Source organism: Clostridium sp., assembly GCF_036781005.1.
GTDB lineage: Bacteria > Bacillota > Clostridia > Clostridiales > Clostridiaceae > Clostridium_B.
This window is the reverse complement of the sequence record NZ_DAIQBT010000003.1, coordinates 1-57,671: the sequence shown is the minus strand read 5'-3', so window position 1 is coordinate 57,671 and position 57,671 is coordinate 1. Positions and strand designations below refer to the sequence as shown.

Genomic DNA, 57,671 nt, shown 5'->3' with positions numbered 1-57,671 from the left:
TGAGATAGATAATCACGGTAGATTGGCAGATACCATCAGTTCTTACTTGATGTTAAAACAAGAAAAAAAGCAGGAGCTTCTTGAATGTTGTGAAATAGAAGAAAGACTTCAAAAAGTACTTGCAGTACTGGTAAATGAAATAGAAATTTTGAAATTGGAAAGAAAAATAGGAATTAAAGTAAAAAATAAAATAGAGAAGGTACAAAAGGATTATTATCTAAGAGAACAGTTAAAGGCAATACAGGAAGAATTAGGAGAAGACGATGAAAATAAAAAAGAAATGAAGAGATATAAGAATAAAATAAGTAAGGCTAAACTTCCTAAGACCGCTAAAGATAAAGCACTTTATGAGTTGGACAGATTAAAAAATACAGGAGTTTATTCTGCAGAGGGAGGGGTAATAAGGACATATTTGGATTGGATACTGGAACTTCCATGGAATACTCAGACTAAGGATAATTTAAATATAAAGTCTGCAAGGGAAATACTCGAAAAAGAGCATTATGGCTTAAAAGATGTAAAAGATAGGATAATTGAGTATTTATCGGTTAAAAAGATGAGTAAATCCCTTAAGGGGCCTATACTTTGCCTTATGGGGCCTCCTGGAGTGGGCAAAACTTCCGTAGCTAAATCTATAGCACATGCCTTAAATAGAAATTTTGTTAGAATGTCCCTTGGAGGAGTAAGGGATGAAGCTGAAATAAGAGGGCATAGAAAAACCTATGTGGGGGCTATCCCGGGAAGAATAATATATGGAATGAAACAAGCAAAATCCAAAAACCCTTTATTCTTACTTGATGAAATAGATAAAATGAGCAATGATTTTAGAGGAGATCCTGGAGATGCACTTTTAGAAGTGTTGGACAGCGAACAAAATAATTCCTTTAGAGATCATTATATGGAACTGGATTTCGATTTATCCAATGTTATGTTTATAACTACGGCAAATAGTATAGGTAATATACCTAGACCCCTTTTTGATAGAATGGAAGTTATAGAAGTGTCTGGATATACCAGTGAGGAAAAATTTCATATATGCAGAGAATACTTGATACCTAAGCAATTGAAGGAGAATGGTGTAAAAAATAATGAAATTGTAATATCAGATTCAGCTATATATAAGGTGATAGATAATTATACAAGAGAATCTGGAGTTAGAAGTCTTGAGAGAAAGATTGCTTCTGTTATAAGAAAAGCAGTGGCTGAGATGATGGAAAAGGATAAAAAGAAAATCAATATTACTGTTACTAAAATAAAATCTTATTTTGGAGCTGAAGTATATACATATGATAAAATTGACAAAGAGGATAAAATTGGTGTGGTAATGGGAATGGCGTGGACGGGATATGGTGGAGATACACTGCCTATAGAAGCAACTATTATGTCAGGAAGCGGAAAGCTTGAACTTACAGGCCAGCTTGGAGATGTAATGAAAGAGTCTGCTAAAACTGGATATAGTTATATAAGGGCCAATGCTGATAAGTATGGTGTGGAAAATGATTTTTATAAAAAATATGATTTACACATACATGTACCAGAAGGAGCAGTGCCAAAAGATGGGCCTTCTGCGGGAGTGGCTATGGTAACAGCAATGATATCAGCTCTCAGCAAAAAGAAAGTAAAACATAATGTAGCTATGACTGGAGAAATAACTTTGACAGGAAGAGTACTTCCTATAGGAGGACTTAAAGAAAAGAGTCTTGCGGCATATAGGGCAGGCATAGATACGGTTATAATACCTAAAGATAATGAAAAACACTTGTTAAAGATTCCAAATACGGTTAAAAGCAAGTTGAATTATATACTTGCAGACAATATAGATATAGTACTAGAAAACTCAATTTCAAATTATAGTTAGGTGGGAGTATTTATGGAAATAAAACAAGCAGAGTTTATAATTTCTGCAGTGCATCCATCCCAATATCCTAAAGATAAAAGGATAGAAATAGCCTTTGTAGGAAGGTCAAATGTGGGTAAATCTTCTCTTATAAATGTACTCACGAACAGAAAAAAATTGGTTAAAGTAAGCGGCACACCAGGCAAAACCAGGCTGATTAATTTCTTTTTAATAAATAATGAATTTTATTTTGTGGATTTGCCCGGATATGGGTATGCTAAGATTTCTAAAACAGAGAAAAAGAGTTGGGGTAGGGTAGTAGAGGAGTATCTTAGAGGAAGAGAAGAGTTAAAAAGGGTAATACTACTTTTAGATTGCAGGCATAAACCAACAAATGATGACATAACTATGTATAAGTGGTTAAAGTATTATAACTATCATACTATTATTGTTGCCACTAAGATTGATAAACTGTCCAAGAGTCAGCTGTTAAAAAATTTAAAAATTATAAAAGATACTTTAAAACCAGAAGCTGAAGATGAAATTCTCACATTTTCATCCCTTAATAAACAGGGAAAGGAAGAGTTTTTGAAAGTGTTGGAATCTGTTATAAGTTCTTATTCCTAAACATTAATGTAAAGTATGTGTTATAAATTGCTAAATGCCAAAAATAATAGCGCAAGGAGAAATAACTATGTTTGGATTAGAGATTATAAAAAATATCCTTGTATTTATCACTGTATATATACCGCCGCTTCTGATATTTGCAAAGTTTTGGAGGAAAAGAAGAAGAAGTAATTTGCTTCTTGTATTAATTGGAATATTATATATAGTTAGTTCTATATTTGTGGAAAACTTTGTTCCCTTCATATTTGTACTTTTAAATATAAGGTATATAAGATGTACCAGTGAATTTAATGAGTTTGACATAAAAAATTTCAAATTGATTAAGGCTTTAAATTTAACAGCTATATTTTATATAATAAGTATTGGTATATCTACAATACAGACTATTATACTTTCTAATTTTAAGGTTCAATTAGAGCATCAGGAGATAGTAACTAATATGGTAAATATGCCTCTGAAGAAATTTTTAATAATGATACCTATAGTTATAATTTTTGCACCTGTACTTGAGGAATTTGTATTTAGATGGCTTTTGTTTAAAAAGATATTTTATGGCAGAATGGGAGTGTATTTGGCTGCATTTTTAAGCAGTACCATATTTGCAGTGATTCACTTTAGTCTAAATGCCTTTGCAGTAATACTTTGGGTTGGCTTATATAACTGTTATCTAATTAACAAGAAAGGATACTGGTATGCAGTATTTAATCATTTTGTGTTTAATTCTATAACCATAGCTGCACTTCTTACAGAGAAATTAAATCTTATGTAGTTTTTGGATTAAAGATAAAAATACCCCTAGATTTATTAATTAATCCTTGGGGTATTTTTTGATTCATTTTAAATTTATTAATCGGAATTCTTAAAATTGGAATTCATAAGGTCATTTAACATCTTTGCTGCGTCGGGAGAGTTTTGGAGTTCTTTTATTGTACTTAGCAATTGTTCTTTTGTAGAACTTCCATTCTCTATTTTGGATAATCTATCTTCAAGTGCAGCAAGTTGTGATTTTATATTAGATTCATTTAATCCAGATTTATTGGCTGCATTAGATATATCTCCCAAATCCAAGTTATCCAGCATTGCACTTAATTTATCTTTGGATAAATTATTATTACCCCCGCCTAGAACGGATAATATGGACATAAGTTGAGTAATATCTATATTTCTTAAAATATCACCTAAATTAAAGCCTGTGTCATAATTTTTGCGACGGTGTTTTGACATTACATTCACCCCTTATTCTAAGTAAAAATTTAATAAAATTGATTAAGCAGATAGTAGACAATGTAGACTTAATTATACTATATACTATTCTTAAACAGTAAATTTGATACAGAAAGTAAGGTGTGGACTTAAAATAATAGGGATGTGTATAAACCAGTTCAATAATACAAATTTTAATTTTATATAAAAATACACTAAAAAAGATATAAAAAATGACGATATATATTAAGTATCATTTTTACACTGGAGGTAAAATGCATGTCAAAAATTTCTAACTTATTAGAAATGATAATAATACTACAATATAAGGAATTGACCACAGCCTCAGAATTGTCTGAAATGTTAAAGGTGGACAAGAAAACCATATACAGATATATAAATAGCTTAAATAAAGCTAATATACCGGTTCATACTAAGAAAGGAAGGTATGGAGGATTTTACATAGATAAGAGTTTTTATATGAAATCTGCGGATTTAAATGAGGAAGAACTTAAAGCTTTAATTATGGCTTCTCAGATCTTCACTGAGAAAACAGGATTTATTTATGAAAAGGATTTAAAAAGTGCGGTTCATAAAATAAAGAATTTACATATAAATGAGAATATGAACTTAGATAGAATAGAAAATACGGCAGGCTTCTCTGTAGATTCAATAGGAAGTGTGGAAGATTTGGAACATAAGATATATAAAATCAATTTTTCCATGGCTAGAGGACGAAGTCTAAATATAAATTATTTTTCTATGAATAAAAATGATTTGACTATGAGAAAGGTAGATCCTTATGACTTAATATTTAAAGAGGGTAACTGGTATATAATAGGATATTGCCATATGAAGGATGATGTAGAGAATTTTCAACTAAATAGGATAAAGAGCTTAAAAGTGAGTAATAATATTTATATGAGACCCCGTACTTTTTCTCTAAAAGACTACTTGAGTAATCATTGGGGAGTATTTGTAGGAGATAAAATAAAAATAGTAATAAGATTTGACAAAGAAATAGCTGGATTTATTCAACGTACTAAATGGCATATAAATCAGATTATAGATGAGTTGCAGGGTGGAGGTATATTATTTAGTCTATATGTGGATGATATTAAAGAAGTAAAACAGTGGATACTGGGTTTTGGAAAAAATGCAGAAGTTATAGAGCCTAAAGTATTAAGAGAAAGCATTAAATTAGAAATAGAAGAATTACATAAAAAATATTATAATTTTTGATTTAAGTGAATACTTTATTCCTATTTGGATATTATAATAAATGTAATTGGAGATGTAATTCTCCTTTACATCAGATAATAAGTTTTATTTGATGTAATAACCCCCCATCCCCCTTGGGACCGCGTTAAACGGTCCCTTTTATTTTTGTCTGTATATGGAATCAATTTTAAAGTAATAATTATCTTTACTATTTTTATCCGGAATTAATGTTAAAACCAGTATATAATTTTTTACTATACTATTATCTGTATGGGATATACCCCTGAAATTTAGCGTCCAACAAATTTCTGATATGTTTCCGTTATTATCACATTTATTTTCTTTAAATAAAGCATCTTGAAATACATAGGAATTATTTTCTCCAGACAAGCTTCCTATTAAGGACATGTCCTCTTTGGATATATTGGATGAAAATATACTGCCTGGCTTGTAGGATTCACTCTCTGGAAGACCTTCAATAAGTTTTATGAAAGTGTATATAGTATCTTTTCCTATAAAAGTTTTATTGGTATCATAACTATAATTTGTAAATTTATAATTTAAAAAAATATAGTTTGAAAAGGCTATGTTGTTTCCTTGTATTTTACCGGATATAACTTTTGGGGTTTTATTATTTTTGCAATCTATAAATCCCAATATGTTATTAGAATTAGAAAGAATATTGTCAAAATTATTATTGTGGAATATAAAAACGCGTTGTAATGCGTTGTCCTTTTTGGAACCTTGTATGAATATTTCCGGAACTTTATTTCTAGATACGTCCATAAGAGTTACTCTTATAGGCCAATAAGGGGAATAAGTTTCAATTATAGGAGAATTCTCATCTGTTTTAAAGCTGAAGGTTTTGTTGTTGATAGTTACTTCCATCAAGTAATTGTCATCTACCCTGGTAACAGACAATATATCATCTTTCCCATCTCCGTTAAAATCAGCTTTTATATTTTTATTATTTGAAATAGTATTAGATGTAGGAGAAGCCTTGGATGTTATAAAAAGTATAAATAATATTGCAAGTAACAATATTAATATTACAAGATATATATGTGTCTTTTTTAGAAATAGTACCCTGAATTTCATGAATTTCACCTCCATTTAATTATATGAATATATTATATATTTAATTATTATGTATAAAATAAATTTGTAGAATATTAATATTAAGTTAGATCTGTATCTTATTAAAAAGCGAGATGAGGGAAGATATGTTTTATAAGAGTAGGGTTATAGCAATTTTATTAATTGTAGTATGTACATTTAATTTATATGCCTGTGGTAGAAAGGAAGAATCTTTAAAAAATAAGCAGATAAATTTATATGTAGGTGTAAAAGACAGTGAATCTTTGAATATAATAAAATTTTTAACAGATGAGTATAAAAAGGAAAATCCTAAGGTTCAACTTAATATAAATAATGCCATAGGCAGTAAAATAGAAGATGATATAAATGAAAGAAAAGGTGTGGATGTGATATTTGCTTCCAGAAATGATATGTTGAAATTAGTTAGAAAAAGCCTTTTAGTGGATATGTGGGATTTATATGAGGAAAATAATCTAAGTGACAGATATTACACTGTAGCAAAGGCTTATGGCAGATTTAATGATAGGTATTATGGAATATCTATGATTCCCTATACAATAGAAATATTATTTAATAAAGATGCTCTTAATAAATTAAATTTAAAAGTACCAGTTACCATAAGTGAAGTAGAGGGGATTTTAAAAGTTCTTAATTCTTCATCTCAGAGAGTACCTGTGGTGTTAAATGAGGGAATGGATATAAACAATACCATATTTTCTATAGTATTAAATAATATGATTCCAATGAGAAACCTTGAAAACATATATGATAGCAGTGCTTCTGAATATAAGCAATTAACTCAGGTTCAAAAAAGTTTCGATGTTTTAGAAAACTTAGTAAAAGGAGGATATATAAATAAAGATACTTTTGAAATAGGAAATGAAAATACCATAGAAAAATTTAACAGAAGTAATATTCCTGTGCTTATTGCTTCCTCCTATTATGCAGATAAGTTTGAAAGTTCCAATATAGAATGTTTAAAATCTTATGATTCGGAAGGAAAAAACAAATTAAAAGTTCCGGTTATGTCAGATGTAATAATAAGTGTTCCTATGAATAGTGAAAGTAGGGATATGGCAGATGAATTTGTAAAATATATATTTAGTGATAATGTACAAAAAAAACTGTCCCAAAAAGGATTTATAACAGCCAATAAAAATGCTAATATTTCTAAAGAAGGAGTTAAAAAGACTATAATAGATCATCTGCAAAATAGTACAGAGGATAATATTAGTTTTATATATAATGTACCGGAAAATTTTGCAAATAACATATCCTCTAAAATAGATAATATACTTTCGGGAAAATACACAGATAATGAATGGAATGAAGTAGTAGATGAATCTTATTAAAAGTTAAAAGGGAAGGCAGTTACTTTTATTTGTTTAAAAGAGTAACTGCCTTTAGCAATTTTCATGAATAATTAATCAGGTGTATTTTTAATACAATCTTTGCATATTCCATAAAAATAAACTTGGTTGCTTATTACCTCATAATCAACACAGTCTTTAATTTTGTCGTTTAAATTTGTAAAACAAACGCCTTCTACATCACTAACTTTTCCACAGTGTAAGCACTGTATATGGGAGTGAGGAGAAGTATTTCCATCATATCTAAAGTTACCTTCCCCTACATTGATTTCCTGGATTAAATTTACTTCAACTAAGGTTTTTAATGCCTTGTATATAGTTGCCAGGCTCATGGTAGGGTAATTTACCTGAAGGGTTTTGTATATGGTTTCAGCAGAAGGATGTTCTTTAGTAGATTGTAGATATTTATATACTGCAATTCTTTGAGGAGTAAGTTTTAATTTTTTTTCTTTAAATATAGAAGTTAAGTTATTCATATGCACCACCTTCATGTTAATGTTAATTATAATTATATAATAAAAATTATTCTTTGTCAAAAACAATCTATAAGTAATGATTTTCAAAATTGTAAAATAATCATAGTTATAATATAATGAATAATGCCAGTATTTTAATGATTGAAGAGAGGTAATGTTATGAAAGAATTTTTGAATGATTTTCTTTTAATGATTCAATTATTAACTAGGATTCCAATTAATAGAAGTTTATTTTGTAGTAAGAAAAATTTCAGAAGGGGAGCTAGCTTTATGCCCTTTGTAGGGTTAATAGTTGGAGGAATACAGTGGAGTATATATAAATTATGTATGGTCATATTTTCAGTAAATATTTCTATTGTTATTATGATTCTGCTGGGTATAGTAGTTACAGGGGCACTGCATGTAGATGGTCTGGGGGATATGTGTGATGGTTTCTTTTCTTTTAAGGATAAGGGTAAAATAATAGAAGTTATGAAAGATAGCAGAATAGGAACCTATGCTTGTTTGGCTATTATAATGGATATACTTTTAAAGTATAGTTTTTTTTGTTTTATAGTGCCTTCCTTTTCTTTAATAATAATAATTGCACCTATTATGTCCAGATTTTCAATAGTTTTTATAGCTTTCATAGGAAAACCAGCCAAAAGCACTGGATCTGGAAATTTGTTTATAAAAAATATAGGTAAGTGGCAGCTTTTTGTGGCAGCTTTTATAACAGTAATTACTTTGTTTCTTTTAATGGATATGAAGCTTATGTATGTAATTATATTAATGTGTAGCAGTTTGTGTGTGTCATTTTTATTTAATGTATTCTGTAATAGAAAAGTAGGGGGATTGACCGGGGATTTGTTGGGAGCAAATAATGAAATAATAGAAGTACTCACTATGGTTATGTTATGTGCTATAATTACAAAGTAGATTATTAATTGACTATACCATATTAAAGGGAGATAAATAAAAATGGCCTGTAAAAAAAATAAATATATGATTTTTATTTCAATTATAATGGTTTGCGTAATTTTTTTGTGTTCTTGTGTAAATAAGTATTCTTCTGTGGAACCTATTGCGAAAACCGAATATATGCTGGGTACCATATGTACCATAACTGTCTATGATGGTAAAAAAGATACAGCTATAGATAAGGCTTTTAATAGAATTAAAGAAATTGAGAATAAGATGAGCGTAAATAAATCTGGTACAGAATTGGATAAAGTGGCGGATTCTGCGGGCAAAAACTTTGTTAAAGTATCAGATGATACTTTTTATGTTTTGAAAAAAGGTAAATATTATTCAGAAAAATCATCAGGTGCTTTTGACATAACCATTGGTCCTCTGGTAAAACTTTGGGGAATAGGAACAGATCATGCTAAACTTCCTTCCCGGCAGGAAATTGATGAAAAAAAGGTATTGGTAAACTATAAGGAACTTATATTAGACGAAAGAAACCATAAAGTAATGCTGGAAAGGCAAGGTATGTCTCTGGATTTAGGTGGAATAGCAAAAGGTTACTCGGCAGATGAGGCTGCAAGGATATTAAAGGAAGAAGGAATTAAACATGCTATTATAAATTTGGGAGGTAATGTAGTTGTTATAAACAATAATATAAACGGCAAACCCTGGAATATAGGAATTCAAAACCCCTTTGAAGATAATGGAAAAGAAATGGGGGTTATAAAAGTTACCGATAAAACTGTGGTTACTTCAGGCATATATGAGAGATATTTAGAAAAGAATGGAAAAAAATATCATCACATATTAAATCCATTTACAGGGTATCCTATGGATAATAACCTTGCCAGTGTAACCTTAGTTACGGATGTTTCCATAGATGCAGATGCCATGACTAAAAATATATTTTATTTGGGAGTGGATAAAGGGATAAATTATGTGAAAACAATAAAGGGTTTGGATGCCATATTTGTAACTAAAGATAAAAAAGTATATGTTACAGATGGATTAAAGAGTAATTTTAATCTTGATGATTCCAATTTTACATTGATGAATAATAAATAATAATTTTTTTCTTAAGAAAAACTATTTTAATCTTGATATGATGTGATTTTAGTATTAAAATAGATAATAATTATAATTAAAAATGTAACTATACACTGAGTAAAAAACTGTTAAGGAGAGGTTAAATATTATGGATAAAATTAATAAGGATACTACTGTAGGAGAAGTAATAAGAATGAATCCTGCAAATGCCCAGAAACTTATGAACTTTGGAATGGTATGCGTAGGTTGTCCTTCCGCACAATCTGAGACATTGAGAGAAGCTTCCCTGGTGCATGGAATAGACCTTGATAGATTAATTAAAGTATTAAGTGAAGATAAAAACTAAATTAGAAAATTAAAGGCAGATAGAGTATTTTAGCTATCTGCTTTATATTTTTATTCAGGTGTATTAATTCTTATTTTTTGAAGTATTGGTTGTAGTATATTCAGTAGAAAAAGGACAGTTATTACAATTATTGTCACAAGACTCCAGGTGAATCATACATTCTGTGTTTTTAAGAGAACTTTTTATTTCATTTTCTATTTTATCGCAAATATCGTGAGCATTTTTTACAGACATATTTTGCGGAAATACCAGATGAAGATCCACGTACCGCCTATCTCCTGATTTCCTAGTCCTTAACTTGTGAAAATCACAGTATTTAAAGTTGTATCTATTTAAAATTGAAGTTATGAGTTCAATTTCCTTATCACATAACTTTACATCTACTAGAGGGTCAAATGCAACTTTTAACAGGGCAAAGGCCTCTTTTAAAATAAATAAAGCTACCAATATGGCTATTATAGGATCTAAAAAGTGGAGACCCGTAATCCATATAATAAATAAACCAAGACCAACTCCTAGAGAAGTATATACATCAGTTTTAAGATGAAGAGCATCTGCCTCTAGTGCTATAGAATCTACTTTTTTCGATGTATAATATAGTTTTTTAGATACCAGGTAGTTTATGCCTGCTGATAAGAACATAACTATAAAACCTATATTTGATGAAATAACTTCCTGACCATTTATTAATTTTTTGGCAGACTCTATTATTATCCATAAAGATGCTATAAATATCAATATTGCTTCTAATACACCAGATACATTTTCGAATTTACCGTGTCCATAAGGATGTTGTTTATCTGCAGGTTTAGATGATATTTTCACAGAGAAAAATGTTATTATAGATGCAGCTAAATCCATAGTGGAGTGCATAGCTTCTGATATAATACTGACTGAACCTGTGGATAGTCCTGCTGCCAGTTTAATTCCAATTAATCCTGTATTGGATAAAATAGAAAGTCTGGCTACTTTTACCTTTTCTTTCACTTAAAACATCTCCTTTTAAGTTCAACAATTATCAAATGATAAATGTATATATCTATTATGATAGAGGAAAAACGCTAATAAGTCAATAGATAAACAGTCCGATACGCTTTATCAATTGATAATTAAAGTTATTTTAAATGTCACTTCACTATAGGAAAAATTAGTTACGTATATAGTATATGTGAAAGGGCTAGTTTTGATTAAGTTATTTGAAAATAAAATGTTTTTGTGGTTTATATGCATGAGAATTTATATATTTCAAATACTAGATAAAAGAACATATACTAAAGGAGGTAATAAATTATGCATAAAATTACCAAAACTATGGATGGAAATGAAGCGGCAGCCTATGCTTCTTATGCTTTTACCGATGTAGCTGCCATATATCCAATTACACCATCTACGCCTATGGCTGAGGGAGTAGATGAATGGGCAGCCCATGGAAAAAAGAATATTTTTGGTCAGACTGTAAAAGTAGCTGAGATGCAGTCTGAGGCAGGAGCTGCAGGGGCAGTACATGGTTCTTTAACAGCAGGTGCATTAACTACTACATATACAGCATCCCAGGGACTTCTTCTTATGATTCCCAATATGTATAAAATGGCGGGAGAGCATCTGCCAGCAGTATTTCATGTAAGTGCCCGTGCAGTTGCAGCTCATGCACTTTCAATATTTGGAGATCATCAGGATGTTATGGCCTGCAGGCAGACCGGCTTTGCACTCCTTGCGTCTTCTAATGTTCAGGAGGCCATGGATCTAGCCTTTGTAGCTCACTTAAGTGCTATAAAAGCTAGAGTACCATTTTTACATTTCTTTGATGGATTTAGGACTTCTCATGAATATCAAAAAATAGAAGTTATAGATTATGAACATATAAAGCCCTTGGTAGATTATGATGCCATACAGGAATTTAGGAACAGAGCCTTAAATCCTGAACATCCTACAGTAAGGGGTACTGCTCAAAATCCAGATATATATTTTCAAAGCAGAGAGGTTTCAAATGGGTTTTATGACAAAGTACCTAAAATCGTAGAGGAATATATGGAGGACATAAATAAAATAACCGGAAAAAATTATAAACCCTTTGAGTATTATGGTCATAAGGATGCTGAATATATAATAGTGGCTATGGGATCTGTGTGTGATACTATAGAAGAAACTATAGATTATCTGATGGGAAAGGGTGAGAAAGTAGGAGGTATGAAAGTACATCTTTACAGACCTTTTTCAGCAGAGCATTTCTTGAAGGAAATGCCTTCAACTGTTAAAGTTATTTCAGTGCTGGACAGAACAAAAGAACCGGGTTCAATTGGTGAACCCTTATACTTAGATGTATGCAAGGTATTTTATGAAAGAGATAATAGGCCTTTTATACTAGGGGGAAGATATGGGCTTGGTTCTAAGGATACTACTCCTTCCCAAATACTGTCTGTATTTGAAAATATGGCAGATAGTGAATCCAAAAAGAGATTTACTATTGGAATAACAGATGATGTAACCCATACTTCGTTGAAAGAGAAGAAGGCAGTAGAGACTACTCCAGAGGGAACTATAAGCTGTAAGTTCTGGGGATTAGGTTCAGATGGTACTGTGGGGGCCAATAAATCTGCTATAAAAATAATAGGAGATAATACGGATCTTTATGTTCAGGCTTATTTTTCTTATGACAGCAAAAAGTCTGGAGGAACTACTGTATCTCATTTGAGGTTTGGGAAAAAGTTTATAAAATCTCCTTATCTTGTACACAGTGCAAACTATGTAGCCTGCCATAATAAATCTTTTATATATAACTATAATATATTAAAAGGATTAAAAAAGAATGGCACTTTTGTACTTAATTGTCCATGGGAAGAAAAAGAGTTGGAGGAAAAACTTCCTGCATATATGAAAAAATATATTTTTCAGAACAACATAGAATTTTATATCATAGATGCGGTTAAAATAGCAAGAGAAATTGGTCTTGGGGGAAGAATAAACATGGTAATGCAGGCAGTTTTCTTCAAATTGGCCAAGGTAATACCTATAGATGAAGCTCTCAAGTATTTGAAGGAATCTGTGGAAAAGACCTATGGAAGAAAAGGCAAAAATATAGTAGAAATGAATAAAATGGCTGTGGATAAGGCCATAGAAGCTCTAAAAAAGGTAGATGTACCTGTGGATTGGGTAAATGCTAGGGATTATGAAAGCAAAAGCTGTGATGTTCCAGATTTTATCAGAGATATTCAAAAACCCATGGCAAGGAATGAAGGCGATGATTTACCTGTAAGTGCATTCTTAGACAGAGCAGATGGAGTGTATCCTCTTGGAACTACAGCTTATGAAAAAAGAGGTATAGCCGTAATGATACCAGAATGGCAAATTGATAAGTGTATACAGTGCAATCAATGTGCTATGGTTTGTCCTCATGCTACCATAAGATCCTTTCTTTTAAATGCAGAAGAAGTAAAAAATTCACCACAGGGATTTCAGAGTAAAAAAGCTTCAGGAAGTGGATTGGAGGGGATGAACTTTAAAATACAAGTAAGTCCTATGGATTGTACAGGATGTGGAAATTGTGCGGATATATGTCCTGCGCCAGGAAAAGCACTTGTTATGAAACCTTTGGAGGAGAAAGTTGATGTTGAATCAGAAAATTGGGAGTATGCATTAAAAATAACTCCAAAGGATGATTTAATAAGTAGAAACACATTAAAGGGCAGCCAATTTATAAAACCTCTTCTGGAGTTTAATGGAGCTTGTCCGGGGTGTGGAGAAACTCCGTATATAAAATTACTTACCCAGTTGTTTGGGGAAAGGATGATGATTGCAAATGCTACAGGATGTTCGTCTATATGGGGAGCCAGTACACCATCTATAGCCTATACTAAAAATTCAAAGGGAAAAGGGCCTTCCTGGGGCAATTCTCTATTTGAAGATAATGCAGAATATGGATATGGTATGTTTTTAGCAGTAAAACAAATGAGAGAAAGATTGAAAGTTCTTATGACTTCTTATTTGGAGAATTGTAAATATGAGGGTATAAAAGGAGCCTTTAATGAATGGATAAATACCATGGAGGAAGGCAGATTATCCCAGATAGCTTCAGATAAAGTAGTAAAGGCCATTAAAAGTTGCGATTATATAAAAGATCCTATACTGAAAGAAATAATTGACAAGAAAGATTACCTGGTTAAAAAATCCCATTGGATAGTGGGAGGAGATGGATGGGCTTACGATATAGGCTTTGGAGGAGTAGATCATGTGTTGGCATCAGGAGAAGATGTGAACTTATTTGTAATGGATACAGAAGTTTATTCAAATACAGGAGGGCAGTCTTCCAAAGCAACTCAAACTGGAGCCGTAGCAAAATTTGCAGCTTCAGGAAAAGTAACTAAAAAGAAGGATCTGGGCCTTATGGCAATGAGTTATGGATATGTATATGTAGCTCAAATTTCCATGGGTGCCAATATGAATCATACCTTAAAGACAATAGTAGAAGCTGAGAACTATAAAGGACCATCTCTTATAATAGCTTATTCTCCATGTATAAATCATGGTATAAAAACAGGTATGGGAACCAGTATGGCAGAGGAGAAGAAGGCAGTGGAATGTGGATACTGGCATTTATATAGATTTAATCCCGTATTGAAATTAGAAGGTAAAAATCCTTTTATTTTAGATTCTAAAGAACCAAAATCCTCTTTCCAGGAATATATAGATGGAGAGGTAAGGTTCTCCTCGTTAAAAAATATTTTTCCAGAAAGGGCAGAAGGTTTATTTAGTCTTGCTGAGAAAAATGCTGTAGATAGATATGAAATATATAAAAAGTTATCTCAAATGTAAAAATAGATTAAAGGCCGATTTAATACGGCCTTTAATCTATTTTTCATTACTGTCTACCCATTCTTTAGCGTTCTCAACTTCTATTTTATTTGGTATGGGTACTTTGGAAATTGGCTTGGTTTTATATATATTGGCCCAGGAGGCTGTCTGGTGATTTTCTACAATTGAATGCTTATTTTTTTCTTTATTTTTCCCCATGAGTTTATCACCTCTATATATAGTATCTTCGAAAAATTATAACATATAAGTGGGAAAATTTACAGTAGAAAAAATTATTTTTCAATATGACTATCCTCCAAGGGTTATATCTTGATGTTTATACCATTTAAGAGCTTGCATTAAATGCTCGGGCTTAAAATCTGGCCAGTAATCCTCTATTATATAAAAGTCTGAATATACTGATTGAACAGGAAGAAATCCGCTGAGTCTTCTTCGCCCTCCCCAGCGTATGATTAAATCTATTCTGGTTATTTCACTTGAATGTAAATTACATATGATGGAGTTTCTATTTTTAGTTCCAACATTTTTTATGCTGCTTAAATCCCATTCCCAGCTATAGTTAACTAAAAAATTAATTTTTATTTTCCCTGTTCCAAATTTTTTTCTAACTGTATAGGGAAGAAGTGATTTAGGGAACATAGGAGAATTTGAATTTCCTACTACCAAAAGAGAAGCATTTTCTTTAGATAAAATTTTTACAGCTTCTATACAGGCCTTGGTGAATGCTTTGGTTTGAGAGGCAGGACGTTTGGTATTATCTGTGGTAAATCCATAATAAGTTAATTCTTTTATTCCCAGTTCTTCACATAGTTTAAATAGTTCTATGCCAGGTTTTAAGCCAAAATTATAGCCATCTTCTTTTGCCATACCATTTTTTAGTGCCCATCGTCTATTTCCATCTGGAATTATGCCTATGTGATTTGGTAGTGCCATTTTTAAATCCTCCTTTTTATTTAAAAGTGTGGAGTTTATTTTTAAAATAATACTTTAAATTATTGCCAATATATTAGTGCATTATTCTAAATAGATATAATTTCAACCTGAGTTAGAAAATAAAAAAAGAGCTATAAATATAAACAAAAAAGCACAAGAAAAGTAGAAACTTATCACTTAGTGAAGTCATGACAATAATCATATATTTTCACCTATCGGCCCACAGAAGTTTAAAATTCTATTATGCAAAATATGTATTAACCGTTCTAAGGCCCTATTTTCCTAAGCTTGTAAGCTATAACAGGTTCATAGAGCTAATGCAGGAAGCACTGCTTCTAACTACTATTATACATGACAAAATTCAGAGTTGGCAAGTGTACAGGAATTTCTTTCATTAATATTGACTTAAATCCAAATAAGTGCAAAACTATTAATTTGCTATATCTATATTTATACAAAACTTTATTTTATTTTTTTAAAACTTAGGTTAATTTTAATTTCATTTTTGTAACATAGGTTACCGACTATAAATATATAGCTTGATAAAATAAAATTAGAAATTAGTTAAAAATAGAGAATAAAAAGAAATTTAAAGATTATAGAAGGGGGAAAAATATATGAGCATGAATACTGATATGTTTTGTTTCCAATGTGAACAAACAGCTGGAGGAAAAGGATGTACTAAAATGGGGGTCTGTGGAAAAACTCCATCTGTAGCGGCACTTCAAGATTTATTATTATATCAATTAAAAGGTATAGGATTTTATGGACATGAACTTATTAAACAGGGAAAGACTTTGAGTTCTGATACTGATAGATTTGTTATAGATGGAATGTTTTCCACTTTGACTAATGTGAATTTTGATGAAGATAGATTTATAGAATTTATAAAAAAAGCTAACCACATAAAATCCCAACTTATAGATATGGCAGGTGATATAGATGTGCCAGAGGATGCAAAATATATGGCACCTGTTGAAAAAGAAAGTATGTTTCAGCAGGCAAAGCATATAGGAATAATGGCAGATCCAAATTTAAATGAAGATATAAGATCCTTAAAAGAACTTGCAATTTATGGGCTGAAGGGTATGGCAGCTTATGATCATCATGCTTTTGTACTTGGAAGGGAAGATAAGGAAATAAATAAATTTTTTTATAAACTTTTGGCATGTACTTTAGATGGCAGTTTAGGGCTAGAAGATTGGTTTTCTTTGAATATGGAACTTGGACAGGTGAATTTCAAGGTTATGGAAATATTGGATCAGTCAAATACAGGTGTCTATGGTAATCCTGTTCCTACAAAAGTTTTGATAAGCAAAAAGAGAGGACCTTTTATAATTGTATCAGGTCATGATCTTAAAGATTTGGAACAACTTTTAAAGCAAACAGAAGGAAAAGGAATAAATATATATACTCATGGCGAAATGCTTCCTTGTCATGGCTATCCAGAATTAAAAAAATACAGCCACCTTATAGGAAATTATGGAGGAGCATGGCAAGATCAGCAAAAAGAATTTAACAATATACCAGGATGCATCCTTATGACCACTAATTGTATTCAAAAACCTGGGGATACTTATAGGGATAGGATATTCACTTCAAGTTTAGTGGGGTGGCCTGATATACCTTATATAGAGGAAAAGGATGGAGTAAAAGATTTTATCCCAATTATAGAAAAGGCACTGGAACTAGGGGGATGGAAAGAAGGGGAAGAGGAAAAATCAATAATGGTTGGATTCGGACACAATGCAACTTTAAGTAAGGCAGATAAAATAGTGGAAGGGGTAAAATCAGGAGCTATTAAGCACTTCTTTTTAATAGGAGGCTGTGATGGAGCAAAATCTGGAAGAAGTTACTATACTGATTTTGCAAAGGTTGTACCGAAGGATTCTGTTATACTTACACTGGCATGTGGAAAATATAGATTCAACAAATTAGATTTTGGAACTATAGGGGAGTTACCAAGATTACTGGATGTAGGACAGTGCAATGATGCATATTCTGCAATAAAAATCGCGCTGGCTCTGGCAGAAGCATTCAATTGTGGAGTAAATGATTTGCCTCTTTCAACTATACTTTCCTGGTATGAACAAAAAGCAGTATGTATACTTTTAACTCTTCTTTCCCTTGGAATTAAAAATATTCATTTAGGACCTTCTCTTCCTGCTTTCTTATCGCTAAATGTATTAAATATTTTGGTAGATAAATTTGCAATTAAGCCTATCTCTACTGTAGAGGAAGATCTAAAGGCCATATTGAAATAATTTTAAATTATAAAGTAGGAATTAAACTATTCCTACTTTATTTGCCTTTCACTTGTTATTTATTTTTATATATCTTATAATAAAATAGTAGAATAAATAACTGTATGAAGTTTTTAAGTTCTTAGAAATTTCATGATTTCTAGAATAGAAACTTGTAAAATTTAGAATGTAGGTGAATTTTATGCAAGATGTAATTTTGACAGAAGCCGGTAAGAAAAAACTGGAAGAAGAACTGGAATATTTAAAAACGGTAAAAAGGGTAGAAATAAAATCTGCCTTAAAAGCTGCAAGGGCTCAGGGAGATCTTAGTGAAAATGCTGATTACAGTGCGGCTAAAGAAGATCAATCTATGACTGAAACTAGAATACAAGAACTTGAATATCAACTGAAAAATGCTGTAATAATAGAAAGTTCATCTGAAACAGATGTGTTTGATATAAATAGAACTGCTTTGGTAAAATTTTATGATATGGATGAAGTTGAGGAAGTAACACTGGTGAGTTCTGTGGAATCAGATGTTAAAAATATGAAAATAAGCATAGAATCTCCGTTGGGAAAGGCTCTTTTTAGGTTAAAGGTAGGAGATAAGGCAACAGTTGTATCACCTGATGGAAATTATGATGTAGAGGTAGAGAAATTATTATAATAAATATGTTTAATAAGAGGACATTTTATTACTACATAATTTGTGGGAGTTCATATAAGGCTCCTTTTTTGTGCAGCTTATTAATATGTTTACAAAGATTTGTTGTTTTGTTATTATTAACAAAATTAAATAGTAAAATTCTTATTTTGAGAGACTAAGGGATTGGCCCTATGATGTCCGGCAACCTGAATAATTAAGGTGCTAATTCCAGCAGGTATTATACCTGAGAGATAAGAAAGTGAAAAAGTATATAAATCTCTTGCAGCTTATCTGTGGGAGGTTTTAAATTTATATGAGGAGGAATTCAACATGAGTGTAGAAAATGTAGTTAATTATTTTTTAAATAGAGATTTGGATAACCCTGTATTTAGACTTCCAGATAGTGGTGCTACTGTACAGCAGGCAGCAGAGACTATGCATATAGAGCCAAAGTACATAGCAAAAACTTTGGTATTTAAACTAAAAGATGAAGCCAGAAATTCTTAGATTAAGAGGTTTGTGTCTATAAAATTTTAGGAAAACATATAATTTGGGAATGTATTTTAATTTATAAGTGACATATTTGGAATTTATAGGTATAATGTAGGTATCGCATAACTATTAATGAAGGGAGTGAATTTATTGACCAATGATGAAAAGACTTATTTAGTGCTTATGCTTCAAAATTCCCATAAAATATTTTGTTATTATAATGTATCATCTATGACAGTAAAAAAATTTAAAGACAAATATGGAGAAGTGCTATGGATAAATTCAAAACCAGCTATAAAGGTCTATTCTGTAGAAAATGGGATAACCAGGGATATAAAGACTATATTTATAGATCCTTTTTCGGATAGCTGGTATATAGATATTGAAAAAGATGATATGGATATTTTTGTGAAACTGGGAAGAGTTATATCCAGTAATGAATTTGTAGAATTTGCAATTTCAAATACAGTGACAACTCCAAGAGATAGTAGATCTTCAGATGATTTTCTCTGTTTTATAGATGTTTCTGAAAATTATATATCCAGCTTAAGTAAAGGATTTGCGGATAAATTTTCTGGAGGAAAAAAATATAAATATCCACAGTTGATATTCAAGGATGAAGAAGAACGGGATGAATTCATAGATGAATACATGGAGGATTTGGAAAACAAATATAGTTTAACTTCTTCCAGAGGTGGTTTAAAATGACTAAGGGATATATTTCAATTATACTTCATAGTCATATGCCTTTTATAAGACACCCAAATTTAAAAGATCCACTGGAGGAAAGGTGGCTATTTGAAGGTATTAGTGAGTGTTACATACCCCTTATAGAGGTATATGACAAGCTTATAAAGGATCATATGGATTTTAAGATAACCATGTCCATAACACCTACTTTAATGACTATGCTAGAAGATGAATATTTAAATAAAAGATATTTAAAATATTTGAAAAAATCTATAGCTCTCTCTAAAAAGGAGATAAATAGAACAAAATATAATAAAGAACTTGCGGTGCTTGCCAAATTTTATAATGAAAGATTATCTAAAATATTAGATATCTATAGGAACTATGATTACAATATAATGAATGCCTTTAGAAAGTTTGATAAACTGGGATATTTAGAAGTGTTAACCAGTGCGGCAACCCATGGACTTTTACCTTTGCTTGCTATAAATCCAGAATCAGTTAAGGCACAGATAGGTGTGGGGGTTCAATGTTATTTAGAGTATATGGGACATCCTCCCCATGGAATATGGCTTCCTGAATGTGCTTATACCCATTCATTGGATCCTGTGCTTAAGGAATATGGAATTGACTACTTTATATCAGAGAATAAAGCAATTATAAATGCCTCTCCTAAGTCAAGATATGGCGTTTATGCACCTATTTCCCTTCCAAATGGAATTTCTGTATTTGGAAGAGATATAGAATCATCCTATCAGGTGTGGAGTGATTTTAAAGGTTATCCCGGAGATTTTGATTATAGGGAATTTTATAGGGATATAGGCTATGAATTGCCCCTTGAGTATATAGAACCTTATATAAATGAAGATAAAGTCAGAATTGATACAGGGATAAAATATTACAGAATAACTGGCAATACAGATAATAAAGAATATTATAATAGGAAAATAGCCATGGAAAGGATAAAAGAACATGGGGAACACTTTTTTAAGTGCAGAGTGGAACAAATTGATAAGTTTAGTAGACACATGGATCAGCCGCCTATAATAGTATGTCCTTATGATACAGAATTATTTGGACATTGGTGGTTTGAAGGACCGGATTTTATAGATGAATTCATAAGAAAAACCATGCAAAACAATTGTAATTACAAGTTGATTTCTCCTAGGGACTATTTAAAAAAATATCCCATAGTTCAATGTTCAAGTCCCTGTTCTTCTAGCTGGGGAGAAAATGGAGATTTTTCCGTATGGATAAATCCCTCTAATCAGTGGATATACAGAAAAATACATAAATGTGGGAAGCAGATGGTTAGACTTTCCAATACCTATAAGAATCCCACAGATTTGCAAAGGAGGACTTTGAATCAAGCAGCTCGTGAATTAATGCTTGCAGAATCTTCAGATTGGCCCTTTATTATAAAAAATCATACTGCGGTAGAATATGCAGTGAAAAGAATAAATAATCATGTGGATAGATTTAATAAACTTTATGATAGTATAACCAAAGATGCTATTGATTTAAAATATTTATCACAATTAGAAAAATTGGATAATATTTTTAAGAGTATTGATTATAAGATTTACCAGGATTCCAAATAAGCATTATAAAAGCCCTAAAACCTTTAAAATCAAATCTTTGGTACATAGGGCTTAGTTATTCTTTATATACTTTTTGGCACAATTATGTCCCTAAAAGTAGGCGATTATGCATCTGTATTAATTTTTCTTGCTTTTTGCAAGTTCTACAGAAACTCTTCTGCTTTGAAGCTTTTTGCCATTGGATTTCTTTAATATGATAGATGCAACCCTTTCAGGAACATTTATAAAAGTAAATTTGTTTAATATGTCTATATCACCTATTTCATATGCTTCTACCGAAGAGGTTTCATTTATAAACTTTATTAATTTTCTCGGAGTTATGTTATCCATTCTTCCTATGGATAAGAACAATCTTACATTATTATCTTCTATGCCTATGGAATTTTCCTTATAATCAAAACTTAACTCTTTGTCAAAAATTATTTTCATAAGAGAGGCAGCTACGTCTACCAAATTATACTCCTCATCCAGTTCTGTGGCTATAGGAATAAAGTTTTTATAATTATCTTCCGATATAACTTTTTTAATTTTTTCTTCTATATTTTTATATTTAGCTTCAAATATTTCATCTATAGTAGGTATGTCTTTTCTTTTTATCTTGCTTTTGGTGAATTTTTCTATCTGTTTTAATAAAATATATTCTCTAGGGGTTACAAGAGAATAGGCGATACCTTCTTTGTTGGCTCTTCCTGTTCTACCTATTCTATGTACATAGGATTCTGTATCTTGAGGAAGATCGTAATTTATAACATGGGAGACATTTTCTACATCTATACCTCTTGCAGCTACATCTGTAGCTACTAAAAAATCTAAAGAACCTTCTTTGAATTTTCTAAGGGTATTTAATCTTTGATTTTGTCCCATGTCACCGTGCATGCCTTCTACATTATATCCCCTGGCTTGCATGCTCTCTACCAGTTCATCTACACCGCGTTTGGTTTTACAAAATATTATGGCACTTGAGGGCTCATCTACGTCTAAAATTCTGCACAGAGATTCAAATCTGTCCTTATGTTTTATCTCGTAATAATATTGTTTTGTTTTCTCTACGGTTAGTGTATTTTTAGCTATTGTTATATATTTTGTATTTGGATTCATGTATCTAGAAGCTAATTTTTTAACTTGTTCTGGCATAGTAGCGGAGAATAGCAGCGTCTGTCTGTTTGGGTTTGAAGCTTTTATTATTTCTTCTATATCCTCTATAAATCCCATATCCAGCATTTCATCTGCTTCATCTATTGTTAAGAATTCTATATGGCTTAAATCAAGGGTTTTTCTGTGGATATGATCTAATATTCTTCCGGGGGTTCCAACTACTATATTTATACCTCTTTTTAAGGATTTAATTTGTCTTTCTATAGGCTGACCACCGTATATAGGGAGTAATAATATTTTCATGAATTTGGCGATTCTGGATAATTCATCATTGACTTGAATAGCCAGTTCTCTTGTAGGGGTGAGTATAAGGGCAGAAATATGTTTGCTTTTAGGAGTAATTTTGCTTAACATTGGTGCTCCAAAAGCTAAAGTTTTTCCAGTACCTGTTTGCGCTTGACCTATAATATCCTTTCCTTCTAATATTACAGGAATAGATTCTGCTTGAATTTGTGATGGTTCTTCAAAGCCCATATTATCTATAGCTTCAAAAACCTTGGGATGTAAATTTAAATCGTTAAAACTAATATTTTTCATTAATATTCCTCTTTCTTTTTTATATTACAGAGCAAAGTTTATCATATCATAGTATATACATATTATCAAATTTTAATTTGATTTTTAAATGCTTTTTATCTGTAAAGATATAATTTATAATAGAATATACCAAAACTTTATACCTTAAAAGGAGAATTAATATGTTTGATGCCAGACAAAGAGTTTTACCAAATGGAATAAAACTCATTACCATAAAGAAAGATACTGAGCTTTCAGCTTTTCATGCAGCAGTTAATATAGGGGCTTTATATGAAAATAACAATGAAAGAGGCATATCCCATTTTATAGAACATATGCTTTTCAAGGGTACCCTGCTTAGAAATAATAAAAAATTAAATGTAGATTTGGAGACCCTAGGGGGGGAATATAATGCTTATACAGATAATACTTCTACGGTGTATAGTGTCACATGTTTAAGGGAAGAATTAAAAGAAACTGTAAATATTATTTCTGATATGCTTATGAATTCTATATTTCCCAGGGAAGAAATTGAAAAAGAAAGGGAAGTTATATTATCGGAAATACGAAGCAGTAAAGATGATATAGAAGATTACAGTTTTGACAGGATAAATAAGATAGCTTTTAAAAAAAGTTCACTTAGATATAATGTAACTGGAAATGAAAAAGATATAAGCAAGTTTAAAAGAGAAGATTTAGTCGGATTTTACAGTAAATATTATGTACCCAACAATTGCCATATATCAGTAGTATCATCTTATGAACATGAAAAAGTATACCAGTTAATCCATAAGTATTTTAATAAATGGAGAAGTAAAGAGGTTAAACATAATGATATAATATTTGAATACAATACCCCCTGCAAAAAAGTTTCTTTTAAAAAGGATATAGAACAAAGTACTGTTTTATATCTGTTTACATTTAACGGATTAAGTGAAAAACAGGAGTTAGCTCTTCGAATATTAAATCATAAGTTTGGAGGTAGTAATAATTCCATATTGTTTACCAAATTAAGAGAGGAAAGAGGACTTGCCTATGATGTTTATACGGATTTGGATTTAGATGAAGGGGTGAAAACTTTGTATGTATATACTTCTGTGGGAGAGGAAAATTTAAAAGAAGCTGTAGATGTTATTGAAGATTGTATTGATAAGGTAAAAAATGGAGATATAATCTTTAAAGATGATATGCTTAGTTTAATGAAGAAGGTATTAAAAACAGCTGTGGTTTTTACTCTTGAAGATCCCACAGATATAGGAAATTATGTGCTCAATCAATCTATGAAGGGAGAAGATATATATAAACTTATTAATGATATAGAAAGAATTGAAACTATAAAAAAAGAAGATATGTATGAAGTAGCTAAAATTGTGTTTAACAATCCTACTATCCATATTCTTAAGAGAGGATAGCTGCTGGGAGGTATGTTTTTTGAGTGAATACATGGTGACTAAAATTGAGATACAAAAGAGAAATAATAAAAGGGTTAATATATATTTAAATGAAGAGTTTGCTTTTTCCTGCAGTATGGAACTTGTTTACAAATATGACATAAGTAAAGGCAAAATATTGGATATGGATTATTTGAAAAATTTAATTTATAAAGACAATTTTATAAAATGTAAGCGTAATGCCCTTTATATAATAGAAAAATCATATAAAACGGAAAAGCAAATGTATGATAAGTTAATAAAAAAATTTGATGAAGAAATAGTTAGGGAGTGCTTGAAGTTTTTAAAAGAATATAATTTTATAGATGATAATAAATTTGCAGAGATGTATGTAAAGAATAAAATTCTTTTTCAGGGAAGAAAGAAAATTAGATATTCTCTAATTAAAAAAGGAATAAAAGAAAGTATTATAGATGAAATATTATGTAGTATAGATGATTCTGTAGAAGAAAAAGCAGCTTTTAACATGGCAAAAAAGAAATATTATCTTATTATTAAAAGTGAAAATAATATAAATAAGGTATATAATAAACTTGGAAATTATATGGTAGGAAATGGATATGATTTTCCCCTGGTAAAACGTATATTAAAAAAAATATTAAAAGAATGCAATTGTATTGATAAAAAGGATATCCCTGAGAAGATAAATAGAGATGAAATATATAATATAGCAAAAAAAAGATATAATATAGTGGTAAAATCCGAAAATGATCGGGTTAAAATATATAAAAAATTGGGGTCATATCTTTTAAGAAGAGGATATCCATGGGAAAATGTAAAAAGTGTTTTAAAAGAATTAATGTAGAATTTAATAAATTATGTGTTTTGCGATGTTACAAAAACAATTTGATTTTCACGTGTGGGAATATAGTGTAAACTTGAAATTTTTGATGTCTAGGGGTGATTTTATGAACACAAGTCCCGTAACTATACTGATAGGATTGGCATTTTTATATCCTCTTATAAAAGGTTTTTTATTTAAATTTTCATCTAAGGATTTGAAACTGGATATAGATGATGTAAACAGAAATATATCTTTTATAATAGCCCTAATAGTTGGAATATATTTTTGGAGAAAAATATTCATGCAGCACAGTTATAACTTATATAATATTTTGCCTGAATACATTGGAAATTACTTCGAAAATAACAGTTTTTTGGTATATGCGATTTTAATTCCTGTATTTATATTTATAGTTTACAGAATTATAAAACTTCTGTTAGATTTAATAAGCTATTTAACTTTATATCCCTTAATCGATAGTGTAGATGGATTTTTGAAATTTAAAAGTAATATTTTTAAAAGGATATTGGGAGTGATTTTTCAACTACCAAGATCTATATGTTATATGCTTCTAATTTCCTTTATATTGAATATAGTTTCTATGTTTAATATAAATTCCAAGTTGAATACATATCTGGAAAATTCAAGACCCTATAATTCCATATGCAGGGAAATTATAATTCCAGTAACTAATTCTACTATTGCAAAACAATTGCCAAGCATAATCAACAATTCTTTTAAAATAGTCATAAAACAGTCAAATTCAAAAGATACACAGAATTCAAATGGCATAGATAGATTTAAAAATAATGAAAATAGTATAATATACTATAATGGTGTTACTATAGAAGAAGGAGTAAAATCCAATCAGGAAATCAATACTTTTGCTAAGGCACTGGGTACAGAAGGCAGCAATACCACTGACAGGTCGGAAATACTTTATAATTGGATAGGCACTAATATAAGTTATGATCATCAAAAAGCAACTAGAGTATTGAGTAATGATTTTGATGTACAGTCTGGAGCGATCCCTACCTTTTATTCCAAGAAAGGAATTTGCTTTGATTATGCTTGTCTTTATGTAGCTATGGCAAGGGCTAATAATGTGAAAGTAAGGCTCATAACAGGAGAAGGATTCAATGGTGTAAATTGGGTAAGTCATGCGTGGAATCAGGTTTATATTCCAGAAAGGCAGCAATGGATAAATGTAGATACAACTTTTTATAAGGGGGGAGACTATTTCAATAGTAAAAGATTTCAACTTGATCATAGGGATTCTCAAATAGCAGGAGAGTGGTAAAGTCAAACCACTCTTTTGAAATTAATTCTATTTAGTTTTTGTTATGTAATTTTTTAAGATGGTGTTTATGGCTTTTTCACAATCTGTGTCATCATTATTGAGACACCAGGCGTTGTTAAAGTATATAAGAGCTTTTTTGGTATTATGTAACATTATATAGCAGTATCCCAGATTAAAAAAATATTTGCTTTCTCTCCTTAGTTTTATAGCAGAATTTAATAGTTCTATTGCTTTTTCATATCTTTTTAATTTTATAAAACATACTGCAGAATTGTACAGGGAAGACGCTTCATTATCTTTTATCTGTATGGCTTTTTCGTATAGGTCAATAGCTTTTTTATAGTCTTTGGTATTATAATATTCATTGGCCTTTTGAAAGTAATTCATTTTAATCCTCCTTAAGTTTAATGAAGTAAAAGCCTCATATGGAATCACATAGTCCTTTAGTAAATTTATATCCATTTTTTAAAAAAATATACCAATAATTTAATCCTAATTCTGTTATGTATAGGAAGGTAAAACCATGGGATACATAAGTTTTAAAGAAAGCCAAAGGCTCTCTTTAAAACCTGAAAGGGCACACTAATGAAATATTAACTTTCTAAGTTTTTTTTCAGCAAAGGATATGGAAATATACATAACATAAGCTAATATTGAAAGTATAATTATGCTCACCATAACTGTATCTAACTGTGATATTTGTCCTCCATATATTATTAGAAATCCCAATCCCTCTTTTGCCACTAAAAATTCTCCCATTATTACTCCTACCCAGGAAAGTCCTACATTTATTTTCAGGGATGAAATTAGAGTAGGGACTGAAGAAGGTATTATAAGATTAGTTAGGATCTGGAGTTTTGAAGAACCAAAAGTTTTAAGAAGAGTGATTTTATCCTTATCTACTTCTTTAAAGCCATTTAATACAGTTAATATGGTTACAATTATGGAAATTAATACTGTAACTAATATAATGGCAGAAATTCCGTTACCTACCCAAAATATTATTATAGGAGCCAGAGCAACTTTTGGAAGGGCATTTAATACTACTATATAAGGGTCTAGTATATCTGAAATAAATTCAGACCACCAAAGAATTATGGCAATTAAAGTTCCAAGAGCCGTACTTAACAAAAAACCTAATATTGTTTCAAGGCAGGTTATTCCAATGTGTGTAAATAGTGTCCCTTCAAGATAAAGTGTTATAAGATTTTTATACATTCTAGAAGGAGTGCTGGTCAAAAAAGGATCTATCCATCCTAAATCTCCTGCAACTTCCCACAAAACAAAAAAAGCTATCAAAATTACTATTCTGAATAATGTAATTTTTTTCTTTCGCCTGTTTATGTTTTTTATATAAAGCTCGTGCTCTTGTTTGTAATCCATCATTAATAGTTCAACTCCTTCCATATATGGTTAAAGTAAATCCTAAACTCTGGATCTTCTCTACATTTTAAAGGGGAATCATGGTACTCTTTAAAAGTTATATTGAATATCTTCTTTATTTTAGCCGGCCTTTTAGAGAGGACTATAATTCTATTTGACATAGATACGGCCTCTGAAATATCATGAGTTACCATTATAGCAGTTTTACCTTCATTTTTTATTATTTTAAATATTTCATCACTTATGTTTAATCGAGTCTGATAATCTAAAGAGGAAAAGGGCTCGTCAAGAAGGAGTACTTCAGGGTCAAGAGCAAGGGTCCTTATGAGGGCTACTTTTTGTCTCATACCGCCGGATAATTCCTGTGGATAATGATATCTGAAGTCCCACAATCCATAATCTTTTAATAAAGTTTCCAATTTGGTTTTATAGGTATTTATAGATTTATGTTGTATTTTAATGCCAATCAATATATTATTCCATATATTTAGCCATTCAAATAATTGATCTTTTTGAAACATATAGCCCATTTTATGGGAAAATGAAGATATTTTTTCATCATCTATATATATTTCGCCGGAAGAAGGCTTTATAAGGCCGGCTATTATATTTAAAAGTGTAGTTTTACCACATCCAGAAGGGCCTACTATACTTAAAAATTCTCCTTTTTTTATAGTAAAACTTATGTCTTCCAAGGCTTTAGTAGAATTTTTCAATGAATGATAGTTCATGTATATATTGTTAAGGGTTAATTTGTCCAAAGTATCATCTCCTTACATCAGAAGTAATTACAGCTGATAGAGTTCATAATTTTAAATTTAGTTAAAAATTAATATATAATTTAGTATATGAATAGATATAGTATAGTGTTAAAGGTCTTTCAGGCATAAAGTAAACTTTATAGGCTTATTACAAGTGTGACTATAGGAGATATTGGAATTGCACATATACGCACATATGTTATAATATAAGTGAAAGTAGTTTTTATTAAATAAATCAGAGTATTAGTATTGATAATTTAACCGTATACAAGAATAGGGTTATTTTTTGTATTAGCACTATATGGTACATAATAGAAATAATAACATTTTAAAAGAGGCTATTTCAAAGTAAAACATTTTTTAAATACCTAGTATTTTAAAGTTTGTAAATTCAGTTTAAATTATTAATTTTAAAAGGTGATTAAGTATGAAAAATTTATTTCGTGTAGGTCTAGATGTAGGTTCCACCACAGTAAAGATAGTTGTTTCAGATATAAAAGACAGTATAATCTATAGTAAATATCAAAGACATTTTTCTGATATAAAAAGTACTATAGCTAAGGTTATCAAAGATGCTTATGAAAAGTTAAAAGATGCTAATATAACTGTTATGGCTACGGGTTCTGGAGGATTGTCTGTGTCCAAGTGGCTTGATATACCTTTTATTCAGGAAGTAGTAGCATGTACTAATACCATAGAAAAATTTATCCCGGATACTGATGTAGCTATAGAGCTTGGAGGGGAAGATGCCAAAATAACTTTTTTTGATGGAGGAATTGACCAGAGAATGAATGGAACTTGTGCAGGTGGTACAGGGGCATTTATTGATCAAATGGCATCTCTTCTTCAGACAGATGCAAAGGGATTAAATGAACTGGCTAAGGAATATAAAGTTATTTATCCTATAGCTGCCAGATGTGGAGTGTTTGCCAAAACTGATATTCAACCCCTTTTAAATGAAGGGGCAAAAAAAGAAGATATTGCGGTATCCATATTTCAGTCTGTAGTAAATCAAACTATAAGTGGGCTTGCTTGCGGCAAGTCTATAAAAGGTAATGTTGCTTTTTTAGGGGGACCTTTGTATTTTCTGTCAGAGCTTAGAAAGAGATTTATAGAAACTTTAAAGCTTAGCGAAAATGAAGTTATTTTTCCTGAAAATTCTCAGATTTTTGTGGCAATGGGAGCAGCATTATCTTCAAAAAATGAAGAAATTATTTCTTTTAAAAATTTAGTAGATAGATTACCACACTTAAATAATTCCTTAAATAATGAAATTCAGATATTAAGGCCTCTTTTTAAAGATAAAGAAGAATTTAACGAGTTTAAGGAAAGGCATGACAAAAGTAAAATAAAAAGAAAAGATTTAGAAAGTTTCGCAGGGGACTGCTATTTAGGAATAGACGTGGGATCAACCACTACTAAATCAGCTCTTATAGATGGGAAGGGTAATTTATTATATTCATTTTATGGAAGTAACAATGGAAATCCGCTAAAATCTGCTGTAAATATATTGAAGGATTTGTATAAAAAACTGCCTAAAGATGCCAAAATAGTAAATTCTGCAGTTACAGGTTATGGAGAAAGTCTAACTAAAGCTGCACTATCTGTAGATATAGGAGAGGTGGAAACTGTGGCCCATTATAAGGCTGCAGAATTTTTTCAACCTGGAGTGGAATTTATATTGGATATTGGTGGACAGGATATGAAATGTCTCAGGGTGAAAGATGGAATAATCGACAGTATAATGTTAAATGAAGCTTGTTCATCTGGATGTGGTTCTTTCATAGAAACTTTTGCTAAATCCTTGAATATGGATGTAAGAGATTTTGCAGCTTCTGCACAATACTCTAAAAAACCGGTGGATTTAGGTTCCAGATGTACTGTTTTTATGAATTCTAGAGTTAAACAAGCGCAGAAAGAAGGGGCCTCTGTGGGAGATATATCTGCAGGACTTTCCTATTCAGTTATAAAAAATGCTTTATTTAAAGTAATAAAGATAACAAATCCTAAGAATTTGGGAAAAAAAATAATAGTTCAAGGGGGAACTTTCTATAATGACGCCGTATTAAGGGCTTTTGAAATAATATCTGAACGGGAAGCGGTAAGACCTGATATAGCAGGTCTTATGGGAGCCTTTGGAGCCGCACTTATTGCAAAAGAAAGATATGATGGAGTTCATAAAAGCACTCTGTTAGGTGAAAAACAATTGAGTGATTTTATTACAGAAGTCAATATGAAAAGATGTGGTAAATGTTCAAATAATTGTCTTCTTACTATAAATAAATTTTCAGATGGAAAGGAATTCATATCAGGAAACAGGTGTGAAAGAGGCGCTGGCTTAGAGAAGAATAATACCTTAAAGATGCCAAATCTTTTTGATTATAGATATCATAGGACATTCGACTATGTTCCTCTTAAAAGGAGCCAGGCTAAAAGAGGACAAGTAGGCATACCCAGGGTTTTAAATTTATATGAAAACTATCCATTTTGGTTTACATTTTTTACAGAGCTTGGTTTCAGGGTGGAATTGTCTTCCCGTTCCTCAAAACACGTTTATGAAATGGGTATAGAAACAATACCTTCTGAGTCAGCTTGTTATCCTGCGAAAATAGTTCATGGGCATATAATGGATTTGATAAACAGAAATATAGATTTTATATTCTATCCTTGTATACCAAATGAGCAAAAAGAACAGCAGGGAGCAGATAATAATTATAATTGTCCTATGGTAACTTCCTACCCTGAGGTTATAAAAAATAATATGGATGTAATAACAGAAAAAAATATCAATTTTAAGAATCCTTTCTTGGCACTAGATAATAAGACGAGGCTTGTAAAAAGACTCAGGGATGAATTGAAGGAATTTAATATATCTAAGAAAGAAATATCAAATGCACTGGAAAAAGCTTTTGAAGAGCAGGAAAAGATGAAGGATGATATAAGATTAAAGGGAGAAGAAACAATAAAATATCTTAGAGATACAGGAAAAAAAGGTATAGTTCTTGCAGGAAGACCCTACCATGTGGATCCTGAGATAAACCATGGAATATCGAATATAATAACTTCCTATGATATGGCTGTATTAACAGAGGACTCTGTAGCTCATTTGGGAGTGGTGGATAGGCCACTTAGAGTAGTAGATCAATGGGTATATCATTCCAGACTTTATGCTGCAGCAAGCTTTGTAGCAACTCAGGAAAATTTGGAATTGATACAGTTAAATTCTTTTGGATGTGGCTTAGATGCAGTTACTACAGATCAGGTTAAAGAAATACTTAATAAATATGAAAAGATATATACAGTATTGAAAATTGATGAAGGCAGTAATTTAGGGGCGGTTAAAATAAGAATACGTTCTTTGAAGGCAGCCATTGAAGAAAGGGAAAAGCATGGTTTTAAACCCAATAAACTTCAGGAGAGCTATAAAAAGATAGTTTTTACAAAAGAAATGAAAAAAACCCATACTATATTGTGTCCCCAGATGTCACCTATACATTTTCAATTTTTACAGGAGGCGTTTAGAGAATCTGGATATAAGCTGGAAATATTACCTTCTGTAGATAAAAAGGCTGTAGAGGAAGGTCTAAGGTATGTAAATAATGATGCATGTTATCCGTCTATAATAGTAATAGGACAGTTGATAGAAGCTTTAAAATCGGGTAAATATGATATGGAAAACACTTCTGTTATATTATCTCAGACAGGAGGAGGATGTAGAGCTACAAATTATATAGGATTTTTAAGGAAAGCTTTGAAGGAAGCAGGTATGGAGAAAATACCAGTTATATCCCTAAATGTAGCAGGCTTAGAGAAAAATCCTGGGTTTAAAATTACAGCAGGACTTGTAAATAAGTCCATGATGGCACTTCTATATGGGGATCTTTTTATGAGAGTTTTATATAGAGTGAGGCCTTATGAAAAAATAAAAGGTTCTGCAAATCTCTTATATGAAGAATGGGTGAAAGAGTGTAAAAAGAATGTAGTAAATGGAAGCCATAGAGAATTCAAAGAAAATATTTATAATATAGTAGAGGATTTTGACAATCTGGAAATAAAATCTATAGTCAAACCACGGGTAGGGGTAGTGGGAGAAATATTGGTAAAATTTCATCCTACAGCCAATAATAATATTGTGGATATTTTAGAAAGTGAAGGAGTAGAAGTGGTAGTTCCTGATTTAATGGATTTTTTCTTGTACTGTGCCTACGATGCAGGATTTAAATATAAGTATCTGTCTGGAAGTTACTTTAATAAAATTATAAAAGATAGTGCTATAAAGTTTATTGAATATTTCAGAAGGCATATGAAAGCTGCATTAAAAAATAGTCAGCGTTTTAGTGAAACTTCTGATATTAGGAAGATGGCAGAAGATGCTTCAAAAATATTGTCTATTGGGAATCAGACAGGAGAAGGATGGTTCTTAACTGCTGAAATGATAGAACTTATAAAGAGTGGAACTAAAAATATTGTATGTATGCAGCCTTTTGCGTGTCTGCCTAATCATGTAACAGGTAAAGGCATGGTAAAAGAACTGAAAAGAATATATCCAGGCAGTAATATTGCCGCAATAGACTATGATCCAGGAGCCAGTGAAGTAAACCAGCTAAACAGGTTAAAGCTCATGTTATCCGTGGCATTTAAGTCTATGGAAAATGAAGTGGAATTAGAGAGTTGTAAAGAAAAAATTATTCCAAAAGCAGTGTTTGCGGAAAATGCCAATAAATAGAATAGCATTTTCTATATGTACTATTATAATTTTCACTAACAGATAACTACAAAAATTTTTCTTGATGACTTTATCAGCTATTTAAAAGTTTTTTCAGGATTAGCTATGTGTTATTGTAAATTATACAGCTACATTAGGGTAAGATTAACCTAATTGAAGTCAACAATATATTAAACTAATTTTTCTAAAACATTTATCGGCAGCAACTTGTATAAATAGATAAAGGCTATGAGATATCCTCTAATAGCCTTTATCTTATTCCTATAGCCTTTGAACTTTGTTTTTATCGTCCATTTATAGTATTTTTACTATGGATGTAAGCTATATGAACTTATAAAATATTTGTAAAACCAAAAATATTTTAACTTGATATAATAAATTTTTAGTTTTATAATTTATATTGTGAATATTCACTTACTTATGTTGATGATTATAAGAGATTATGGATGGAAGGGGGAATTTAGTAATTTTATATTTAAGATATAGTTACTAAATACAATATATGATCATAAAAAAAGTAAAAGGAAATACATATTGCATTGATACGGGAATGACATATATACCTTTCTATAAAATTAATGATAGAGAGATTATTATGCTGGATTCGGGACTTGCTGGGGAGGAAACTAAAGGGATAGAAAAACTTTTAGAGGTACATAGTTTAAAATTGGTTGCCATAATATGTAGTCATGCTCATGTAGATCATGTGGGTAATAATATGTATTTTAAAAAAAAATATAATTGTATTATTGCTATGCCAGAATATGAAGCGTTTATCTGTAGTTCCATAGATAATCTAAAATTTTATTATGGTTATCAGACATTATCAGATATTAAAGAAAATTTTGGTAATATGGTATGTAATACAGATATTATAATTTCGGGCAATCAAGAATATATATATATATATGGAATTAAATTTAAAATCATTCCTACACCAGGGCATAGTCCTGCACATATATGTATTGTTACTCCTGATAATGTGATATATTTAGGTGACAGTATTATAAGTTATGAAGTTATGGAAGGAGCTAAATTGCCATATACATATACTATAAGTAAGGACTTAAAAAGTAAAGGGAAAATATATAACTTTAAATATGAAAAATATATAGTGGCACATAAAGGAATCTATAATAATGTTATGAAACTTGTAGAAGATAATATAAATTTCTACAGAAACATAGCAGCTAAGATATATAATGTTATAGATGGAAGCATAACTATGGAGGATATTGTTAAAAATACCATTAAAAATTTTCATATTAGCATAAGTGGGATATGTAAATATATTATAATGGAAAGGATAGTTAGATCTTATATAGAATATTTAGACGAAATGAAGATGATAAAATTAAATATAGAAGATGGATTGATCAAATATTCTAAGATTCTCTAGTAGTAGATTAAGAACTGTATCTATATACAGTTCTTAATTTATATATTATACTTCTACAAATTTACTTGCATCCACATGACATACAGGGCAGCTTTCAGGAGGAGTATCACCTTCAGCTACAAAACCGCAGACAGTGCATTTCCATTTTTTTGTAGATTTGGTTTGTGGAGTTTCTAATGCGTCCTTTGAGTTTTCAGTAACCTTTTTTGCAAAACTTTTTCCAAATTCATATGCAGAATTTAATTCATCTTCAGATGGTTTGAAATTTACTCTAAGCCCTGGAGTTAATAAGTTCATTTTTAGCTGTTGTAACCTGGCTTCAATATTCTTTACAGCTTCACCGCTCCAACCATAAGATCCAAAGGCAGCAGCTACCTTACCACCATGTACTATAGGATTTAAAGAAATCAATATATCAAAAATTGGTTTTAAAGCATCTCCGTTAATAGTTGGAGAACCAAAGAGTATTCCGTCTGCCTTTCCGATGTTTTCAAGTATTTCATTCATATCACTATAAATTACATTATAAGTCTTGATTTCGAAATCTCCAAAGGATCTTATTCCTTCAGTTATTTTGTTTGCCAGAGATTCAGTGTATCCATAAGCAGATACATAAGGTATTACTATATATTTTTTGTTTCCTGGCTTTATAGGCGTACTCCATTCTTTATATAGGTTTACTATTTTTAAAGGATCCTTTCTTAAAACAGGACCATGACCTGGACATATAATATCAATTTTCAAATCCTTGATTTTATCTATTGCTTCAAGTACATGGGGTTTAAAAGGACCCATTATACCATCAAAATAATATTTTAAAGCATCCATATAACCTGCTTCATCTGTATTTAAATCATTAAATACCTTTGGACTGCAGTAGTGTGCTCCAAAGGAATCACAGGTAATTAGTATATTATCTTCTGGAACATAGGTATATATGGAGTCAGGCCAGTGAAGGAATGGTGCTGAAATAAATTTTAAGGTTTTATTTCCAAGATCTAGCGTGTCCCCATCCTTTACTACAATAGAGTCAAATTTTTTATTTGATATGGCCTTCATAAATCTAATGGCAGCAGTAGAGCCTACAAGCTTTGCATTAGGTGAAAGATCTAATAATTTTGCTATAGAACCTGAATGGTCCGGTTCTGTATGATCTACAACTATGTAATCTATATTTTTTACATCTACATTGGCAGAATTCAATCTTTCTATAAATTCATCAAAAAATCTTTCTTTGGCAGTTTCAAATACAGCAGTTTTTTCGCTTCCTTTTACCACATAAGAGTTATAAGTGGTTCCATAAGGAGTATTCATTATTATATCAAATATTCGGAGATCTGGATCTAATGCTCCTACCCAATAAATATCTTTTTTTATTTCTAAAGCATTCATATTATTTACCTCCTATTTATTATTAATAAATAATTATTATTTGTGTAATTCTATTATAGTATATATTTTTCCTAAAATCAACTAAAATACAATAATTGTTTATAAAAAATTATTTTAACATAATTATAATAACCTACATATTATGAACTGATATTAAAATTATTTTGGAGGATATATGATAAAGAAAAAACTGTATCTTGGTTCTATTTTATTGTTTTTTATATTTATAGCAGTTGCTTTTACCGGGTGCAGCCAAAGTAAAAGAAATAGCAATTCCAAGGTTACTATAAAATTAAATGAAGTAGCCAGATCTACTTTTTATGCACCTATGTATGTGGCCATAAATCAGGGGTTTTTTAAGGAACAGGGTATAGATATAGAGCTTACCACAGGACAGGGAGCGGATAAAACTATGCAACAGATATTAAGTGGTAGCTGTGACATAGGATTTTGTGGACCTGAACAAATCATATATATATATAATCAGAAAAGAGAGGATTTTCCGGTGATCTTTGCACAGTTAACTTCTACAGATGGATCCTTTCTGGTAGGAAGAAGTGAAGAAGAGAATTTTAAATGGGAATCTGTAAAAGGAAAAACTATAATTGGGGGGAGACCTGGGGGAGTTCCAGAGATGACACTGGAATATGTACTTAAAAATCACGGCATACAGCTAGGGAAGGATGTAAATATAATAACCAATCTGGCTTATACTGCTACAGCGGGTGCATTTAAAGCTAATACAGGAGATTATGTGGCTCTCTTTGAACCAACAGCTAGCATGCTTCAAAAAGATAACAATGGTTATATAACAGCTTCTATAGGTAAATCAGCAGGTAGAATTCCATATACCTGTTATTTTGCTACAAAATCCTATATATCAAAGAATACTGAAACCATACAAAGGTTTACTAAAGCCATTTATGAAGGGCAAATGTGGGTTAAGAAACACAGTGACCAGGAAGTAGCCCAATCTATAAAATCATTTTTCCCTGGAACCAGTGAAGACATATTGAAGTCTGTAGTGAAAAATTACAGGGATATAAATGCCTATGCAGATACACCTGTTATACAAGAAGAAGATTTAAACAGGCTTATGGATATAATACAGTCCTATAAAGCTGATTTGATACCAGAAAGACCCTCCTTTGACAAGATAGTTAACAATTCTTTTGCCAAAGAAACTGTTAAATAAAATTCCTTGAAAGTCTAAAAATTGCAGATTGCCATCCTTTATTGTTATGAAAGTCTTTTATACGCTCTATGTTTTATAAAGCTTTTAGTTCAAAAATGCACTTTGTAGGAGAGTGCATTTTTATTCTTTTAGTAAATATTGTACCATGTTTTAGTTTCTTTTCTATGTAAGAGTTTTATATATTTAATCTATTTTAAACTTTATCACAAATTTAGTTTTTCCTGGGATACTTTCTACAGATATAGTTCCATTATTTTTTTCAACTAATTTTTTAGTAATATATAGTCCGAAGCCATGAATGTCTTTTCCTTTGGTTTTTGTGGAAAGACCCCTTTGAAAATAAAATTTCTTGACAGCCTAAAAATTAAGGTTATAATAAAAATATGTAAAATTAAATTAAGTATAATTACTGTGAAAAAGAGGAGTAGAGATAATAGAGTATAAAGAGAGGAGAACTTATTAGTTGAGAGGTTTTCCATATGAATTATCTCCAAGGTAGCTTTAGAGTTTCTTTACTGAAAATCCAAGTAGGTAAAGACGGTTTCTTAATCGTTATTTTTTAAGAGTCTGTAGTTTTACAGGAAAAAAGGTGGTAACGCGGACCTCCGTCCTTTATTGGATGGAGGTTTTTTATAATGAAATTGTATTTGTAAGAGGAGGAATTTAAATGTCAGAGAAAAAAGAAATGGCAACTACTTATAATCCAAAAGCATTTGAGGAAAGGCTTTATAATACCTGGCAGGAAAAAGGATATTTTACACCTGAGGCAGATCACACAAAAAAGTCCTATACTATAGTGATCCCGCCTCCAAATATCACAGGAAAGCTGCATTTAGGTCATGCGCTGGATGATACCATTCAGGATATAATAATAAGAACAAAAAGGATGCAGGGATACACTACATTGTGGATTCCGGGAGAGGATCATGCCAGTATAGCCACAGAGGTTAAAGTAGAAAAGGAACTTTTAAAAGATGGAATAGTGAAGAAAGAAATAGGAAGGGAAGCTTTTCTTGAGAGGACATGGCAGTGGACTGATGAATATAGGGCCAGAATAAGAGAACAGATAAAAAAATTAGGATGTTCTGTAGATTTTACACGAGAAAGATTTACCATGGACGAGGGACTGAATAAAGCAGTAAGAAAGTTTTTTGTAAAATTATATGGAGAAGATCTTATATATCAGGGAAATAGAATAATAAACTGGTGTCCTAAATGCCATACTGCCATATCAGATGCAGAAATTGAGTATAGTGAGCAGCAGGGTTATTTCTGGCATATAAAATATAAAGTAGTTGATAGTGATGAATATCTTGAAATAGCAACTACAAGACCAGAGACCCTGTTTGGAGATACAGCAATTGCGGTAAATCCTAAAGATGAAAGGTATAAGCACCTAGTAGGGAAAACTGCACTTCTTCCGATTTTAAATAGAGAGATACCAATAGTTTCTGATGATTATGTAGATATGGAATTTGGTACGGGAGCTGTAAAAATAACTCCGGCTCATGATCCCAATGACTATTATGTAGGTAAGAGACATAATCTTCCTGAGATCATAGTATTAAATGAAGATGGTACTGTAAAACTTCCAGGGACCAAATATGATGAACTTGATAGGTATGAAGCTAGAAAATTATTGGTAAAGGATCTGGAGGAACAGGGATTTTTGGTAAAAGTAAAGGAACATGTACATAATGTAGGCTGTCATGACAGATGTGAAACTACTATTGAACCTATGCTTTCAAAGCAGTGGTTTGTAAAGATGGAGTCTCTTGCAAAACCTGCTTTAGATGTAGTTAAAAATAAAAAGGTTAAATTTATACCTGAAAGGTTTGAAAAAACTTATTTTAACTGGATGGAAAATATCCAGGACTGGTGTATATCAAGACAGCTGTGGTGGGGACATAGAATTCCGGTATGGTACTGCAAGGATTGCGGAGAAGTTATAGTAAGTGATAAGGATCCTTCAAAATGCAGTAAATGTGGTTCAACCAATATAGAACAGGACAAAGATGTGCTGGATACCTGGTTTAGTTCTGCCCTGTGGCCTTTTTCCACCCTTGGGTGGCCTGAAAATACAGAGGATTTAAAATGCTTTTATCCTAATAATACCTTGGTTACAGGATATGACATAATATTTTTCTGGGTAGCACGTATGATATTTTCCGGGTTATATTGTATGGATGATATCCCCTTTGAAAATGTATTAATACATGGAATTGTAAGGGACTCAGAGGGGAGAAAAATGTCTAAGTCTCTTGGAAATGGGGTTGATCCTATAGAGGTAATAAATGAATATGGGGCAGATGCACTTAGATTTGCACTTATTACAGGAAATGCACCGGGAAATGATATAAGGTATTACCCGGAAAGAGTAGAATCTGCAAGGAATTTTGCCAATAAAATATGGAATGCTTCACGATTTGTACTTATGAATTTAGATAAAGGTATAATGGATAAATACAAAGGGTGCAGGGAGTATAGTGATGCAGACAAGTGGATACTTTCAAGGTTAAATACTCTGGTAAAAGAAGTTACTGACAATATAGAAAAATTTGAACTTGGAATAGCTTCGCAGAAAATATATGATTTTATCTGGGGAGAATTCTGTGACTGGTATATAGAACTTGTAAAACCGGTTATGTACGGTGAAGATGAAAAAGAAAAAGGTATTGCATATAATGTATTGAATGATGTACTTGTTGCTTCTCTTAAGTTGCTCCATCCTATAATGCCATTTATAACAGAGGAAATATATGATCATCTTTATACAGACTGTCAATCTATAACTATTTCATCCTGGCCAGAATACGATGATAAATTTAAAGATTTAAAAGTAGAAAAGGATATGGAATACATTATAGAAGCCATTAAAGCAATCAGAAATGTAAGGGCGGAGATGAATGTACCATTTTCAAAAAAGGCAAAATTATTGGTATATATAACTGAGAAAAATGCACTGGATACTTTTAAAAATGGAGAAGAATATTTTAAGAAATTGGCTTCTGCCAGTGAAATTGAATTTTTAGATGATAAAAATAAGGTTTCAGAAAATGTGGTATCTGCAGTTACTACAGGAGCTGAATTATTTATTCCTCTTTTAGAGCTTGTGGATAAGGATAAAGAAATTGAAAGGCTGAATAAGGAAAAAGAGAAATTAGAAAAGGAAATAAAAAGAGTGGATAGTAAACTTTCAAATGAAAAATTTATTTCAAAAGCACCAAAGTCTGTTGTGGATGGAGAGAGAAAAAAAGGGGATAAATATAGGGGAATGCTTAAGACTGTAATGGAAAGATTGGAAAGTCTAAAATGAAATATGGGATGAGGCATTATGAATTATAAAGATACACTGCAGTATATAAATAATACTGCTAAATTTGGAGTAAACTTAGGTCTTGAAAGAACAGAAAAAATACTGGAACTTTTGGGGAATCCCCACAAAAAAATAAAGGCGATACATGTGGCAGGAACTAATGGAAAAGGCTCTATTACTGTAATGATAAACAGCATATTAATAGAGGCTGGATTTAAAGTAGGTATGTATACTTCTCCTTATTTAGAGGAATTTGAGGAGAGAATTCAGGTAAATGGGAAAAATGTATCTCATGACGATTTAAGCAGAGTAGTTACTAAGGTGTCAGAGGCAGTGGATAAAGTTTTACAACTGGGCTATGATAATCCCACAGAGTTTGAAATAATTACCTGTGCCATGTTTTGTTATTTTTGGGATAAAAAAGTTGATATAGCGGTAATTGAAGTGGGACTGGGAGGAAGATTTGATTCTACCAATGTTATGCCCCCTTTTTCCAAGGAATGCCAAGGGGGAGTTATAGCAAGTGTAATTGCTTCTATAAGTTATGATCATATGAATATACTAGGGGATACTTTAGAGAAAATAGCCTATGAAAAGGCAGGGATAATTAAAAAAGGCATTCCTGTGATATTTTATCCACAGGAAGAATCTGTTGAGAAGGTTATAGAAAAGATATGTGAGGAAAAGGGCAGTGAACTTATAAAGGTTCCTATAGATTCTTCAAATTTTATAAGTGAAAATAAAATTGACAGCAGAAGTGGGGAATACGTTCAGCAGATAAGAATATCTACAAAGAAATCAAGTTATGACATCAAACTATCTCTTTTAGGCAGGCATCAACTTTTAAATTGTGCAGTAGCATTATTTACCATAGAACAATTGTCAAAATACAATATTTTAGTGGATAAATACTCTATATTAGAAGCATTAGATAATGTAAGCTGGAAGGGAAGACTTGAAGTTATGAATAGAAATCCATTGGTAGTAGTGGATGGAGCTCATAATATACAGGGGATTTCAGTGCTTAAGGAGAATGTATGCAATTATTTTCAATATAATAACATGATTTTGATACTAGGCATATTGGCAGATAAAGAAGTAGAAAAAATGGTAAGTACTATTGTACCTCTTGCAAAAAAAGTTATTGCAGTTACCCCGAAAGACAAAAGAGGAGAGAATGCCGGTAAACTTAAAGCTGTAATAGAAAAATATAATTCTAATTGTGAAGATTTTCAAGATTATGACAGTGCCTATAAAAAAGCACTTTCCTATTGTGATAAAGAAGATTTAATTTTGGTATGCGGTTCTCTTTACATGGTGGGGGATATGAGAAAAGTTATAAAAAAATATAGTGATATATTTGGATAATTTAAGCTAGGCATATAAATAAAGGATTTCATAAAAAAATGAGAATATATTTTAAAATATGTTCTCATTTTTTATTTTCATGTTTTAATTTTTTACAGCAAATTCCTTAAGTGCAGTTGCCAGTTGATCTGGACAGGAGGTAGCCTTTCCATTACAGGAAATACCTTCAAGTTTTTTTATGGCTTCATTTAAATCCATACCCTCAACTAATCGGGATATTCCTTGAAGGTTACCGTTACATCCACCTATGAAACTCACATTTTTAACTTTATTATGGGATATATCAAAATTTATTTGTTTTGAACATACTCCTTTTGTTATATAACTGTACATTTCATCACCTTATTCTACAAAATAAATTTATAAAATAATTATATATAATACAAATTACTTATACAAGAAAATAATTTAGTATAGTTATTACCCATTTTAATACATACTCATATTATATTTGTAGGGGGGTGATGGTATTGGGATATCTTTATGTGTGCAGCACTTCTTCTGATTTTGTATCCAAGGTTAATTTGGATAATTTTCATGAAGAAAAGAAAATACACTTAAAATCTGATGATATAATTTATAGGGTTGGACCTCAAGGAATATGTATGGATGATAATAAGATTATAACAGCAAATAGATATAATAATGCCATAACTATAATAGATAAGAAAAATGAAGTTCAAGAAGAAAGTTATTATATAGGAGAATGCTGCAATGATGCAGTAGTTTATGGTAGTAATGTCTATATAATATGTGGAGATTTAAATAGTGTACTCATATTTGATTTAAAGTTAAAAAGGGTAGTTGAACGCATACCCTGTGGAAGTCTTCCCTACAGTATATCTTTAAATAAAGAAAGAAAGTTACTATTAGTGGCCAATATGAAAGATGACAGTATAACTTTGATAGATTGTGAAAATAGAGAATATATAAAAAATGTAAGGGTGGGTTGCTACCCTACTAAGGCTGTGTTTACGGTGGATGGAAAGCATGTTTTGATATGTGAAAGCAATATAGGATCAGAATTTAAAGGAAGTATAGCCATACTGTCTTTAAAAAACTATAAAATCATAAATAGAGTTATTGTAGGAAATTCCCCTATAGATATATATTGTAATAGCAGATATGGTTTCGTATCTAATTTTGGTGATGGAACTATAAGTATTTTAGATATAAATAACTATAAGGAGAAAAAGAGAATAATTGTAGGAGGTATGCCAAGAAATATAATAAAGTATAAGGATAACTTATATGTAGGGGATAACTATAATAATTTACTTATAAAATTGAATATAGAAAGTGAAAGTAAAGAATATATACCTATAGGAGGAGAGCCTACAGGTATGATTGTAAATTAAAATTTTTAATTTTCCATAAGAGATTCCACAATTTTCTGATAAAGTTCTGAAAAATTTTTTTCCCATTTTTCACATAGCTGTGTTGCCTTTTTATCAGAATCTACATTTAATTTTATTTCCATTAATATAGAATCATTTTCGGATATTTTTAAATCTACAATAAAATTATTTTTGTCTTTTAAAATATCAGTATTTATTGAAAGGTGTTCTTTTATGTCTTTCCTTTGTTTATTTAAGTAGTGATCTATGATGTCCAGTTTATCTTTTGCAATTCTGTTTTTAAATAAACATAATACTTTCAAACCCTTTTCGGTAATTACTAGATTGTGATTACTAGTTTTATCTATCTGGGTAATAAAATTAGAAGACAAAAGTTCGTTTAAATATTGTTTCATAGTGAAATAATTTATAAAATCATTCTCTAATATAATTTCAGTTATGGCATTATCTGAAATAGGGGACTTGATTTTTTTAAATATATAAAGTAATAATAATTTATTTTCTGCTAATTCCAAAGTATCTTCAAACATTATAAAATCCTCTCCATATAAATTCGAAATACTATAATTATATATATTATAACATAAAGTATTTCAACATAATTAATATGTTGCATAATAAATTTTTATATTCCTGTAATATTTATTAATATAGAATACTATATAAAATTATGAAAATAAATATATATGGGAGGATAAAATTGAAAATAAGATTGATAAAAAAGATATCTATGATAACTTTCTTGCTACTTGCAGCGGCATTAATATCTGTATTTACAAATTACAGATACAAGGAAACATTTATAAATACAGACAGAAGGCTTCCTATCTATTGTGTTGATACAAAAGAAAAAAAGGTTGCTATGACTTTTGATGTGAGTTTAGGAGATGAATATATTGAAGAAATACTAAATGTACTTGATAAGTATAACATTAAGGCTACATTTTTCATAGTAGGTGATTGGATAGACAGAAATCCTGATAAATTAAAACAGATACATGAAAAAGGACATGAAATAGGGAATCATTCTAACAGGCATCCCAATATGACTAAAATATCAGAAGAAAAAATTGTAGAGGATATAAATATAAATGAAGCAAAGATAAGAAATATTACTACTTCTGGAACAAAGTTGTTCAGATGTCCCGAAGGAGCATATAATGACAAGGTAATAAATACTGTAGAAAAATCGGGATATTATTGTATTCAATGGGATGTGGACAGTATTGATTGGAAAGAGCAGGGGGCGGATATTGAATATAACAGAGTAATAAAAAATATAAAGCCCGGTTCTATAATGTTATTTCACAATACAGCTAAGTATACCCCGGAAAATTTGCCTAAGATAATAAAAAAATTAAGTGAAGAAGGATATAAATTTGTGAAGGTGGGAGAGTTAATCTATAAAGAGAACTATAGATTAGATAATGAAGGGAGACAAATAAGTAAATAACTGATTTATATTATAACTGTTATTGAAAAATAGAATAAATATGTATTATAATGGCAATGAGGAAAATTAATGAATATAGAGTACTAAGTGAAGCAGGTTTCTAATGTTTATAGGGCATGTATTTTCCCATACTTGAGTATAAAAAAGTATATCCTGTTTAAAATAATTTTAAACCAGTATATATTTTGACAGGAGGCAATAAATATGAAATCTGTAAAAATTATAGGAAGTAGCTGCAAATTCACAACTTATTTAATGAACCTATTTGATAAAATTAACATAAGCTATAATATCTTTATAAATGATGAAGATGCCAAAAAGGCAGACTATATAGTTTTAAATTCTATAAATGAAGAGTTCAAGATTTTAAACAGCGAATATTGTTTTGTAAATATGGATCTGATAAATGGACAAAAAAGTAATTTGGATATATTTGGATATATTGTAACTTATGGATTGGGAAGTAAAAATACAGTTACTATATCCAGTTTGAATTATAGTAGTGGTTTTGTATATTGTCTTCAAAGGGATATTATGTGTAGAGGAAAGGTTGTAGAGGCACAGGAAATTCCAATAAATATTGTTTTAAAGGATATAGAAGAACTTTATGCTTCTATGATAGCCATAACCATGGCACTTATGGAAGGCTCTTGTGACAATGCCTTATTAAAAAATAGAATACTAAATGTTTAAATTTAAACATTTGAAGTATATTTTTGTTTTTTTATGAATACTTATATGGTAATGATATATTTAAAACTAAGGGAGAGAGGGGTTTATGATGGACAATTTAATGTTAAATAATAAGATTTATCTTGAAGGTAAGGTGATTTCGGAACTGCAGTTCAGTCATGAAATGTATGGGGAAGGTTTTTATACTTTTAATATTGAGGTTCCAAGATTAAGTGAAAGCAGGGATATATTATTTATCACTATTTCAGAGAGACTTATGGGAGGAATGGATATAAAAATAGGTACAGAAATTATAGTGGAAGGACAATTGAGATCCTACAATAAATTTGTAGATGGAGGAAATAGATTGATACTAACTGTATTTGCCAGAAATGTAGAGTTGTGTGTTGAAAAAAGTAAAAACCCAAATCAAATTTTTCTTGATGGATTCATATGTAAAGAACCGGTTTATAGGACAACTCCCTTTGGCAGGGAAATTTCAGATATGTTATTAGCCGTAAATAGAGCCTATAATAAGTCTGATTACATACCTACTATTGCCTGGGGAAGAAATTCCAGATTCTGTAAGTCCTTAAAAGTTAGTGACAATATAAGAATATGGGGAAGATTGCAAAGCAGGGAGTATCAGAAAAAGATATCCGATACAGAAACTATAAAAAAAATAGCCTATGAAGTTTCTATATCTAAAATGGAAAAGGTAAATAAGGATAAAGATCATGAAACATTAGAAGAAAAAGCAAGTTTTTCTCATGAAGATGAGGAAAGTTATGAAAAGAGTGGGGAAGGGAAAGAATGTTTAAATGAAGATATAGAAGATAAACGTATATGTTAAAATTTGCTTAAGTAGTATTTTAAGGGGATGAAGATTTCATCCCCTTAAAATATTTTATTTTCTCAGGTCTGCTAAAATTTTAGTTTTATCTTTTGTCATATCATCTACAGATTTTAATATTCTTGCAGGAGTACCTCCAGCCACAACTCCTTCTGGTACATCTTCTATTACTATTGAGCCTGCTGCAATTACGGAACCTTTTCCAATTTTTACTCCCTCTAGAATAACCGAATTGGCACCTATAAGTACATTATCGCCTATTTCGCAAGGGGACTTGCTAGGAGGTTCAAGAACTCCTGCTACCACGGCACCTGCACCTAGATGAACATTTTTCCCTAACTTTCCTCTGGCACCTACTACTGCATTCATATCTATCATGGTACCTTCGCCTATTTCTGCACCTATGTTTATTACTGCTCCCATCATAATGACCGCATTTTTGTCTATTTTTACTTTATCACGTATTATAGCACCCGGTTCTATTCTGGCATCTATGTTTATTAAATCTATGAGAGGAATAGCTGAATTTCGTCTATCCTGTTCTATTCTGAATTGTTCAATTTTATTTTTGTTTTCATCTAAAAATTTGCATATATCCGTATTTTCTCCAAAAAGAACATAAAAATTATTACTGCCGTAACATTCTATATTTTCAAGGTTACAGCTTGATATATTACCTTGGAGGTAAACTTTAAGGGGAGTGGACTTCTTTGCTTCTTTTATGTATTTAGCTATCTGGTAAGGATCTGTAAGATCATATTTTGTTTCCATAAGTTAATCATCCTTTCATTTTTTAATCTATTGAGTTTTTCCGGGGATTAGTGTATTTCTACTTTTTTAAGCAAATTATAACATATAAATATTTTTTAATCTATAAAAATATAATGGATTAGGTTTCTTTCAAAATTTTAAGAAGATTTCCTATTTCATAAGGGGTAAATTTATAGGATTTATTACAAAATCTGCATTTTAATTCTTCAGATTTATTATCTTTATAAATTTCTTCTAGGTCTTTTATACCTATACTTATAAGCGCTTTTTCCACTCTTTCTCTGGAACAATCACATTTATAAATAGGGTTCAATGTATCCAGTATTTTTAAATCAATATCTTCAAACAGGGTGTTTAATATCTCAACTATAGTTAATCCATCCCCTATCATGTGGGATATGGAAGGCAGTTCCTGTAGCCTGTAGGTCACTAAATCTGATAATAGGTTGTCAACACCTGGAAGCATTTGAATTATAAAACCTCCAGAACCCTTGATGGTTAAGTCTGTATCTACTAAGACTCCAAGAGCCACTGCAGAAGGAGTTTGTTCTGAAACTGTAAAGTAATAGGCTAGGTCATCTCCTATTTCTCCAGTTTGTATAGGAATTTGACTGGAATAAGGCTCTTTCAGTCCCATATCTCGTATTATGGTTAGATTGCCTTCTGTACCTATGATTCCCCCTACATCTAACTTACCCTTGTCATTTGGAGGTAAATCTGCAGAAGGATTTCCAATATATCCTTTTACATGGCCGTCAGCATAGGAAGTTACAAGTATACCTCCAGCTATACCATTTCCTGATATTTTTACAGTCAAACTATCTTGGGAAGATTTTAGCATTGCTCCCATAATACTGCCTGCAGTAAGCATTCTTCCAAAAGCAGCAGCTGCAGTAGGAGCACATTTGTGAATTCTAACAGCTTCATTTACTAAATTTGTGGTTGAAGCTGCTATTATCCTAATATTGTCATCCTTAGCTGTAGCTCGTATCAGCTTATCTTGTGTTTTATATTTCATTAATTTATGGCAAATATGCCTCCTCTTTCTATAGATGAAGAATAAATTGCCATTTTTCACCTCCTTAGTAATTAAAAAAGTATGGCTATATATGTTTTTTTACCACATAGACTATTCTTAAAGAAGTAGAACTAATGGGTTTATCCTGGTAATTGTCTAATTTGGCTGCAATGTGTAAATTACAATCTGTAAGAATTTTTTCTATATAATTGCAGGTATAGGCCCTTTCCCTATGGTGCTCATCAAATCGCCTGTATAATTCTCCATCCTTTATAAAAAAAGTAAGATACATGTCCACAATTTCATTTTCTAGAAAGTTATTCCATATATAAGTTATATCTTCACTATCATAAGTGTAAGTGTTGTTTCCCAATATGTTAGTAATTTTATAATGGGAATTTATATCAAATATGAATATTCCATTGGAGTCCAAATGATTGAATATATTTTTAAAGTAATTTTTAAGCTTTAATTCATCTAGTATGTAATTTGTGGAATCAAGACAGCAGGTTATAAGATTAAATTTTTTATTTAGTCTAAGCTCGCTTATGTCCTGATGTATTAAATTTACCTTCAATCCTTTGCTTCTTAATTTTTTCTCTGCTTCTGTAAGCATTTCCTGTGATAGATCCACACCCCATGCAATTTGGAAATATAATGCTAATTTTTCCGTCAAGTTACCTGTTCCACAGGCTAAATCAAGGTAACTTTTTTGGGATATATTTAATTCCCTGCATAAGCTTATAATTTTTTTACACCATAAGTCATAATTTATATCGGTATTTATTAAATCATCATATATATGGGCAAATTTTTCATAACATTTCATTTATGTTTTATGGAAAACCTGTGAGATAGGTTTTACTCCTTTCTTTTAAGGTGTTTTTTACATAAAAATTTTAACGGATTAGTTTTTTCATATGAATATTATTATAGTATATATTTTAATATAAGGTAATATTTTTTACTATAAATCTTTGAATTTATCTTTATTGTTTAACAGAATTTCATTTTTTGGTATATTGAGTTCTTTTTTCTTTTTTGTCATTATACCGCCAATTCTTCCGGTTTCTTCAGCAGTTAAGCCACTCCAGCCATAGGTGTCAATTTTTTCTTTTAAACCTAATTCTTCTGCTATTTCATATTTTAATTGCTCTCTTAACTGTTCTATTTTACTAAGCTCTTTGTTTGATTTTAGTTTAGCCTTTATAATTTTTTTAAGCGGTGTTTTTGCCATTTTTATATCCTCCCCCACTTTTACTATAAATTATTTTTACCTCAAAAGTGATATTTATACATAATAAGTGAAGAGGCCTATGAAAGATTTTAGATTATTTTCTTTCAATGGATAAACACATATGAATATTATATGACATATATTGCAGAAACTATATTGAATATGTGTTATTTTTTATTCTAAATAATATTTATTTTTATTAACATATTTCAAGAGTTTAGTGTAAAATGTTATATAGATATAAATGTTTTAAATTTGTTTTAATTATAATAACATCATATAAAGTTTTTAGGAGGAATTAACATGAGTTGCAATTTAGCAGTAGTAGGATGTACTGGAATGGTAGGGAGAAAATTTCTTGAGGTGCTGGAAGAGCGAAATTTCCCCGTAAAAAATTTATATTTATATGCATCAGCTAAATCTGACGGAAAAGTATTAAAGTTTAGTGGCAAAGATTATGTGGTAGAAGAATTAAAAGAGGATAATATTAAAAATAAGAAAATAGATATTGCTCTTTTTTCAGCAGGTGGAAGTACAAGTCTTGAATTTGCCCCTGTATTTTCAAAATATGGAGCAGTAGTGGTAGATAACAGTAGTGCATGGAGAATGGATAAGGATATACCATTGGTTGTTCCAGAGGTAAATCCAGAAGATATAAAATGGAATAATGGAATAATTGCAAATCCCAACTGTTCTACAATACAGGCTTTGGTGCCAATTAAACCCCTTCATGATAAATATGGTATAAAGAGAATTATATATTCTACATATCAGGCTGTATCTGGTGCCGGAGTGGGAGGATATAACGATTTAATGGAAGGATACAAAGGGAATCCCCCTAAAAAATTTCCTTTCCCTATAGCAGGTAATGTAATTCCGCACATAGATACCTTTTTAGAAAATGGGTATACAAAAGAAGAGATGAAAATGATAAATGAAACCAAAAAGATATTGCACGATGATACCTTAAAAATCACTGCCACTACGGTCAGGGTACCGGTAGTGTACGGACACAGTGAGAGTATAAATATAGAACTTAAAAAAGACTTTGAACTAGAGGATATATTTAATTTATATAAGGAGTGTAAAGGAATCGTGCTGAAAGATAATGTACAAAATGGAGAGTATCCAATGCCTATAGATGCAGCAGGGAAAAATGAAGTATATGTAGGGAGAATAAGAAGAGATTTTAGCGTGGATTCTGGATTAAATTTATGGGTTGTAGCGGATAATATAAGGAAAGGTGCTGCTACTAATGCGATTCAAATAGCAGAGTGTTTAATTAAATAATACAAGGAATAAATATTTTTACAAATATTTTAAAAATAAAAAATGAGGTGTTTTTATGAGTTTATTTAAAGGTTCAGGGGTTGCCATAGTTACTCCATTTAATGATAAGGGTGTTGACCTAAAAAAACTTGAAGAACTGTTAGAGTGGCATATTGAATCAGGTACAGATGCTATAATAATTTGTGGAACTACTGGAGAAGCTTCTACAATGACAGAACAGGAGAGAAAAGATGCTATAAAGCTCACTGTAGACGTAGTGAAAAAGAGAATCCCTGTTATTGCTGGAACAGGTAATAATTGCACCCAGTCTTCTGTGGATATGAGTAAATGGGCAGAAAGTGTGGGGGTAGATGGTCTTTTGGTAATCACTCCATATTATAATAAAACTACTCAAAAAGGGCTGGTAGAACATTTCAAGGCAGTGGCTTCTGAAGTTAAAATTCCTATAGTGGTATACAATGTTCCAGGAAGGACTGGTATGAATATACAGCCTAAGACTCTTAAAGAATTATGTGAAATAGAAAATATTGTTGCTATCAAAGAAGCCAGTGGAGACATAAGTCAGATTGCTCAAATGAAAGCCTTATGCAGAGATAAAATTGATATATATTCAGGTAATGACGATCAGGTAATTCCTATACTTTCAGTAGGAGGAATAGGTGTTATATCAGTGCTTGCAAACATTATTCCAAAGGATATGCACAATATGTGTAAACTTTTTTCAGAGGGTAAGATAGAAGAAGCACTAAAGATACAATTGGATTCTTTTGCATTGACTAAAGCTATGTTTATAGAGACAAATCCTATACCTATAAAAACTGCCATGAACATTTTGGGGATGAATGCAGGAAAACTGAGACTTCCACTTTGTGATATGTCTCAGGCGAATTTAGAAATTTTGAAAACTGAACTTAAAAATTATGGTCTTTTAAAATAAAGTAAAATTTAATTTATTTAGACTATTATAAAAATAGAAGATTAATTTTTGAATTCTAATATTGAAGATTCATTTCTTTCATATTAAAGGCATAAAATCACTAAAATTTAAAATATATTGATATAATTTTTAAGGAGAGTTTATAAATGATTAGAGTCATATTAAGTGGATGTAATGGAAAAATGGGAAGGGTAGTAACCAATTTAGCAGAAGGTCATTCTAATTTAGCTATAGTGGCTGGAGTAGATAAAAATTGTATGGAATCTAAATTTCCTGTATTTTCCGACATAACTAAGTGTAATATAGAGGGAGATATAATACTGGATTTTTCAAGGCCTGAAGCTTTAGATTTTATTTTAAAATATGCAAAAGAAAGGAATATAGGAGTTATATTGTGTACTACAGGATATAGTGAAGAGCAGATTGAAAAAATTAATGAAGCTTCAAAGTACATTCCTATGTTCAGATCAGCTAATATGTCCATAGGTATAAATATGGTAAATAAAATATTGAAAAGCATGAGTGCAGCTCTATATAAAAATTTTGATATAGAGATAATAGAAAAACACCATAATCAAAAAGTGGATTCTCCAAGTGGAACAGCACTGCTTCTTGGAAATACCATAAAAGATTCTATTGAAGAAAAGTTAAATTTTGTAAATGGAAGAGAAGGCATTAAAAAGAGAACTCATAATGAAATAGGTATACATGCCATAAGAGGGGGAAGCATAGTAGGAGAACATGATGTTATATTTGCAGGACAGGGAGAAACCATAGAAATCAAGCATACTGCTATTTCAAGGGAAGTTTTTGCAGTAGGAGCCTTAAAGGCTTGTGAGTTTATGTCAAACAGAGAAAAAGGTCTTTATTCAATGGATGATGTAATAGAGGGAAAATGATAGGAGATAGTAAAGAGAGTTAAGGGAAAGTTATCCCTTAACTCTTTATCTTTAAAGAATTTACCCATTTATCTAATTTTTCCATACATAGTTTAAGTTTATCCATACTATATGCATAAGATATTCTAGCATATCCTTCTCCGCCGGCACCAAAAGCAGAGCCTGGAACAATGGCCACACCAGTTTCTTTTAAAAGTTTTTCACAAAATTCTTCACTGTTTGCAGAAAAATTTTTTATAGAAGGGAATATGTAAAAAGCTCCTTTAGGCAAGTTTGTATCAAAACCTATGGATTTTAGTTTGTGATAAATATAATCTCTTCTTTTTATGAATTCATTTTTCATGTAAATTACATCTTCCATGCAGGTTACAAGTCCTTCATAGGCACCCCATTGAGCCACAGAAGGAGCACAGGAGACGTTATACTGATGTACTTTCATTATCTCATTCATAATGAATGGATGAGCGCATACATATCCTACTCTAAGTCCTGTCATGGAAAACATCTTAGAAAAACCACCTACTAATACAATCTTATCTCTTATGTTTTCATGTTGGGCAATAGAATAGTAATTTTCCTCAAAACACAGACAGGAATACATTTCATCACTTATAATAAGTATATTTTGTTTGTGCAATAGATTAAAAAGTTTTTTATTATCCTCCTCAGATAGTACGGCACCTGTGGGATTGGAAGGATATGATAAAACTATTATTTTAGGTTTTTCATCTTCCAGTATTTTTTTCAGTTCATCAAAATTTATGGAAAAATCTTCCTTGAGATTATAGTTTATTACCATACCTCCTAAAATTTTCACACAACTTTCATAAGCAGGATAGGCAGGGGTGGGTATTAATACTTTATCTCCAGGATTTATAAGAGAGGTGAAAGTATCCATAAGGGCTTCGCTGCCTCCTACAGTAATGCAAATTTCTTCTGGAGAGTAAGATATGCCTGAATTTCCAAGATAATTGGATATTTCTGTTCTAAGTTCCAATATACCTGCATTTTGTGTATAGGTGGTTTTATTTTCTTCAATAGCTTTTATCATTGCGGCTTTAATTTTTTCAGGTACATTAAAATCAGGTTGACCCAGAGTTAGAGATATGGCGCCCGGGTAAAGGGCAACTTTGTTATAAAATTTTCTAATGCCTGATATTTCTATACCTTTAACATTTTGTGATATGAAATTTTTAAAAAACATACTCAATTCTTCACGTCCAATCCATATAATTAAATTACTTTACTATATATTATTAATTTATATTATATATTTTAATTTCTATAAAATAAACTACTAATTGTTAATTATTCGCATTAATAATAAGCAAGTTCCTAAAAATTATTTTAGGAACTTGCTTATTTAAGGAAATCTTATCCAGATTTGAACTGGAGATAAAGGTCATGCTAAAAAGGTTGGTAATATTTACTTTCAGTAATTTTGTATCATAGTATTATATTAAAATTATAACATAATTAAAAATAGGAGTAAATAAGTAACATATTCCAATAATTATTCTAAATCATATATATTTCCACAATGTTCATATGGTGGTATAATCATGTAAGACAATATCATAAAATGGGGGATAAATAACTATGATTAAAATAATTTTGCAAAAACTAAAAGAGAAGTTGTTTCTAATCATTTTACTCAAGTCAATTATTATTTTGATTTTTTCTAATGTAGTTACACATCTTGTATTTCCCATGTGGAAACAATATAATGGAATTTTTCATTCATCTATGGAACTAGTATGCATAGTTATAGCGGCTACTTCTTTTCTGGTAGTATGGTGCAGATATTATAGTAATCCTGTAAAAAACCAGATTATAGCATTGGGTTTTCTGTCAATAGCAATTTTTGATGTCTTACATGTTTTTTATTTTCCTGCTTTAGGCTTCTTTCCAAGGAATTATCTTGATCTGTCAGTTAGATTTTGGATTGTCAGTAGAATTACTGAAGCAATGTTACTTTTAATTATTACTACTAATTTGTCTAAAATCAAAATAAATAAATGGATAGGTGTATCTTGTTCTCTTGCTTATTCCCTTGGAATATCGTACTTAATACTTTTTTATAAGGATCTTTTCCCAATACTATATACTAAAGAAGGAGTAACTGGTATTAAAATATTACTTGAGTACAGCATAGTATTTATATTAGCTATTTCCTTATGGAATCTAAGGGGGAAAATAAACTGCAAGGATACATTTACATACAAATATATTGCTATGACAATACTGTTATTTATACCTGCAGAAATTTGTTTTACTACATATAAAACATTCACAGCTTTTGTAATGACCTATGGACATGTTTTAAAGGTAATATATTATATATGTTTATTCAGAGGTATAGTGGAAACAGAGATAGATTACCCTTACTTAAAGTTAGATAAGGTTAATAAAGAATTAAAAGATGCACTAAATGTTATTCCATTAGCCATCCATACCTATGATAGAGAGCTAAAACTGACTTTTGCAAATAAAAATTTGAAGAATTGCTTCAATGTAAATCAGATAGTATAGTGGGATTGACTATGGATAGGATTTTAAAGAAAATTAAAAAATTTGATAAGGAAGAAGAAAGTAAACTTCCAGATAGTTTAATAGAAAAAGACATAAGTATAAATAATATTTTGGGAACATATAAGACGTCAAAAGGTGAGTTAATTAAACTTATTGTTAATATTCATAAATTAGAAAATGGTATCATGTTTATATCTAAGGAAGCTGCTGGTGAACAAGCTATTGAAAATTTAAATCTGCAGACAGAGACTATTTTAAATTCCATGTTATATCCGGCAATGATATTAAATAATAAGGGTATTATAACTGCTTGTAATGTATCTTTTCAAAATCTCATAGGTTTAAAGAAGGAAGATATAGTAGGGGTATCTATTAGTAAAATAAATGAAATGGTTAATTTTGACAATGAAAAAATAGTAAGTAGTTTTTTTGAAGGTACTCTGGGTGATGAGCACTATGAAGCATCATTGGTATCAGTGAAAGGCGTTAAAAAAGAAATAACTGCACAGGTATCATCTATATATAATGTTGAAAATAAGAAAATTGGAATAATATCTGTAATGCAGGATGTTACTGAACTGAAAAATAATCAGGAAAAGTTAATAAACCAAGAAAAATTGGCATTGCTTGGACAAATGGGAGCTAGTATAGTTCATGATACAAGAAACTTTTTAACGACTATAAATGGTTCCTGTCAATTAATTGAGTTTTACTCAAAGGATGTAAAAATAAAGGAATGTGCTAAAAGAATTAAGATGGATACAGATGAGGTGAACAGGATTATAACTGATTTTTTAACTCTAGCAAAGCCAGCTAATATTGCAGTGGAAGAAGTGTCAGCCTATGATTTATTGGGCTCGGTGAAAAATTTACTTCAGACATCTTCGCTAATAAAAGGAATAGATGTTGAGTTTGATTTTAACCATGATGAACGATATTTAATGTGTGATCAAGTGAGAATAAGACAGGTAATTTTAAATATATGCAAGAATGCAATTGAAGCAATGGATAATGTAGAGCATCCTGTCTTAAAGATTAAAACAGGTATAGATGAATTGACTAATGAAATATATATGGAAATAACTGATAATGGCATTGGTATATCGGAAAAAACTATAAAAAAAATTGGAACTCCATTTTTTACTACAAAGAAAAATGGAATAGGGTTGGGATTGAGTTCCTGTTTTCAAATAATCAAAGAGCATAAAGGAAGAATTGAGATAAAAAGTAAATTAAATGTTGGCACAACTTTTAATATAATCTTACCTTGTATATCTGAGGAGGAAGAAGAATTAGTATAAAGAAGAGAAAATAGCTTATGTGCTTAACTTAAGAAAAGTTAAGCACATAAGCTATTTTCAAGCCATTATTATATAATTGGAGGCGCCACCCAGATTTGAACTGGGGATAAAGGTTTTGCAGACCTCTGCCTTACCACTTGGCTATAGCGCCACATTGTTGGAGCGGAAGACGGGATTCGAACCCGCGACGTTCACCTTGGCAAGGTGACGCTCTACCACTGAGCCACTCCCGCAATGTATATAAATGTATACTTTCCACACTACTTTAATTACTTATAATCAACAAATATTATCATCAATAAAATTGGTGCAGGTGAAGGGAGTCGAACCCCCACGCCAAAGGCGCTAGATCCTAAGTCTAGTGCGTCTGCCAATTCCGCCACACCTGCATATAAAACAAATATAAGGTTAAGTACTTTTAAGATACCAACTGGTGGCTTACCGGGGAATCGAACCCCGGACACCATGATTAAAAGTCATGTGCTCTACCAACTGAGCTAGTAAACCATTGGCTGGGATGGCAGGATTTGAACCTACGAATGGTGGAGTCAAAGTCCACTGCCTTACCACTTGGCTACATCCCATTAAGTTGGGGTGAGCGATGGGACTCGAACCCACGACAACCAGAACCACAATCTGGCGCTCTACCAACTGAACTACGCTCACCATATATTTTGGTACGCCATCGGGGACTCGAACCCCGGGCAACCTGATTAAGAGTCAGATGCTCTACCAACTGAGCTAATGGCGCATATCTATGGTGCGTCTTAAGGGATTCGAACCCCTGGCACACGGCTTAGAAGGCCGTTGCTCTATCCAACTGAGCTAAAGACGCACGCCTGGAGCGGGTGAAGGGAATCGAACCCTCATAACTAGCTTGGAAGGCTAGCACTCTACCATTGAGTTACACCCGCATAAACTGCTTCATAAGTAAACCAAAACTAAGTAGCCTACTTAGAATCAAATGGTCGGGGTGACAGGGATTGAACCTGCGACCTCATGGTCCCAAACCACGCG

The 57,671-nt window shown here is 31.0% G+C and carries 49 protein-coding genes, 9 tRNA genes, 2 pseudogenes, 1 riboswitch and 1 other annotated feature (1 of these 62 running past the window's edge); of the genes and pseudogenes, 32 read left to right on the top strand and 28 right to left on the bottom strand.

Features of this window, described 5'->3' with window-relative positions; translation table 11 throughout:
* From lon to V7Q02_RS01780, 3 genes are all read left to right on the top strand, one after another.
* Nucleotides 1–1,858, top strand: the 3' portion of a protein-coding gene (gene lon, locus V7Q02_RS01790) for an endopeptidase La (RefSeq protein ID WP_333859244.1). It extends 467 nt beyond the left edge of the window; 1,858 of the gene's 2,325 nt are visible here — the last part of the coding sequence; the start codon falls outside the window, past its left edge; it ends in the stop codon at nucleotides 1,856–1,858.
* Between the two features lie 12 nt (nucleotides 1,859–1,870).
* Complete coding sequence (yihA, locus tag V7Q02_RS01785) at nucleotides 1,871–2,464, top strand: ribosome biogenesis GTP-binding protein YihA/YsxC (protein ID WP_333859243.1); 594 nt, start codon at nucleotides 1,871–1,873, stop codon at nucleotides 2,462–2,464.
* Between the two features lie 67 nt (nucleotides 2,465–2,531).
* A complete protein-coding gene (locus V7Q02_RS01780; protein WP_333859242.1) occupies nucleotides 2,532–3,233 on the top strand; it encodes a CPBP family intramembrane glutamic endopeptidase in 702 nt (233 codons plus the stop codon).
* Nucleotides 3,234–3,310: 77 nt separating this feature from the next.
* On the opposite strand, the gene V7Q02_RS01775 is transcribed toward V7Q02_RS01780, so the two are convergent.
* Nucleotides 3,311–3,688 (bottom strand): hypothetical protein, encoded by a 378-nt coding sequence (locus V7Q02_RS01775; protein ID WP_333859241.1) that lies wholly within the window; start codon nucleotides 3,686–3,688, stop codon nucleotides 3,311–3,313.
* Between the two features lie 258 nt (nucleotides 3,689–3,946).
* Between V7Q02_RS01775 and V7Q02_RS01770 the strand changes: the two genes are divergently transcribed.
* Entirely contained in the window at nucleotides 3,947–4,909 is a 963-nt protein-coding gene (locus V7Q02_RS01770; RefSeq protein WP_333859240.1) for a helix-turn-helix transcriptional regulator, read from the top strand.
* Nucleotides 4,910–5,047: 138 nt separating this feature from the next.
* Here V7Q02_RS01770 and V7Q02_RS01765 read toward each other — a convergent pair whose 3' ends face one another.
* The gene (locus tag V7Q02_RS01765) at nucleotides 5,048–5,986 is read right to left on the bottom strand and encodes an FG-GAP repeat domain-containing protein (RefSeq protein WP_333859239.1); all 939 of its coding nucleotides are present in this window, start codon (nucleotides 5,984–5,986) and stop codon (nucleotides 5,048–5,050) included.
* Between the two features lie 125 nt (nucleotides 5,987–6,111).
* On the opposite strand from V7Q02_RS01765, the gene V7Q02_RS01760 reads away from it, so the two are divergent.
* The gene (locus V7Q02_RS01760) at nucleotides 6,112–7,338 is read left to right on the top strand and encodes an ABC transporter substrate-binding protein (protein ID WP_333859238.1); all 1,227 of its coding nucleotides are present in this window, start codon (nucleotides 6,112–6,114) and stop codon (nucleotides 7,336–7,338) included.
* Between the two features lie 71 nt (nucleotides 7,339–7,409).
* Here the strand turns inward: V7Q02_RS01760 and V7Q02_RS01755 are convergent, their stop codons facing one another.
* A complete protein-coding gene (locus V7Q02_RS01755; protein WP_333859237.1) occupies nucleotides 7,410–7,832 on the bottom strand; it encodes a Fur family transcriptional regulator in 423 nt (140 codons plus the stop codon).
* A gap of 159 nt (nucleotides 7,833–7,991) precedes the next feature.
* On the opposite strand from V7Q02_RS01755, the gene cobS reads away from it, so the two are divergent.
* From cobS to V7Q02_RS01740, 3 genes are all read left to right on the top strand, one after another.
* Complete coding sequence (cobS, locus tag V7Q02_RS01750) at nucleotides 7,992–8,750, top strand: adenosylcobinamide-GDP ribazoletransferase (RefSeq protein ID WP_333859236.1); 759 nt, start codon at nucleotides 7,992–7,994, stop codon at nucleotides 8,748–8,750.
* 42 nt (nucleotides 8,751–8,792) lie between these two features.
* A complete protein-coding gene (locus V7Q02_RS01745; protein ID WP_333859235.1) occupies nucleotides 8,793–9,845 on the top strand; it encodes an FAD:protein FMN transferase in 1,053 nt (350 codons plus the stop codon).
* A 130-nt stretch (nucleotides 9,846–9,975) separates the two neighbouring features.
* On the top strand, nucleotides 9,976–10,173 hold the full coding sequence (locus V7Q02_RS01740) for a DUF1858 domain-containing protein (protein WP_333859234.1): 198 nt from the start codon (nucleotides 9,976–9,978) through the stop codon (nucleotides 10,171–10,173).
* Between the two features lie 63 nt (nucleotides 10,174–10,236).
* On the opposite strand, the gene V7Q02_RS01735 is transcribed toward V7Q02_RS01740, so the two are convergent.
* Complete coding sequence (locus tag V7Q02_RS01735; RefSeq protein WP_333859233.1) at nucleotides 10,237–11,160, bottom strand: cation diffusion facilitator family transporter; 924 nt, start codon at nucleotides 11,158–11,160, stop codon at nucleotides 10,237–10,239.
* Nucleotides 11,161–11,463: 303 nt separating this feature from the next.
* Here V7Q02_RS01735 and nifJ point away from each other — a divergent pair, with 303 nt between their 5' ends.
* On the top strand, nucleotides 11,464–14,982 hold the full coding sequence (gene nifJ / locus V7Q02_RS01730; protein WP_333859232.1) for a pyruvate:ferredoxin (flavodoxin) oxidoreductase: 3,519 nt from the start codon (nucleotides 11,464–11,466) through the stop codon (nucleotides 14,980–14,982).
* 36 nt (nucleotides 14,983–15,018) lie between these two features.
* Here the strand turns inward: nifJ and V7Q02_RS01725 are convergent, their stop codons facing one another.
* Both V7Q02_RS01725 and V7Q02_RS01720 read right to left on the bottom strand, forming a co-directional pair.
* Nucleotides 15,019–15,180 carry a DUF3787 domain-containing protein gene (locus tag V7Q02_RS01725; protein ID WP_333859231.1) on the bottom strand — a complete coding sequence of 54 codons (162 nt, stop codon included), beginning with the start codon at nucleotides 15,178–15,180 and terminating at the stop codon, nucleotides 15,019–15,021.
* Between the two features lie 90 nt (nucleotides 15,181–15,270).
* Nucleotides 15,271–15,915 carry an undecaprenyl diphosphate synthase family protein gene (locus V7Q02_RS01720; protein ID WP_333859230.1) on the bottom strand — a complete coding sequence of 215 codons (645 nt, stop codon included), beginning with the start codon at nucleotides 15,913–15,915 and terminating at the stop codon, nucleotides 15,271–15,273.
* Between the two features lie 158 nt (nucleotides 15,916–16,073).
* Here V7Q02_RS01720 and V7Q02_RS15870 point away from each other — a divergent pair.
* The 6 genes and pseudogenes from V7Q02_RS15870 to V7Q02_RS01695 form a co-directional block, all read left to right on the top strand.
* Nucleotides 16,074–16,314 (top strand): annotated as a pseudogene (locus V7Q02_RS15870) (IS982 family transposase); the annotation flags it as partial.
* A 224-nt stretch (nucleotides 16,315–16,538) separates the two neighbouring features.
* The gene (gene hcp, locus V7Q02_RS01715; protein ID WP_333859331.1) at nucleotides 16,539–18,179 is read left to right on the top strand and encodes a hydroxylamine reductase; all 1,641 of its coding nucleotides are present in this window, start codon (nucleotides 16,539–16,541) and stop codon (nucleotides 18,177–18,179) included.
* A gap of 181 nt (nucleotides 18,180–18,360) precedes the next feature.
* Nucleotides 18,361–18,825 carry a transcription elongation factor GreA gene (greA, locus tag V7Q02_RS01710; protein WP_333859229.1) on the top strand — a complete coding sequence of 155 codons (465 nt, stop codon included), beginning with the start codon at nucleotides 18,361–18,363 and terminating at the stop codon, nucleotides 18,823–18,825.
* 138 nt (nucleotides 18,826–18,963) lie between these two features.
* Nucleotides 18,964–19,062, top strand: a riboswitch (SAM riboswitch).
* Between the two features lie 72 nt (nucleotides 19,063–19,134).
* Complete coding sequence (locus V7Q02_RS01705) at nucleotides 19,135–19,311, top strand: hypothetical protein (protein WP_333859228.1); 177 nt, start codon at nucleotides 19,135–19,137, stop codon at nucleotides 19,309–19,311.
* 135 nt (nucleotides 19,312–19,446) lie between these two features.
* Entirely contained in the window at nucleotides 19,447–20,004 is a 558-nt protein-coding gene (locus V7Q02_RS01700; protein WP_333859227.1) for a DUF4912 domain-containing protein, read from the top strand.
* Nucleotides 20,001–21,587 (top strand): glycoside hydrolase family 57 protein, encoded by a 1,587-nt coding sequence (locus V7Q02_RS01695; protein WP_333859226.1) that lies wholly within the window; start codon nucleotides 20,001–20,003, stop codon nucleotides 21,585–21,587. Before V7Q02_RS01700 ends, V7Q02_RS01695 begins: the two co-directional genes overlap by 4 nt.
* 117 nt (nucleotides 21,588–21,704) lie before the next feature.
* On the opposite strand, the gene V7Q02_RS01690 is transcribed toward V7Q02_RS01695, so the two are convergent.
* On the bottom strand, nucleotides 21,705–23,279 hold the full coding sequence (locus V7Q02_RS01690) for a DEAD/DEAH box helicase (RefSeq protein ID WP_333859225.1): 1,575 nt from the start codon (nucleotides 23,277–23,279) through the stop codon (nucleotides 21,705–21,707).
* A 161-nt stretch (nucleotides 23,280–23,440) separates the two neighbouring features.
* Between V7Q02_RS01690 and V7Q02_RS01685 the strand changes: the two genes are divergently transcribed.
* From V7Q02_RS01685 to V7Q02_RS01675, 3 genes are all read left to right on the top strand, one after another.
* Nucleotides 23,441–24,670: a M16 family metallopeptidase gene (locus V7Q02_RS01685; RefSeq protein ID WP_333859223.1), complete on the top strand. Its 1,230-nt coding sequence runs from the start codon at nucleotides 23,441–23,443 to the stop codon at nucleotides 24,668–24,670.
* A 19-nt stretch (nucleotides 24,671–24,689) separates the two neighbouring features.
* A complete protein-coding gene (gene recX, locus V7Q02_RS01680) occupies nucleotides 24,690–25,514 on the top strand; it encodes a recombination regulator RecX (protein ID WP_333859222.1) in 825 nt (274 codons plus the stop codon).
* Nucleotides 25,515–25,617: 103 nt separating this feature from the next.
* Nucleotides 25,618–26,793, top strand: coding sequence for a transglutaminase-like domain-containing protein (locus V7Q02_RS01675; RefSeq protein WP_333859221.1), 1,176 nt, complete (start codon nucleotides 25,618–25,620; stop codon nucleotides 26,791–26,793).
* A 27-nt stretch (nucleotides 26,794–26,820) separates the two neighbouring features.
* Here the strand turns inward: V7Q02_RS01675 and V7Q02_RS01670 are convergent, their stop codons facing one another.
* The 3 genes from V7Q02_RS01670 to V7Q02_RS01660 form a co-directional block, all read right to left on the bottom strand.
* The gene (locus V7Q02_RS01670) at nucleotides 26,821–27,180 is read right to left on the bottom strand and encodes a tetratricopeptide repeat protein (protein ID WP_333859220.1); all 360 of its coding nucleotides are present in this window, start codon (nucleotides 27,178–27,180) and stop codon (nucleotides 26,821–26,823) included.
* Between the two features lie 195 nt (nucleotides 27,181–27,375).
* Nucleotides 27,376–28,179 carry an ABC transporter permease gene (locus V7Q02_RS01665; protein WP_333859219.1) on the bottom strand — a complete coding sequence of 268 codons (804 nt, stop codon included), beginning with the start codon at nucleotides 28,177–28,179 and terminating at the stop codon, nucleotides 27,376–27,378.
* Nucleotides 28,179–28,937, bottom strand: coding sequence for an ABC transporter ATP-binding protein (locus V7Q02_RS01660; protein ID WP_333859217.1), 759 nt, complete (start codon nucleotides 28,935–28,937; stop codon nucleotides 28,179–28,181). Before V7Q02_RS01660 ends, V7Q02_RS01665 begins: the two co-directional genes overlap by 1 nt.
* Before the next feature lie 427 nt (nucleotides 28,938–29,364).
* Between V7Q02_RS01660 and V7Q02_RS01655 the strand changes: the two genes are divergently transcribed.
* Together V7Q02_RS01655 and V7Q02_RS01650 are read left to right on the top strand one after the other, a co-directional pair.
* A complete protein-coding gene (locus V7Q02_RS01655; protein WP_333859216.1) occupies nucleotides 29,365–33,663 on the top strand; it encodes an acyl-CoA dehydratase activase-related protein in 4,299 nt (1,432 codons plus the stop codon).
* A 502-nt stretch (nucleotides 33,664–34,165) separates the two neighbouring features.
* A complete protein-coding gene (locus tag V7Q02_RS01650; RefSeq protein WP_333859215.1) occupies nucleotides 34,166–35,062 on the top strand; it encodes an MBL fold metallo-hydrolase in 897 nt (298 codons plus the stop codon).
* 45 nt (nucleotides 35,063–35,107) lie between these two features.
* Here the strand turns inward: V7Q02_RS01650 and V7Q02_RS01645 are convergent, their stop codons facing one another.
* Entirely contained in the window at nucleotides 35,108–36,454 is a 1,347-nt protein-coding gene (locus V7Q02_RS01645) for a flavodoxin domain-containing protein (protein WP_333859214.1), read from the bottom strand.
* Nucleotides 36,455–36,629: 175 nt separating this feature from the next.
* Between V7Q02_RS01645 and V7Q02_RS01640 the strand changes: the two genes are divergently transcribed.
* Nucleotides 36,630–37,649 carry an ABC transporter substrate-binding protein gene (locus V7Q02_RS01640; protein ID WP_333859213.1) on the top strand — a complete coding sequence of 340 codons (1,020 nt, stop codon included), beginning with the start codon at nucleotides 36,630–36,632 and terminating at the stop codon, nucleotides 37,647–37,649.
* Nucleotides 37,650–37,832: 183 nt separating this feature from the next.
* Here the strand turns inward: V7Q02_RS01640 and V7Q02_RS01635 are convergent.
* Nucleotides 37,833–37,973: pseudogene (locus V7Q02_RS01635) on the bottom strand (ATP-binding protein); the annotation flags it as partial.
* Nucleotides 37,974–38,051: 78 nt separating this feature from the next.
* Nucleotides 38,052–38,265: a binding site (T-box leader), on the top strand.
* Nucleotides 38,266–38,316: 51 nt separating this feature from the next.
* Between V7Q02_RS01635 and V7Q02_RS01630 the strand changes: the two are divergent.
* Together V7Q02_RS01630 and V7Q02_RS01625 are read left to right on the top strand one after the other, a co-directional pair.
* Complete coding sequence (locus V7Q02_RS01630; protein ID WP_333859212.1) at nucleotides 38,317–40,965, top strand: valine--tRNA ligase; 2,649 nt, start codon at nucleotides 38,317–38,319, stop codon at nucleotides 40,963–40,965.
* 18 nt (nucleotides 40,966–40,983) lie between these two features.
* A complete protein-coding gene (locus tag V7Q02_RS01625) occupies nucleotides 40,984–42,333 on the top strand; it encodes a bifunctional folylpolyglutamate synthase/dihydrofolate synthase (RefSeq protein WP_333859211.1) in 1,350 nt (449 codons plus the stop codon).
* Nucleotides 42,334–42,417: 84 nt separating this feature from the next.
* On the opposite strand, the gene V7Q02_RS01620 is transcribed toward V7Q02_RS01625, so the two are convergent.
* A complete protein-coding gene (locus V7Q02_RS01620; RefSeq protein ID WP_333859210.1) occupies nucleotides 42,418–42,666 on the bottom strand; it encodes a TIGR03905 family TSCPD domain-containing protein in 249 nt (82 codons plus the stop codon).
* 131 nt (nucleotides 42,667–42,797) lie between these two features.
* On the opposite strand from V7Q02_RS01620, the gene V7Q02_RS01615 reads away from it, so the two are divergent.
* Nucleotides 42,798–43,691, top strand: a complete 894-nt coding sequence (locus V7Q02_RS01615; protein WP_373844633.1) for a YncE family protein — start codon at nucleotides 42,798–42,800, stop codon at nucleotides 43,689–43,691.
* 5 nt (nucleotides 43,692–43,696) lie between these two features.
* Here the strand turns inward: V7Q02_RS01615 and V7Q02_RS01610 are convergent, their stop codons facing one another.
* Entirely contained in the window at nucleotides 43,697–44,221 is a 525-nt protein-coding gene (locus tag V7Q02_RS01610; protein WP_333859208.1) for a DUF4364 family protein, read from the bottom strand.
* Between the two features lie 170 nt (nucleotides 44,222–44,391).
* Between V7Q02_RS01610 and pdaB the strand changes: the two genes are divergently transcribed.
* The 3 genes from pdaB (at nucleotide 44,392) to V7Q02_RS01595 (ending at nucleotide 46,669) form a co-directional block, all read left to right on the top strand.
* Complete coding sequence (gene pdaB, locus V7Q02_RS01605) at nucleotides 44,392–45,144, top strand: polysaccharide deacetylase family sporulation protein PdaB (protein ID WP_373844632.1); 753 nt, start codon at nucleotides 44,392–44,394, stop codon at nucleotides 45,142–45,144.
* Between the two features lie 204 nt (nucleotides 45,145–45,348).
* Nucleotides 45,349–45,837, top strand: coding sequence for a hypothetical protein (locus V7Q02_RS01600; RefSeq protein ID WP_333859207.1), 489 nt, complete (start codon nucleotides 45,349–45,351; stop codon nucleotides 45,835–45,837).
* An 88-nt stretch (nucleotides 45,838–45,925) separates the two neighbouring features.
* Nucleotides 45,926–46,669, top strand: a complete 744-nt coding sequence (locus V7Q02_RS01595) for a single-stranded DNA-binding protein (RefSeq protein ID WP_333859329.1) — start codon at nucleotides 45,926–45,928, stop codon at nucleotides 46,667–46,669.
* Nucleotides 46,670–46,723: 54 nt separating this feature from the next.
* On the opposite strand, the gene dapD is transcribed toward V7Q02_RS01595, so the two are convergent.
* From dapD to V7Q02_RS01575, 4 genes are all read right to left on the bottom strand, one after another.
* Entirely contained in the window at nucleotides 46,724–47,440 is a 717-nt protein-coding gene (dapD, locus tag V7Q02_RS01590; RefSeq protein WP_333859206.1) for a 2,3,4,5-tetrahydropyridine-2,6-dicarboxylate N-acetyltransferase, read from the bottom strand.
* A gap of 118 nt (nucleotides 47,441–47,558) precedes the next feature.
* Nucleotides 47,559–48,458, bottom strand: a complete 900-nt coding sequence (gene hslO / locus V7Q02_RS01585; RefSeq protein WP_333859205.1) for an Hsp33 family molecular chaperone HslO — start codon at nucleotides 48,456–48,458, stop codon at nucleotides 47,559–47,561.
* An 85-nt stretch (nucleotides 48,459–48,543) separates the two neighbouring features.
* Nucleotides 48,544–49,287: a class I SAM-dependent DNA methyltransferase gene (locus tag V7Q02_RS01580; protein WP_333859204.1), complete on the bottom strand. Its 744-nt coding sequence runs from the start codon at nucleotides 49,285–49,287 to the stop codon at nucleotides 48,544–48,546.
* 138 nt (nucleotides 49,288–49,425) lie between these two features.
* Nucleotides 49,426–49,695 carry a small, acid-soluble spore protein, alpha/beta type gene (locus tag V7Q02_RS01575; protein ID WP_333859203.1) on the bottom strand — a complete coding sequence of 90 codons (270 nt, stop codon included), beginning with the start codon at nucleotides 49,693–49,695 and terminating at the stop codon, nucleotides 49,426–49,428.
* A gap of 303 nt (nucleotides 49,696–49,998) precedes the next feature.
* Here V7Q02_RS01575 and V7Q02_RS01570 point away from each other — a divergent pair, with 303 nt between their 5' ends.
* From V7Q02_RS01570 to dapB, 3 genes are all read left to right on the top strand, one after another.
* Complete coding sequence (locus tag V7Q02_RS01570) at nucleotides 49,999–50,985, top strand: aspartate-semialdehyde dehydrogenase (RefSeq protein WP_333859202.1); 987 nt, start codon at nucleotides 49,999–50,001, stop codon at nucleotides 50,983–50,985.
* Between the two features lie 55 nt (nucleotides 50,986–51,040).
* A complete protein-coding gene (gene dapA / locus V7Q02_RS01565) occupies nucleotides 51,041–51,922 on the top strand; it encodes a 4-hydroxy-tetrahydrodipicolinate synthase (RefSeq protein WP_333859201.1) in 882 nt (293 codons plus the stop codon).
* A 146-nt stretch (nucleotides 51,923–52,068) separates the two neighbouring features.
* A complete protein-coding gene (gene dapB, locus V7Q02_RS01560; protein WP_333859200.1) occupies nucleotides 52,069–52,821 on the top strand; it encodes a 4-hydroxy-tetrahydrodipicolinate reductase in 753 nt (250 codons plus the stop codon).
* A gap of 37 nt (nucleotides 52,822–52,858) precedes the next feature.
* Here dapB and V7Q02_RS01555 read toward each other — a convergent pair whose 3' ends face one another.
* Nucleotides 52,859–54,025 carry a pyridoxal phosphate-dependent aminotransferase gene (locus V7Q02_RS01555; RefSeq protein ID WP_333859199.1) on the bottom strand — a complete coding sequence of 389 codons (1,167 nt, stop codon included), beginning with the start codon at nucleotides 54,023–54,025 and terminating at the stop codon, nucleotides 52,859–52,861.
* 395 nt (nucleotides 54,026–54,420) lie between these two features.
* Here V7Q02_RS01555 and V7Q02_RS01550 point away from each other — a divergent pair, with 395 nt between their 5' ends.
* Both V7Q02_RS01550 and V7Q02_RS01545 read left to right on the top strand, forming a co-directional pair.
* Nucleotides 54,421–55,353 carry an MASE3 domain-containing protein gene (locus V7Q02_RS01550; protein WP_333859197.1) on the top strand — a complete coding sequence of 311 codons (933 nt, stop codon included), beginning with the start codon at nucleotides 54,421–54,423 and terminating at the stop codon, nucleotides 55,351–55,353.
* An 11-nt stretch (nucleotides 55,354–55,364) separates the two neighbouring features.
* On the top strand, nucleotides 55,365–56,654 hold the full coding sequence (locus V7Q02_RS01545; RefSeq protein ID WP_333859196.1) for a two-component system sensor histidine kinase NtrB: 1,290 nt from the start codon (nucleotides 55,365–55,367) through the stop codon (nucleotides 56,652–56,654).
* Nucleotides 56,655–56,731: 77 nt separating this feature from the next.
* On the opposite strand, the gene V7Q02_RS01540 is transcribed toward V7Q02_RS01545, so the two are convergent.
* The 9 genes from V7Q02_RS01540 to V7Q02_RS01500 form a co-directional block, all read right to left on the bottom strand.
* A tRNA-Cys gene (locus tag V7Q02_RS01540) sits at nucleotides 56,732–56,805 on the bottom strand.
* A gap of 7 nt (nucleotides 56,806–56,812) precedes the next feature.
* Nucleotides 56,813–56,887 (bottom strand) — tRNA-Gly (locus tag V7Q02_RS01535).
* Between the two features lie 72 nt (nucleotides 56,888–56,959).
* A tRNA-Leu gene (locus tag V7Q02_RS01530) sits at nucleotides 56,960–57,043 on the bottom strand.
* Between the two features lie 42 nt (nucleotides 57,044–57,085).
* A tRNA-Lys gene (locus V7Q02_RS01525) sits at nucleotides 57,086–57,161 on the bottom strand.
* 2 nt (nucleotides 57,162–57,163) lie between these two features.
* Nucleotides 57,164–57,238, bottom strand: a tRNA-Gln gene (locus tag V7Q02_RS01520).
* 6 nt (nucleotides 57,239–57,244) lie between these two features.
* Nucleotides 57,245–57,320, bottom strand: a tRNA-His gene (locus V7Q02_RS01515).
* A 9-nt stretch (nucleotides 57,321–57,329) separates the two neighbouring features.
* A tRNA-Lys gene (locus tag V7Q02_RS01510) sits at nucleotides 57,330–57,405 on the bottom strand.
* Nucleotides 57,406–57,412: 7 nt separating this feature from the next.
* Nucleotides 57,413–57,489: transfer RNA gene (locus tag V7Q02_RS01505), tRNA-Arg, on the bottom strand.
* Nucleotides 57,490–57,494: 5 nt separating this feature from the next.
* Nucleotides 57,495–57,568 (bottom strand) — tRNA-Gly (locus V7Q02_RS01500).
* Nucleotides 57,569–57,671: the final 103 nt, after the last annotated feature.

Bases quoted from the DNA above. Each gene is read 5' to 3' on its own strand.
- V7Q02_RS01545 (WP_333859196.1), top strand. From the start codon at position 55,365: ATGGATAGGATTTTAAAGAAAATTAAAAAATTTGATAAGGAAGAAGAA.
- V7Q02_RS01600 (WP_333859207.1), top strand. From the start codon at position 45,349: ATGAAATCTGTAAAAATTATAGGAAGTAGCTGCAAATTCACAACTTAT.
- V7Q02_RS01705 (WP_333859228.1), top strand. From the start codon at position 19,135: ATGAGTGTAGAAAATGTAGTTAATTATTTTTTAAATAGAGATTTGGAT.
- V7Q02_RS01695 (WP_333859226.1), top strand. From the start codon at position 20,001: ATGACTAAGGGATATATTTCAATTATACTTCATAGTCATATGCCTTTT.
- V7Q02_RS01675 (WP_333859221.1), top strand. From the start codon at position 25,618: ATGAACACAAGTCCCGTAACTATACTGATAGGATTGGCATTTTTATAT.
- V7Q02_RS01580 (WP_333859204.1), bottom strand. From the start codon at position 49,287: ATGAAATGTTATGAAAAATTTGCCCATATATATGATGATTTAATAAAT.
- V7Q02_RS01595 (WP_333859329.1), top strand. From the start codon at position 45,926: ATGGACAATTTAATGTTAAATAATAAGATTTATCTTGAAGGTAAGGTG.
- V7Q02_RS01610 (WP_333859208.1), bottom strand. From the start codon at position 44,221: ATGTTTGAAGATACTTTGGAATTAGCAGAAAATAAATTATTATTACTT.
- V7Q02_RS01765 (WP_333859239.1), bottom strand. From the start codon at position 5,986: ATGAAATTCAGGGTACTATTTCTAAAAAAGACACATATATATCTTGTA.
- V7Q02_RS01720 (WP_333859230.1), bottom strand. From the start codon at position 15,915: ATGGCACTACCAAATCACATAGGCATAATTCCAGATGGAAATAGACGA.
- V7Q02_RS01640 (WP_333859213.1), top strand. From the start codon at position 36,630: ATGATAAAGAAAAAACTGTATCTTGGTTCTATTTTATTGTTTTTTATA.
- V7Q02_RS01665 (WP_333859219.1), bottom strand. From the start codon at position 28,179: ATGATGGATTACAAACAAGAGCACGAGCTTTATATAAAAAACATAAAC.
- dapB (WP_333859200.1), top strand. From the start codon at position 52,069: ATGATTAGAGTCATATTAAGTGGATGTAATGGAAAAATGGGAAGGGTA.
- V7Q02_RS01645 (WP_333859214.1), bottom strand. From the start codon at position 36,454: ATGAATGCTTTAGAAATAAAAAAAGATATTTATTGGGTAGGAGCATTA.
- cobS (WP_333859236.1), top strand. From the start codon at position 7,992: ATGAAAGAATTTTTGAATGATTTTCTTTTAATGATTCAATTATTAACT.
- V7Q02_RS01555 (WP_333859199.1), bottom strand. From the start codon at position 54,025: ATGTTTTTTAAAAATTTCATATCACAAAATGTTAAAGGTATAGAAATA.
- V7Q02_RS01615 (WP_373844633.1), top strand. From the start codon at position 42,798: ATGGTATTGGGATATCTTTATGTGTGCAGCACTTCTTCTGATTTTGTA.
- V7Q02_RS01550 (WP_333859197.1), top strand. From the start codon at position 54,421: ATGATTAAAATAATTTTGCAAAAACTAAAAGAGAAGTTGTTTCTAATC.
- V7Q02_RS01755 (WP_333859237.1), bottom strand. From the start codon at position 7,832: ATGAATAACTTAACTTCTATATTTAAAGAAAAAAAATTAAAACTTACT.
- nifJ (WP_333859232.1), top strand. From the start codon at position 11,464: ATGCATAAAATTACCAAAACTATGGATGGAAATGAAGCGGCAGCCTAT.
- V7Q02_RS01775 (WP_333859241.1), bottom strand. From the start codon at position 3,688: ATGTCAAAACACCGTCGCAAAAATTATGACACAGGCTTTAATTTAGGT.
- V7Q02_RS01670 (WP_333859220.1), bottom strand. From the start codon at position 27,180: ATGAATTACTTTCAAAAGGCCAATGAATATTATAATACCAAAGACTAT.
- dapA (WP_333859201.1), top strand. From the start codon at position 51,041: ATGAGTTTATTTAAAGGTTCAGGGGTTGCCATAGTTACTCCATTTAAT.
- V7Q02_RS01725 (WP_333859231.1), bottom strand. From the start codon at position 15,180: ATGGGGAAAAATAAAGAAAAAAATAAGCATTCAATTGTAGAAAATCAC.
- V7Q02_RS01570 (WP_333859202.1), top strand. From the start codon at position 49,999: ATGAGTTGCAATTTAGCAGTAGTAGGATGTACTGGAATGGTAGGGAGA.
- yihA (WP_333859243.1), top strand. From the start codon at position 1,871: ATGGAAATAAAACAAGCAGAGTTTATAATTTCTGCAGTGCATCCATCC.
- greA (WP_333859229.1), top strand. From the start codon at position 18,361: ATGCAAGATGTAATTTTGACAGAAGCCGGTAAGAAAAAACTGGAAGAA.
- V7Q02_RS01770 (WP_333859240.1), top strand. From the start codon at position 3,947: ATGTCAAAAATTTCTAACTTATTAGAAATGATAATAATACTACAATAT.
- V7Q02_RS01575 (WP_333859203.1), bottom strand. From the start codon at position 49,695: ATGGCAAAAACACCGCTTAAAAAAATTATAAAGGCTAAACTAAAATCA.
- V7Q02_RS01690 (WP_333859225.1), bottom strand. From the start codon at position 23,279: ATGAAAAATATTAGTTTTAACGATTTAAATTTACATCCCAAGGTTTTT.
- V7Q02_RS01685 (WP_333859223.1), top strand. From the start codon at position 23,441: ATGTTTGATGCCAGACAAAGAGTTTTACCAAATGGAATAAAACTCATT.
- V7Q02_RS01625 (WP_333859211.1), top strand. From the start codon at position 40,984: ATGAATTATAAAGATACACTGCAGTATATAAATAATACTGCTAAATTT.
- dapD (WP_333859206.1), bottom strand. From the start codon at position 47,440: ATGGAAACAAAATATGATCTTACAGATCCTTACCAGATAGCTAAATAC.
- V7Q02_RS01650 (WP_333859215.1), top strand. From the start codon at position 34,166: ATGATCATAAAAAAAGTAAAAGGAAATACATATTGCATTGATACGGGA.
- hslO (WP_333859205.1), bottom strand. From the start codon at position 48,458: ATGAAATATAAAACACAAGATAAGCTGATACGAGCTACAGCTAAGGAT.
- hcp (WP_333859331.1), top strand. From the start codon at position 16,539: ATGAATACTGATATGTTTTGTTTCCAATGTGAACAAACAGCTGGAGGA.
- V7Q02_RS01655 (WP_333859216.1), top strand. From the start codon at position 29,365: ATGAAAAATTTATTTCGTGTAGGTCTAGATGTAGGTTCCACCACAGTA.
- V7Q02_RS01760 (WP_333859238.1), top strand. From the start codon at position 6,112: ATGTTTTATAAGAGTAGGGTTATAGCAATTTTATTAATTGTAGTATGT.
- V7Q02_RS01620 (WP_333859210.1), bottom strand. From the start codon at position 42,666: ATGTACAGTTATATAACAAAAGGAGTATGTTCAAAACAAATAAATTTT.
- V7Q02_RS01745 (WP_333859235.1), top strand. From the start codon at position 8,793: ATGGCCTGTAAAAAAAATAAATATATGATTTTTATTTCAATTATAATG.
- V7Q02_RS01780 (WP_333859242.1), top strand. From the start codon at position 2,532: ATGTTTGGATTAGAGATTATAAAAAATATCCTTGTATTTATCACTGTA.
- V7Q02_RS01630 (WP_333859212.1), top strand. From the start codon at position 38,317: ATGTCAGAGAAAAAAGAAATGGCAACTACTTATAATCCAAAAGCATTT.
- V7Q02_RS01740 (WP_333859234.1), top strand. From the start codon at position 9,976: ATGGATAAAATTAATAAGGATACTACTGTAGGAGAAGTAATAAGAATG.